The following is a 57,671-nucleotide window of genomic DNA, read 5'->3' as shown; positions in this document are numbered from 1 at the left end:
CCGCGCACTTATCGAAACCGTTCGAGATTTTCGTAAGGTTGAACAAGCAAAAATAATAGTTGCACTCAGGTATGACCTTCTTGACCGAGTTTTTAGAATAACGCGTGATGCAGGGTTTCAGGAAGAAAAGTATGAATCGATGTATCTTAATCTACGCTGGACAAAAGAACAATTGATAAATGTGCTTGATACACGTATCGATTTCTTAATTAAGCAGTCATATACATTGCAAAAGGTTACTCATAAGGATATCTTGCCGAAATTAATCAAAGGACAGCCAATCATAGACTACATTTTAGATAGAACAATGATGAGGCCAAGGGACGTAATTTTATTTTTTAATTATTGTATTGCTTTGGCTACTGGAAGTCCTGAAATTACTACTCAAATGATAAAACAATCGGAAGGTGAATACTCTCGGACTCGTTTACGTTCGTTGGCTGATGAATGGTATGCCGACTATCCACAATTAATAAAATTTTCAAGCTTACTCAAGAACCGCCGAAAAGTATTTTCAGTAACAGAAATAGCTGAGGATGAAATTTCCGACTTTTGCCTCACATTTGTATCTGATCATTTGGATGAAAAGGATAGCTTATCAATTGGAGCTAAGAAGGTAGTAGATTGTACCTTATCTCCTCTCGATTTCAGAAAAGAGATTATTCGTATTTTTTACCGGGTTGCCTTAGTTGGATTAAAACTTGAAAGCTATGAAGTAGTATCTTGGAGTATAACTGGAAGGCCAAGCATCTCACCAGCAGAAATTAATGATAAAACGCGCGTCTCTATACATCCATGTTTTTGGCGAACTCTGGGTATCCAAGATAATTAATAGGATGAACGGCTTGGTCCTACTCCATATGCCTAATTAGACCGCCTGCCAAACCGCATTGTAAACACCCGTCACATCATCCTCGCCAAAGTTAAGATCCCCATTCACCACCACCTCCACCTGCACGGTCCCATACTTGGCAATGACGCTGTGCAACTCAGCCCCTCCATTTTTGCTTCCCGAAAAGTATCCCCTCTTCATCATTCTTTTCCCATTGATTCGTCTATGACATACGGGTATCATCCCCGGTATATTTAGCGGCCGAGGCCGGTTTACATCCAGGAACACAAATGAAAAAAGTTTGGATCGTCTGGAGCGCGGTTTTATTCAGCCTGTTTCTCATAACGGGGTGTGGAAGCCTCTCGCAAGGATCGGCGGAAAGCGCCGATCCCGCCGCGCCGATCGTGACCGGCGTCAGCCCAACGGAGGCCAAGGTCGGAGAAGAAATCCGGGTGACGGGAGAGCGGTTCGGAACCGGCCAGGGAAACAGCAGCCTAATCGTCGGCGGCGCGGCGGCGACGCAGATCGTGAGCTGGAGCGATACGGAAATTATCGCCGTTGTGCCCGAGGACGCGTCGAGCGGATCGGTGAAGGTGGTGATCGGCGGAGCGGAAAGCAGCCCCGGGTTTCTGGCGGTCTTGTGGACCCAAGGAAATCCGGAGAATGTGGCGATCTCGGCGGCGGCGAGCGACCAACAATCTCCCCAAGCGGTCTCCGACGGCATCGGCGGGATGATCATCGCCTGGATGGATATTCGCAGCGGGACGAGTTTCGATATCTATGCCCAACGCGTGAACGGGAGCGGGACAGTGCAATGGACGAGTGACGGCGTCCCCATCTCGACCGTGGCGGGCAGCCAACAGCACCCCCAGATCATCTCGGACGGCGCCGGCGGCGCCATCATCACCTGGCAAGATGACCGCGATGGAAATTTAGACATCTATGCCCAGCGGATTAATAGAGACGGCGTCGTGCAATGGGCGGTCGATGGGATCGCCGTCGCGGCAGGGGGGCACGCCGAGTTCTCCCCCCAGATCGTCCTGGACGGCGCCGGCGGAGCGATCATTGCCTGGCAGGATGATCGCAACGGAAAGATAGATGTCTATGCCCATCGGGTCAATGCGAACGGAGCCGTCCAGTGGGCAACCGGGGGTGTCGTCGTCTCCACCGCGGCGACGAACAAATTCTTTTTCCGCTTGATCTCTGATGGCGCCGGAGGGGCCGTCCTCGTCTGGCAAGACGATCGGGGCGGAGATTGGGACCTCTACGCGCAGCGGATCAATCGAAACGGCGCAGTCCGATGGTCCGCCGACGGCGTCGCTGTTTCCATTGCGGCGAATACCCAGGGCGCGCCTCAGCTCGTTTCGGACGGCACAGGCGGGGCGATTATCGTCTGGCAGGATGATCGTGATGGAGCGTGGGACGTCTACGCGCAGCGGGTGAATGGAAGCGGAACAGCCGCGTGGACCGCCGACGGGGTGATCATTTCAAATGCGGCCAATGACCAACTCGCTCCCCGGCCGGTGTCGGATGGCGCGGGCGGGGCGATCATGACCTGGCAGGATGGTTCCGGCCAAACCGTTTTTGATGTCCGCGCCCAGCGGGTCGACGGGAGCGGGGCGGCACACTGGGCCGCCGGCGGTGTTGTCATCTCCTCTGCCCCCGACATTCAGGGGATGCCTCAGTTGGAGACAGACAGCGCGGGCGGAGCAATCATCGCTTGGCAGGATCTTCGCGGCGGAAGTTGGGATCTCTATGCCCAGCGGGTGAATGAGGTCGGAGAGGTGCAATGGAGCATCGACGGTGTTGCGATCTCCACCGCGCCGGGCGACCAGAAAGTCCCCCTGCTGATTTCGGACGGCGCCGGCGGGGCGGCCGTCGTCTGGGAAGATTCTCGCAATGGAACCGACGCAATCCCAAGCTGGGACATCTATGCTCAGGGAATCACCGCCGGCGGGAAACAATAAGAGCAATGCCTGTACCTGTACAAGAAGTTTCATCCTTCGGGGGTTGAAGTTGCCGGATCATTCTGCTTAAACTAAAAAAAGTATGGCTGAAACTGCGGAGGGTTAAATCTCAATGGGGGGAGATCCTGGATGAAATGGCCCGGGAGATTCAACATCCTCAGGGGGAGCCCGTCTCGTAAGATGGGCTACGCCCTTGCCCTTCTGGCGACCGGATCGGCGCTGTTTATCAAACTGGCGATCGGCACCTTAATCGAGTCGCCCCCATTTCTTCTTTTCTTTGCAGCGGTCATGATCAGCTCCTGGTACGGCGGGCTGGGCCCGGGATTGCTGGCGACGTTTTTGGCGACGCTGGCCGACGTTTACTTCTTTTTTCTTCCCTCTCAAGCATTTGAGGTAAAAAGTCTCGATATTTTGATGGTCGGCTTATTTGTGTTGGAGGCGGTGATCATCAGCGTGTTGAGCGAGGTGCGGCTTTCGGCCCTGCGGCAGGCTGGAGAGATCAACCGTCTCAAATCTCAATTCCTCTCGATTGTTTCCCACGATCTTCGCACGCCGCTGAATGCCATCATCGGCTACAGCAGCCTCTTAAGAGAGCCGCGCGTAAGTGAGAACGTCGCCAAACGGGAAGAGATGCTCGAAAGAATTCACCAGAATGCCCGGATACAACTTGATTTGATCAGCAACGTTCTCGATCTCAGCCGAATCGAAACCGGAAGGATCGAGATCCAAATGGAGCGGGTCGATCTCTCCGAGCTGATTCGGGAGATCCTCGATACGCTGGAACCGCTGGGGACGGAAAAAGGGCTGGTCGTCGACTTTGTTGATGATCCGACCGCGCCCGCGATCCGGACCGATCGAGGGAAGGTGAGACAGATCTTCACCAATTTGATCGGCAACGCCATCAAGTTTACAGAACGGGGATCGATCCGGATCCGGGTCATTCATCTTTCTTCCCAAAAGCGGCTTTCCGTGGAGATCAGCGATACCGGAATCGGAATTTCCGAGGAAGATCTCCCCCATATCTTTGACCAGTTCTATCAAGCGCCTGCCTTTAAAGAAGCATATGGTCCAGGCACGGGATTGGGGCTGTCGATTGTAAAGCGCTTTGTCGATCTTCTCGGAGGAAGCGTCGAAGTCGTCAGCAAACCGGGCGCCGGCTCTACCTTCACCGTCCGCTTCCCATACGAGCTGCCGCCGAATCTTTAATTTTTCTTTTTCATTCCTAATCGAACTTCATCTCCTGTTGCAGGGTCCTGCGGACGGTTCCAATTGCTCGACGCTCATTTCTTGATCGCCGTTAGCAAAAGCCCCCTTCAGAAGGTTGTGGTCGTCGAACTGAATTCCAAAGTCGGCATAGAAAGTATCGCCGACGCGGCGGTAGATGCCGTAGCCGCGCCGCACGATCGGGTTGGTCATGCCGGAGACATGCACATCCTTTTGGCGGAAGATGGAGCCGGGGACGGTCAGGTTGAAGGGGATGGCGCTGTGAACGAATTCGAAGGCATTCTCCTCGTCGCTCACCCGGCCGATGTTGATCAGCGGGCAAAGATACGATTTAAAGCGCTCCATCCTCGGATCGTTTTCTCGATGCCCCAATGCGCCGCACTGCATGATCGGCGTGGCGAATTCTCCGACCAGCCCCATATGAGGGACAATATCGGTGGTCGTTTCATCCAATGGGAGGATCGGATTGTTCAACGCCACCATCCGGATCTGTTCGTTGGCGTAGCTGTATGTTCCGGAGAACGCCACGTCCTGTCCGTTGTCGAGGGTGATGTAGACGTTAAAGCTCCCGTCCGACCGGAAGTCGAAGTAATAGGTGAGCTGCGAATTGCTTCTGCCGCAGACGAAGATGACGTCGAACGGTTGATTGGGTGTAAACGGGAAGAGGTGATCGATCTCGTTTTGCACCGCTTGTTGATTGCCGCCTCCCGCGCCCCCTCCATTGCCGCCGGAGCCGCCGCTCCCGCACCCCGATAAAAACAATCCGATGAGCAATATGATACTGATCTGCCGCTTCACCATTTGTCTCCTCCCCGCCGGTCGGCGCTTCGTGAACTTTCCCCAGGGCTTGTCTTAGCAAGGGAGATGCCGGAGATTTTTCCGGCCGGCGCAGTGTTTTTAAGGGTTCTTTTCGTATGAGAAGGGGGAGGAATCCCGGCTTCCGGAAGGAACCGGTTCCGGTTTCCGGAACGGCACTCAATCGATCGGGAAACGTCCTGACTATTTTGGATTTAGCGACGATGATGCGCGTTTTACCTGCTCGATCATCCCTCAAAACTGAGCAATATTGACCAGACCACTTTCTATTCTTACAGGCATAATAGGCACTGGTAAGATCACAATGAAAGGAGACCCCCATGAGCATAAAAAAGATTGGATTTCTATCTGTGTTTCTGATCGCATTGTCCACCCTCAACGGCTGTTACGGCAAGGCAGGTCCCGTCTCGGACATACCTCATTTTACTTCCCCCTCCGGCTGGCCCAGCGCGGCCGCCGCGGAAAAGAACAATGAAGGAGTCGGCCACCTTATTCAGTCCCATTGGGATGTCGCCGCTCCGATTTTTAAAGAGGCGATTAATCTCTCCTCCAATTTTCCGGAGCCTCATTTTAATCTGGGGGTCGCTTTAGATGGGATGGGGAAACACGATGAGGCGAAAGAAGCATTTCAGAATGCGAAAAAGTTCGGGGCGGACGATCCAAGAATCGTAAAGAGTGAAATTTTAGTGAAACATCTTAGAATGTAATCTTCTTGTTAAAATGACGTTCGTAGGCATAGGAGATTCGACTCGGTCTCTCCTATGCTACGAACGAGCCCTGTGGAGAGCAATGCTCTCCGCAAACCCTCCTGGTTTTACCCCCCATTCCTCATCATCCTCTTCTCTTGTAATCTTCAATCTGCTTCCTGTAAGATGCATAGAAAGATTCATTCCTAAAGAATGAAGCTGAAGGCGCTGGACCCGAAAATGGAAAATAAAATCGGTATTCGAAGCCGGGCTGAAGCAAAACTGACGAGAAGCAAGGCCCCTCCGAAGACTCTCTCCCCGGAAGAGACACAAGAGTTGATCCATGAGCTGCAAGTTCATCAGCTCGAGCTCGAGATGCAAAACGAGGATCTCCGGTCGAGCCGGTCGGAACTTGAAGAGTTACTGAGCCGATATGCGGATCTCTATGATTCCGCGCCGATCGGTTATTGCACCTTGGATCAGAACGGGCTTGTCCTGGAAATAAATCTGAAAGGCGCGGAGCTATTGGGGATCGAAAGAAAGCAGTTGATTCAAAGGCCGTTTTTAATGTATGTCGCGGAGGAAGATCGCGCCCGATTCAGGTCTTATCTGAGCATGGCTTTAAAAAACGGGGGGCGGGAAACATATGAGCTCAAATTAAATCCGAGGGAAGGGTTCCCCTTCGATGCCCGGATAGAACAGACCATTGGGAAAGACATCGATGAGCGTTCCGTCCGGCGAATCGCAATCATCGATATTACCCGGCAGAAGCAGGCGGAGAGAGAAGAGAAGAAACTCCTCGCCCGTGAACAAAAGGCAACACTGGAAGCAGAGGAAGCCGGCCGGTTAAAAGATGAGTTTTTAGCGACCGTCTCTCACGAATTGCGCACCCCCCTGAATGCGATCTACGGTTGGGCGCATCTGCTTCAAACGGGAGAAGCCGATCCTGAAACACGAAATACCGCGCTGGAAGGGATCGAGCGGAATGTCAAGGCGCAGGAGCGTCTTATTAACGATCTTTTGGACCTCTCCAGTATGATTACAGGAAAACTTTGTCTGAAGATCCGTCCGTTGAATCTGGCGGAGATCATTGAAGCCGCCGTTGAAACGGTTCGAGAGGCGGCCGAGGCCAAAGGAATTGAAATGAAATTGAACGTCGATCCCTCCATCGAACCTGTGACGGTCGATCCGGATCGAATGCAGCAGGTTTTCTGGAACCTCCTCTCGAATGCGATCAAATTTACGCCACAGGAGGGAGGGGGCATCGAGATTTTCTTGGAACGGGCGGATCGTTCGATTCAGATTCGTGTCAAAGACAGCGGAATCGGCATCTCCTCCGATTTTCTGCCGTATGTTTTCGATTGTTTTCGTCAGGCCGAGGCGAGCGCCACCCGATCCCACGGGGGACTGGGGCTCGGTCTCGCCATTGTGCGGCACCTCACAGAGCTGCATGGCGGAAGCGTTTCGGCTGAAAGCGCCGGAGAGGGGAAGGGAACGACCGTCATGGTTCGGCTTCCAATCCGGGCGGTCAAGAAATAAGGAAAATCGCTCTCATCCGCAGAATAGATTAATCACCCCGCATTGATTCCTGATTGAAATAGACATTTAACACAAATCCTCCTTACCCGCCTTATCCCGTATTTCTCATCCCCGTCGCAATACAATTGATCGTCAGCAGGATGGCGTGGATCAGCTCTTCGCGCTCTTTCTTTCCGAGCTTTTGCGTGCGGAGCTTCTCGATCAGGTTGACCTGAATGTAGTTGATCGGGTCGAGGAAGGGGGTTCGGAGGCGGATCGAGCGTTGAAGGGAGGGGTCGTTGTCGAGGATGTCGGTTTGTCCGGTGATCTGCTTGATCGTCTCTACCGTCAGGTCGTACTCTTTCCGGACCTGTCCGAAGATGGCCTTTCGCAATTGCGGGTCGGAGACGAGCTCGGCATAGTGCTGGGCGATGTGCATATCGGCTTTCGCCAGCGTCATCTGAATGTTGTCGATCAGATTGTTGAAAAAGGGCCAACTTCGGTACATCTCGGAGAGGAGCGGGCCGTGGAGGGCGGGATCGCGATCGACGAAGGCCTTGAAGGCTGATCCGAGCGGATACCAGGCGCCGATCATCTGCCGGCTCTGCGTCCAAGAGAAGATCCATGGGATCGCCCGGAGATCTTTCATCGACTTGGCCTGGGAGCGGAAAGCGGGGCGGGAGCCCATCTTTAAAAAGCCGATCTCGGAGATCGGCGTCGATTCCTGAAAATACCGGTAGAGATCGGGATGCCCGACCAGATCGCGATAGCGCCGGTAGGCGGCCTGAGAAAGTTCTTCTAACGCCCCCTGGAAGCGGGCCATCCGCTCGGCATCGATATGAGAAGGGGTCGGGCCGAAGGTCGCCTTCAGGACGCCGGTAATCAGCAGCTCCAGTTGATGCGACGCCGTCCCCTGGTTGGCGTACTTCGAGGAGATGACCTCTCCCTGCTCCGTAATCTTGATCCGGCCTTCGACGGTGTGCGGCGGCTGCGCCAGAATGGCCCGATGGGTGGGGCCCCCGCCGCGGCCGACCGTTCCGCCGCGGCCGTGAAAAAGGGTCAGCGCGATCCCTTCTTTCCGGGCGACCTCCCAGAGGTGGATCTGGCTTTTATAGAGCGCCCAGCTCGACGTGAGGATGCCGGAATCTTTGCTGCTGTCGGAATAGCCGAGCATGATCTCCTGCTGCCGTCCGCGGGCCTCGAGCTGCAACCGATAGGCGGGATTCTGCAAGAGCCCCTGGAGGACCGCCGGGGCGGTGCGCAGGTCTTCCGTCGTCTCGAAGAGGGGGGCGATGTCGATCTCGCTCCGGAAGCCGCCGTCGGGGGTGGGGCCGCAGAGACCGGTCTCTTTCGCCAGGAGGAGGACGGCAAGGATATCGCTCATCCCGGAGGCCATGCTGATGATGTAGCTGCCGACGGCGTCCGGACCGAGCGCTCCGATGATTTTCTTCATCGCCGCGAAGGTGTCGATGACCTCCTGGTTTTCGGGCGACAATGTCCAGTGCGGAGAGAGGAGGGGGCGCATCGTCATCAGCTCGCGCGTGAGGACTTCGACCTTTTTTTCCTCGTCTCCGGAGAGGAAGCCGGGATAGAGCTTGACCCGGTTGAAGATCTCGGCGAGCGTTTCGCGGTGGCGCGCGGCGTCCTGGCGGATGTCGAGACGGGCGAGGTGGAAGCCGAAGACCCGGACGCAGGAGAGCATGGCATCGATCTCCATTTCGGCGGGCCGGGCGCCGCGGTGGCGGGTCAGGCTCTCGCGCATGACCTCCAGGTCGGCCGCGAATTCGTCGGCGTTTCGATAGCCGCGCGCCGGCGGGGCATCGTCGTCGATCTCTTCGCGGAGGCGCCGGTCGAGCTCTTGCTGGGTCGCTTCCAGCTTCAGCTTCATAAAGCCGAGCTTCTGGCGGTAGGGCTCGTGTGGATTCCGCGCCCGGATCCGCTTCACCGCTTCGGGAAAGAGGAGCGCATCGGCTTCGATCGACCCGAGCAGCCTGTCGGAGACCCCGACCAGATGCCGCGAAGGGCTGAGATTAACGACCAATTGGTTGAGCGAATCATGGTAGAGCCGGAAAATCAGGTCCTTGTGGGTGAGGACCGTCCACTCCGTGTCTTCCGCTTTGACGAAGGGATTTCCGTCGCGGTCGCCGCCGACCCACGAGCCGAATCGGAGGAAAGGGGGGAGGGGGGAGTCGACCGGAATCCCTTTTTTTCGGAAGTGGTCCCGAAGCTCCCCATAGAGGCGGGGGATGACGTCATAAAAGGTCTCTTTGAAGTAGAAGAGGATGTTCTGAGCTTCCTCCCGGACGGTCGGCCGCTCCAGATGGAGGTCTCCCGTCTGCCAGAGGAGGGTGACCATGTTGTAGATCTCCCGCTCGATCGCCCGCCGCTCCCGCGGGGTCCAGATCGGATTCTCCAGCCGGAAGATCAGAAGATAGATCGCCCGGTATTTCTCCAGGATCGTCTGCCGTTTTGCTTCGGTCGGGTGAGCGGTCATCACCGGCATGATCTCGATTTCACCCAGCCGGGCCAGTTGTTTGGCGAGCGTCGGGCGGGTCCGCTCGGAGAAGTAGTGCGGGAGGGCCCCCTCGACAAAGCCTCCCCTCCGCTCCTCGTGGCGCCGCGCCTGCATGGCATGGTTTTCTTCCGCCACGTTGAGAAGATTGAACGACAGATCGAAGGCGGAGACCACCTGCGTGCAGGTGGCGAGGTCGAGCCGGTCGATCATCCGGAGGAGCTTCTTTTCCAGCTTCGGATCGTAGCGGTCGCGCAGCGTCCGGCAGATTCCCCGGAATTGATCGACCCAGCCGACAAGCGACTCCCCCCCCTGCTCCAGCAGGACATCCCGGAAAATATCCTCCAAATAATCGACGCCGGCCTGAACGGGGCGCAGCGACGCCCTCATCGCGGCGGCTGATTTGGGTCCTTTCTGTCGGGGCGGTTTGGCCATGGGGGTAAATTTAACAGCCTTTTGACCTGGAATCAAGAAGTTCCGGCAACTGTAGCGGGATCCGTGCCGGACTTAAAATCGCGTTGACTTCTTCCTGACGGCTTCTTTAGGATATCGGGGCGGATCGGCCCGACGTCTTAAATCGGATCGGCGCCGTCTCACATCATCAGGAAAATTTTTGCCATGTTTCTCGAAGAGAATGAAACCATTCAGGCGTTGAGGTCCTTTCCTCCGAACGAGGTCTATTTTGTCGCCCCGGAGCGTTTTGTCAGGTCTGGGTATCAATATCATCACCAAAAGCGGCTGATGGGATACCGGTGGAACAGGACGGCTTCCGTCCTGGCCGCTTTCGTCCAGGGGACGCGGCGCTACGCCGTCCTCTTCTCCGTAGAGCAAGGGGCGTTGCGCTTTTCCTGCGACTGCCCCGCCTGGACGGCCGCGTCGAACTGCAAACATGTCGTCTGCGCTTTGATGACGACCCTCCATCTTCTTTCGAACGATCTCTTTAAGCTTCCGGGGGAGCAGGAGGGACATCTCGCGCCGCTGAGGGAGGCGCTGCTGAACGTTCGGGAAGAGGCTTCGCCTTCGGGTTCAAAGAGAAAAGCCGTCTACGAGATCGTGATCGGAAAAGAAAAGGGCTACCCGACCCTTTCCATTCGGAAAAACGGAAGCCGTCTTCTCTCTCCGTGGGGGATGCCGGCGGAGCTGGCGCGGTTCGTTTCGCATTACAACGGTTATGTTTCCCCTTTCCTGATGGAACAGTTCGAGGGATACTTGAAGAAAGAAGGAAACCGCCATCCGATCCTCTTCCGGACGGGAAAAGGGGAGGAGCGGGTTGCGTGGAGCCCCTCGACCGATTATCGGGGGAAAACGGAGATAGAGGCCACGGAGAAGGGGGTGACGATCCGGGCTGTCTGTTTCCGAGAACGGGAGGAGGTGGTCCCATTCGCCCGGTTCGGGGGCTTGGTGATCGATCTCAAAGAGAAGCGGCTCGTGCCTCTCCCTTACGTCGATGGCTGGGAGGTTTTTAAAACCCTGCGCAAGCGCTTCGATCGCGCCGACTCGGTTTGGAGCGCCGATGAAGTATTCGACGACGAGGAGACCGGCGTCTCTTTCGAGGTTTCCCATCCCCTCTTCGCGTCGGCCCAAATCAACATCGCCGATTCGGACCGTGAAAAGATCTTAGGCCATCTTCTCCTGAAGATCGACGGCGAGGTGGTTTCTCCTCTCCCCGCGAAACATGCCTACGCAATGATGATCGATCCGAAAGGAGGGGGCGACGACCGTCTGATCCTCCGCGCGGAATGCCGTCTGGGGGAATCGAATGGCCTGGGTAATAAAGCGGCCGCCAGCGGCCTAAGAAATAGGGCGGCCCCCGGGGAGGCGACGACGATTCCCCTCTTCGAGTTTTTCACCGTCTTGGAGCAGGGGCGCGAAATTTCCCAATCGCTCCGGGCGCAAAAGAGAAAGACGGTTCTCTACGATCTTTTTTTCAAGCTCCTCCCGATCCGGACGAAAGAAGAAGCGGAAAAACTTCTCCGTGAATCGCTGGCGGGGAACGATTTTAAAAAGCATGCGATTAAATCGGAAGCGAAGGAAATCCTGCGGTACTTCTTATCCCTTTACTTGCGGCCCGAGGTTCGCCTGCGGTTTTATGATGGGAGGTGGCGCATCGTCCCGGTCGACAAATCGAAAGAGGCCCTTCTCTATCGGATTCCGTACGATCTGTTCGGTCCGGAGGTGTTCAGGGGGATGGCCGCCCCGAACGAGATGTCGCTCCCCCCCCTTGCGCTGCACGCCGGTCTTTCCGAACTTTACGCCCGGTTCAAGGAGGCGGGGATCGCTCTTTTTTACGACAAAAAGGGGGTCGAGGCGTCGCGGTGGGAGTTTTCGTTCGACGCCCGCCGCGCCTCCGGAATCGACTGGTTCGAGATCAAGCCGGAGATCCGATGCGACGGATCCCTGATCGACGAGACGGTTTGGCGGAAGGCGCTCGATCGGCGCGGGGTGGTGGAGAAAGAAGGGGTCGTCCAGATCCTCGATTCGAATTCGCGGGAAATATTGGAGTGCCTGGCCGCCATTTACCGGCCGGGGAAGCGGGGGAGAAAGGAGATCATCCGTGTCCCGAGGCTTCAGATTCTCGACTGGATCGCGCTCCGAAGAGCGGGGGTGAAGGTCGCCCTCTCCGAAGCGGACGAAGCATTGATCGCGCGGTTGACCCGATTCGAGCGGATCGAGGAGACCCCACTCCCGGAGCGGCTGGCGGCGACACTGCGGCCCTATCAAAAGGACGGGTATCACTGGCTCGCCTTTCTCTACCGGAACCGTTTCGGCGCCTGCCTTGCCGACGACATGGGATTGGGGAAGACCCTCCAGGCGATCAGCCTCCTGGCGGGGATTCGGGAGGGAAAGATCGATGCCCTGGCAAAGGGGACGTCCCCCGGAGACCCGCATCTGCCCGGAGGCCCGCATCTGGTAGTTGTCCCGCCGAGCCTCCTCTTCAACTGGGAGAACGAGGTCGCACGGTTCTACCCCGACCTGAAGATCCATTCTTATACCGGCGCGGCGCGGAGCGCGGCGTTCGACGGCGCCGATATCGTCCTCATCACCTACGCCTTGGTCCGAAGGGAGATCGAGATGTTGAGGAAGATCCCTTTCCACGTCATCTTTTTCGACGAGGCTCAGGCGGTGAAGAACATTCATGCCGACACCACCGGCGCGGTCCGGCGATTGACAGGGGCGTTCAAGGTGGTGATGACCGGCACCCCGCTTGAGAATCATCTCGGAGAATATTATTCGATCCTCGATCTGGCCCTTCCCGGCCTCTTGGGGGAATACGACGATTTCAGGGCGGAGACCAAGCAGGAGGGGTCGCCCTCCTTGGATCTGCTGCTGCGCCGGACCCGGCCGTTCGTCCTCCGGCGGACGAAGGAGGAGATCCTGAAAGAGCTTCCCCCCAAAACCGAGATCGACGTCTACTTGGAATTGACCGTCCCTCAGAAGCGCCTCTACCAGGCGACCGTCGCGCAGATCCGATCGGCGATCGACGACGCCTACCGGAGCAAGACCGAGGCGCAGGCGAAAATTATCGCCCTCACCGCCTTGCTGAAGTTGCGCCAGATCTGCGTCTCTCCCCGGCTTCTGGCCCCGACGCTTGAAGGGCGCTTTCCGAAGATCGAGTTTTTGATCGGCCGCCTCAACGAGTTGCTCGAAGCCGGCCACAGCGCCCTCGTCTTCTCGCAGTTCACCTCTTTCCTCGATCTGGTGGAGGAGGCGCTCCGCCGCGAGGCGATTCCGTACGCGCGGCTCGACGGGAGCACTGCCGTCGGTAAGCGGAAGGCGCTGGTGGAAGGGTTTCAGAAGGGGGAAGGGGCCTCCGTTTTTCTCCTCAGCCTCAAGGCGGGGGGGCAGGGGCTTAATTTGACGAAGGCCTCTTACGTCTTCCATCTCGATCCCTGGTGGAACCCGGCCGTCGAAGACCAGGCCTCCGATCGTGCCCACCGGATCGGACAGGAGAAGAAGGTCTCGATCACCCGCATCTTGATGCGGCATACGATCGAGGAGAAGATGATGGCGCTCAAAGAGAAGAAGCGCGCCCTCTACCAAGCGGTCATGGGAGAAACGGCCCAGGCCGGAAAGGGTTTCTCTATCTCGAAAGCCGATTTCGATTTTCTTCTGGGGTCGTAGAAGGGACCGCCGTCGGAGGCCGTTCGAACCGTCGCGCCTGCCTGGCCGCGCCGCCGGCGGTGATCGAGAAAAGAGGGCGGACCGGGACGCCGGCGGATCGGAGGGCCTTCGCCGTCCAGATGTTGCTGGTTTTGAAGAGGTGGTACTTTTCGTCGGAGAGATAAAAGCGGCTCTCCCCGTAAAGTCCCGGTCCGGCGACGATCGGCTGACCCTTCTTGTGCCGGTAGCTGTCATGGACCGTTTTGCAAAGCCGCTCAAAACCTAAGAGCGAGAGGGGGATCTCGATGATCTCGCTCTCCGGAAAGAAGCGCTCCATCGGCTCACTAAACCCGACGATGTGGAGGACACTCGCCGTCGGCCAGAAGAGCGCCTTGAAGGCGTACCAGAGGTTGAAGCCGGGAGCCATGTAGTAATCTTTGTCCCCCCAGCCGACTTCGAGATAAGCGGCCTCAGGGAAGTCGTTGCTCTCCGGCCAAACCTCCACCGGGATATCTTCTTTCTTGACGACGAAGCTCGCATGCCAGCCGTTGTTCACGACGTAAACCGGTTTGGTCGGCTCTCCCGGCAGAGGAGGAAAGAGACCTTTCGGCGGGGAGGCGCAGGAGATGAGAATGAAGACGGCGGCCGTTAAAAAGAAAACGAAGAAGCAGCGCTTGTTCGTCACTTTGAGAAAGGAGGGCGATTGTGAACCGGTGGGCTTCATTCCTAAAAGGATACAAGTATCGACAGGAGCGATCAAGCGTTCTGTGGTGAGGGTTCTTCCTTCGATCCCTTGTCTGGCGACCGGTTTTTCCCGGAATTGTTTGCTTGAATTCGCAGGGTTGAGGTGATAGCATGACACATTCCATCAGGGGATTGCGTCAGAGTGTATCTGCGTTGGATTCGTTGACGATGCAATTCCTTTTGCTTGACTCGCGTTTTCCTATTCTATAGAATGGGACCTCCAAAAGTGCTTAGGTATATTGCCATGGGGGATTCTTCAATATTGGAGAGGTGATGAGCCCATTAAAAATCGGTTTCAGAAGGTCGATTCTGGACTTCATAAAAAGTTTGGTTTTAATCGGGACGCTCTTTTTTGCCCCGTCCGACGCCTTCGCTCAAGATCAAGTTGTTGATGAAGGGGGCACCGGAAAGCCGCGGATTTTGTTCATGATCGCGGAGCAGAATATCGGCCAGAAACATTTCGTCTTCTGGTGGTGGGGCCAGAGCGAATTTATGGGTGAGACCGTCGATATGTCGGCGGCGGAGACGACGCTGAAGGAGAGTTTTCTGAACAACGGGTTCGAAGTCGTCGATATCTCCGCGACGACCGGAACGTTTGAAATATCGAACGCTTACCGCGTCGCTGACCTGACCGACAAAGGGGCGAGAGAAATTGCGAAAAAGGTCAACGCGGAAATCGTGATCAAGGGAAAAGCGCTGGCGAAGGAAGGGCCGAGAACCCCCGGAAGCGCCGTCGGCTCGTATCTGGCCGATGTGACGGCGACGGCGATCCGTGTCGATAACGGAAAAGTGCTTGCCTCTGCAAAGGGACACGGTGTCTCTCGACATGTCTCGGATGTGACCGGCGGAATGGAGGCATTAAGCAAAGCGGGGACCGAGCTGGCCGATCGGTTGATCGAGCAGATTCATCTCAAATGGCCGGGGCTGAATAATTAGCGCAATCGAGGGATAGAAAAATGAAAAAAAATAACCTCTCTTTTTTGATCGTCTTTTGTTTTCTCCTGATCTCCTGCTCGATTCCGGTCCATACCATCTCCCCGAATCCCTCGAACCCGATCCGCACGGTGGCGGTCTTGCCGATGTATAACGCCACCAATGATGTGGAGGGCCCCCGCGTCGTCAGAGAGCTGGCCGAGAAGCGGATCCAAAAATGGCATTACGCCAGCAAGCCGTTGAACGAGGTCGATCAAATCCTCAAGGATCAAATGGGGCTGACGCTCGGCTCCCAGCTGGAGCTGACGACGCCGCAGAAGCTCGGCGCCGCCCTCGGCGTCGACGCGGTGCTTTACGGCTATCTCTTGAATTTCGATGACATTACGACCGGCGTCTATAATGAGAAAAGGGTCCGGGCCGGGTTTCGGCTCGTCGACACAAAAACCGGAAAGGTCGTCTGGGCGGGGGGACGGGGGATCCGCAACGAGTCGGGAAGCCTCGGATCGATGGCCTCTTCCCGGGACGACGGGATCGGCGGATTGAAATCGGTGCCGGGAATCTCCGAAATCCCCCGGTTGGAGGAGTGGGAGAAGGCCGGCGAGGCGGCGGACGCTTCCTTCATGATGGCGGTGGGGGGAAAGCTGCTGGAGAAGGCGACGGGAGGCTACCTCAAGGCCGAGACGGAGGCGATGCTCAATAAAATATTCGGGAACTTTCCCGCCGGCCGGGGATCGGGGGAGGCCGCTCCGGTGGCTCTTCCGCGCGTTGCTGCGGCAGTCGCTCCGCCGCCGCCGACCGCCGGAAATCCCTTTTTCAGCTATATGAAGCTTGGCCAGAGGGATTTTACCTCCGATCTCGTGATGACCTCTTTCATGAAGAAAGACAACCGCCAGATGGTGATGGTCGGAAAATTGGCGAAAGGGGGTGAGAACTTTCGCACCGACATCGACATGACCGAGGCGATGAAAAATGAAGCGAAAGGAGCGCCGGCCGGATTTTTCAAAACGGCGTCGATTTCGCGGGGCAAGAGCAAAAAGAATTATACGCTTTATCCCGACCTGAAAAAATACATGGAGCACGAGGTCGTCGAAAGCGAAAAGGGGGCCAAAGAGCCGAAGATCACCAAGAAGAAGGTGGGGGAAGAGGTGGTCGATGGGCGGAAGTGCGATAAGTATCAGGTCGATGTGACGGCGTCGGACGGAAAGACATTTCAAGGGTATATCTGGGAGCCGAAGGAGATCAAAGATTTCATCGTCAAATCGGAGTTCGAGGATCAGGAGTTCAAGCAGACGATGGAGCTGAAGAATTTGAAGCTCGCAACGCCTCCCCCGCCCCTTTTCGAGATTCCGAAAGATTATACGTTGGCGGCCGGTTTTTTGGATTTGATGGATGAAAAGAAATAGGAGATCAGGGACAAGCGCATCGGAGACGATTGAGTCAACAGTTGAACAATGACGGAGGTTATAACATGAGCACGAAGGGTTTCGGAGTATATTCCTTGGTCTTAACCGGTTTGGTTGCGTTTATTTCAGCCTCCTGTTCGCCGACCACCACCGGCGCGGTGAAGGATGATGTGAGTCTGACCGGGCAGACGGGCAAGCTTGAAGAGGCGGGACTCAACTATAGCGGCCCACAGTATAACGTCGCGATTATGACGTTTGAAAACAAGACGCCGAGCAAGGTTCTGGGGGTCGGGGAAGCCGCGACCGACATCTTGAGAACGATCGTGAAAAAGTCGGGGCTTGAGCCGATCACATTGACCGACGCGGAGATGCGGGATCAAGAGAAGTTGATCGCGATGCAGCAGACCGGCGCGGTGAAATCCGGCAAGAAAAACGCCGCCGAAGGTTTTGATTCGATCGACTTTAGAATCTCCGGGGCGGTGACCTCCTACTCCGAGGTGGAGGAGAGCTCCGACATCCTGGTCGCGAAAAGCAAAACCCAGGTGGCGCGCGTCCAGGTGGACTATGCGTTGGTCGACATCGCGACCGGAAAGAGCCTTGTGGCCGATTCGGGAATGGGAGAGTACAGCAAGAAGACCGGAGGGCTGTTCGGTCTCGGCTCCAAATCGTCCGCCGACGCCGGTTTGAGAGAGGGGGCGCTTCGGGACGCCATGACCAAGGCGATGACGAAGATGATCGATAAACTCAACAGCATTCCCTTTCAAGGCCGTGTGCTCGAGGTTGAAAGCGGCGTGTTGATCGTCCGGGCCGGATCAAAGAGCAAGCTTCAATCCGGGACCGTTTTCGGCGTCTACCGGGCGGGTAAAGATCTCGTCGATCCCGACACGGGAAGGGTCATCGGAAAAAGGGAGAGCCAGGTCGGCGAGGCTGTCTTGACCTCCCATCAAGGGGACAACATCTCCGAGGTCAAGATCAAATCAGGGACTGGGTTCAGAGTGGGAGACATTGTCAGGGTGATGAAGTAGACGCGCGATCATCGGATCGCTTTTGATCGTCGACCAAGATGACGATCTGTCGAGAGCCCCCGGTTTACCGGGGGCTCTTTTTTTTTGCATCGGCGGCCAGTTTGATTCGGATGAGATTGACTTGGAGGGGGGTATGAGAATACGATGTCCTCACCCGGTAGTGCGCCAGTTTAAATTTTGTCATGCTCGCGGAAGCGGGCATCCAGAGGTTTAAGAGCACTGGATTCCCGCTTTCGCGGGAATGACGACCAAAAAGGAACCGCTCAACCAAACTGACCCACTACCCCTCACCCTCTTTTGATGAAGGTGTCATGGTAAGCTGATGAACATGGAGCCGACAGAAGTTGAACCCCCCCGGTCCACCGGGTGGGCCTTCGCCGCCCAGATCGGTCTCTCCATCGCCATCCTCTCGGCCCTCATGGCGATCGGGGCGGGGTTCGGGGCCCGCTTTGAGCGATGGCATTTCCGGACGGGATTCGCCCTTCTCCAATGGGGGGCGATGGGGGGCGCCGCGGCGGCGATCGTCTCGCTGATCGCCCTCATCGGCCTCTGGCGACGCCGCGGCTCTCAGCGGCAGATCGTCCTCGCCCTGCTCGGCTTTACCATCGGGATCACAATCTTCGCCATCCCGGTGCAGTGGATGATGACGGCGCGGCGCGTTCCGCCGATTCACGACATCACCACCGACACTGAAAACCCGCCGGCATTCGTCGCGATCCTCAAAGTCCGCCAAGGGGCCCCCAATACGGCCGAATACGGCGGTCCCGAGATCGCCGCGCAGCAAAAGAGCGGCTACCCGGAGCTCGGCCCGATTGTCCTCCCGGTCTCCCCGGACCAGGCGTTCGAGCGGGCGCTCGCGGCGGCGCGGTCGATGGGGTGGCAGATCGTCGATGCGAACCGGGAAGAGGGGCGGATCGAGGCGACCGACACGACCTTCTGGTTCGGGTTCAAAGACGACGTCGTGATTCGGATCACGCCGGCCGATCAGGGGAGCCGGATCGACGTCCGATCGGTCTCCCGCGTCGGGAGGAGCGACGTCGGCACCAACGCCCGGCGGATTGAGAATTATCTCAAAAAATTGGAAAAATCGTAGGACAAGAACAGACGGACATTGACAGGGAGGAGATCATTCGGTATACCGTGTAACAGTCAAGCTTGACCTCTATTCAGAGAGCCCCCTTCGTGAAGCAAATCTTCCTTCGATGCATACCCCTTCTTTTTTCTCTCCCCTGGCGGGGGCTTCTTCTGACCCTTCTCTTTCTTTTTCCGTCCTTGGCTCTTTTCGGAGAAGAGTTCTCTCGGAGAGAGGGGGCTCCACCGTCCGCTCTCCTCGATTCGGTTTCCGGCCCCGCTCCATCGGACGCGCCGGATCGGCCGGCCTCCGCGATCAAAAAGGTCAAAAAGCCGCCGGCGAAAGAAAAATCTCCTCAAGCGTTGGAAGAAGAGGCGGCGCTGAGAAAGCGGGCCCGGCGGGCGGCCGACCGGTATGCCCTTTCCAACAAAACCCTCTTTGACCACATCCTGGCTCGGCATGGATATAAAACGACCGTTCCCGGAAAGAGCCGCTTTGTAAAAGATTTTGATGTCCGCGCAGGGATCGATTTTGTTTTGAGGAGCCCCGACGCCCGCATCCGGGCCAACACGGAGGGGCGCCGGGGATTTATTTTTGAAGTCACCTACCACAAAAAAATCGGCATCAGCCCGGAGAAAAAACCGTTGAAGACATTGCGCGTTGTCATTGATGAGGCCGGCCGGGTCATCACCGCCTTCCCGGTCAAGTAGCGTGGCGATTACCTTTGCAGTCGCGGAATCGCCGGAGAAGGCCCGCGCGGGAAAGGGGCTTCTCTTCGAGCCGGAGTTGCGGGATTACTTTCGGCGGGTATCGATCCAAATCGGGATCGCGCCGACCGGTCTGACCCACCTCGATCCGTACGGAGATGCCTTCTTCGAAGGGACGCGGCTCTCCCGCTTGGAGCGGGAAGTGGACGACCTCCGTTCGATCCTGGAAGAGCTTTACCGGAAGGGAGGGCTGGCGCCGTCATTGGAGCCCCCCGAAAACATCGGCCTGGAGACCGAGCCGGAGGGAAAACCGTGCGGGCGCAACGGCGTGCTTCAATTTCTAAAAGCGCTGAAGGCCCTCTCTCAAAAAGCGCGGAAAGAAGGGCGACCGCTGCTGGCGATCGGGGACTGAGAAAAACAAAATTAGGAATGGTTCAATTAGGAATGAGGAATCAAAGTCAAAAAAACACAGTTTCCAATTCCTCATTCCCAGATTCCTAATTCCTAATTGTATTGATGTTTCCGTGCATTCTCGAAAAGAGTTCCCAGTCGAACGGCTTGGGGGTGATGCTGTGGAGCGGGATCGCTTCGACCGCTCCTTCCACACGGCAGGCGAGGAGGCATCCGACCGCGCTCTCCGGCCGCTCCACCAGACGATGGAGCGTTTCATAGGCAAAGTGCTGCGCCAACGTCCGGTCGATCGGCGTCGGCGGGGCGCCCCGCAGGGTGTGGCCGAGGATGGTCGCCTTCGTCGCCACCGTTAAGCGATAGTCCCCCTGCGCCGACCGCGCGGAGGGCCACTTCGCGATCGTCTGGGCGATGTAATCGACGAGCCCATGGACCCCGCCGAGCGGGTGATGCCGGTGCGGGGTCTTCTCTGCGACGATGAAGAGATGGCTCTTGTTCGGCACCCCCATCGACCGCTTCAGGTTTCCCAAGATGATCTGATCGATATAGGCGTCCGGGTCGGGATGTTCGTTCACCAAGATCCCCTCGGCGCGGGCCTGATAAGCGCAGGCGAGCGCGAGATGGCCCGCCCCGGCCCCCATCACCTCGACGAAGAAGATGCTTCCCATCGCGGCGCTCGTCGCCTTGAGCGATTCGAGCGAGTGGTTCGCCAGGGCGACCGCCGAATGAAAGCCGAGTGAGGTCGTGCCGGCAAGGTTGTCGTCGATCGTCCCCGGCAGGCCGACGACCTGTACGCCGAACTTCTCAAAAAGAACACGGGCTCCCCGGAGACTCCCGTCTCCCCCCATGACGACGAGGGCGCCGTTTTCGAGGTAGGGGGCCAGGTTCCGCATCACGACTCCTTGGACCTCTTCATCCTTGAAATCTTCAAACCGGCTGCTCCCGATCGGGCTGCTGGCTACGCCGGCCATGCCGCGCATCTCCCGCTCGGTGAATTGCTCGATCCAGTTGTTCGCCAACCCTAAGAATCCGTGTCGGACGAAGTGAACGGCGATCCCGAGACGGTCGCCGCAGGCGCGAAGCTCCTTGAGCGCCGCCCCGGCGCCGGCGAAATCTCCCCCGGAAACCAGGGCGACGACCTGCCGGAGTTGATTCGGCCGGAGGGTGACCCGGCCGGCCCGTTCCCGCTCGACGCTGATCCAGGCCTCGCGCGCCGTCCGCTCCCGTTCGGAGAGGCCGACCGCGGTGGAGTAGCCGGAGAGCTGTCCGTTTTCATACGCGAGAAGAACGACGTTGTCCTGCCCCTCCTTGTATTCGCCGAACTCCGAGAAGGCTTCGTGAAACGGCCTCGGATCGAGGTAAGTGATCAGCGCCCGCAGCGTCGAGCTGTGGGTATAGAGCGAGGCAACCCCCCCCTGCTGGGATCGGGCGATCCGATGGATGCCGTCGACGACGTCGACATAAAGATCAAAAAACGAATTTCCGCCGGGATAACAGTAGAGGGGGTTTTTCATCAGCCGCTTGGCGGTTTTTGCATCGACCCCGAACACCCGGCCGGCCTCTTCCGCCTCGGCGGCTTTCTCCAGACCGGTCACCCAGCCGAAATCTTGCGACGCCAGCGCCGGGTCGACCGTTGCGGGTTGGACATCCTGATCGTTCGAGATCAACGCTCCGGCGACCCGCTCAAAGAGTTGGCGGGTATTCGGGCTGCTGCTGATTAAATGTTTAAAACTCTTCGGGTCGAGGTAATTTTCCAGGTGAAGGAAGTCGAGCTGTTGGCCGACCACCCCCACCATCCGGGCGAGGGCGGCGCCGACCGCGTCGGCTTTCGGGATTCCTTTTCCTGATTCCAGCGTATTGGCCAGCCGGCAGCCGACCCGATAGGTTTTGCTTTCAACCCGGGAAACCCCATGCCGCATCGTAAACAAAAGGCTTCGGCCGGCCAGGTTGCGCGGGAGGAGCCAGAAGCGGTCATCGCCGAGATCGAGGACGATTCGCCCCTCCGCCAGCTGCGGCGTCAGCTGCGTCCGCGGGACGATCGCCACCGGCCGGCGTCCGAGCGGTTTCTGAACCGAACCGATCGGCCCGCGCAAGAGCGGCGCGAGCCCTCCTTCGGCCAGAACGGCATTCCAGGCGGCGAAGAAAACAATGAGATCGCCGCCGCATCCCTCCTCGATCAGGGACCGACGCGCCGTCCGGTATGATTCGGCGTCGGAAAATCTCTCTTGTGTCCGATCGACAAAGGCCCTTACTTTGGAGATCGCCTCTCGAGCGAGACCGACGCGATCCGCCGTTGCGGGGAGGGGGGGCGGAAAGGTAACCCCTTCCGGCGGGGTTCGCCTTGTCATCGCCTCGCCATAGGCGACCAGCCCTTCCACCGTGACGAAATGAAGTTCTTCCTTTTGAGATTCCATGAGACGACCTCGCTTCGGGTTTAATCAGGTTTTCGTTTGGGTGGGGTAAATAACTATACAGCAATCAAAATGGACGGATCAAGCCCCCATTTTATCGTGTGAATGAATACAAAACGACCCCCTTGTATCTTACAAGTTGAATTTTATATAATCGTCTTCATATTGGGTTTTTTATGCCCTGTCTTAAATGAAGACAATATTATATCCGGGGATAGACATCTCTTTTATATCTATTCATCTAAAATTTAATCTGGGCGATTTCTTACCTTAAAAAATAACAAGGAGGGCTTGCTGTGGCTACCAGTTCAATGGAAAAAACGGCAAAGAGCACGCCAGCATCGAAGCAGAAAGCAAAAACAAACCGAGCGGGTTCTGCGAAGAACGGCAGGAGTCAGGCCGGGGGCGGCGGTGAATCGATGTTGGGCACCCTCCTTGAGGCACTCAAGGCAGTAAAAGCGGGAGATTTCTCGGTGCGGATGCCGGTGGTGAAGAACGGTATCATGGGCGAGATTGCAAGAGCGTTCAATGACGTCGTCGACCTGAATGAGGGGATGGCGGAAGAATTTGTCCGCGTCGGAACGATCGTCGGCCAGGAAGGGAAAATGACCGAACGGGCTTCGCTCGGCACCGTCTCAGGCGCCTGGGCAACCAGCATCGATTCGGTGAACACACTGATCGGGGATCTGGTCCGACCGACCACGGAGGTCGGCCGGGTCATCACGGCGGTGGCGCACGGTGATTTGTCTCAGAAGATGGTCCTGGAGATTGAGGGAAAACCGGTCAAAGGAGAGTTCTTACGAATCGGAACGACGGTGAATACCATGGTCGACCAGCTCAGCTCGTTCGCCGCGGAGGTGACCCGGGTCGCGAAAGAGGTGGGGACCGAAGGAAAGCTGGGCGGGCAGGCGGACGTGAAGGGGGTTTCGGGTACCTGGAAAGATCTCACCGACAACGTGAACCAGCTCGCCGGAAACCTGACCTCTCAGGTGCGTAATATCGCGAAGGTGACGACCGCGGTGGCGAAAGGGGACCTCTCCCAGAAGATCACCGTCGATGCGAAAGGCGAGATCTTGGAGCTGAAGAACACGATCAACGTCATGGTCGACCAGCTCAACTCCTTTGCCGCGGAGGTGACCCGTGTGGCGAAAGAGGTGGGGACCGAAGGGAAGCTCGGCGGGCAGGCGGACGTGAAGGGGGTTTCGGGTACCTGGAAAGATCTCACCGACAACGTGAACCAGCTCGCCGGAAACCTGACCTCTCAGGTGCGTAATATCGCGAAGGTGACGACCGCGGTGGCGAAAGGGGACCTCTCCCAGAAGATCACCGTCGATGCGAAGGGCGAAATCTTGGAGCTGAAGAACACGATCAACGTCATGGTCGACCAGCTCAGCTCGTTCGCCGCGGAGGTGACCCGGGTCGCGAAAGAGGTGGGTACCGAAGGGAAGCTCGGTGGGCAGGCGGAGGTGAGAGGGGTCTCCGGAACGTGGAAAGACTTGACCGACAACGTGAATGCGATGGCGGCCAACCTGACCGTGCAGCTGCGGGACGTTTCCAAGGTGGCGACCTCGATTGCAAACGGAGATCTGGGACAGAAGATTACGGTGACGGTGAAAGGGGAGATTCTTCAGATTAAAGACGTGATCAATAAAATGGTCGACCAGCTCAGCTCGTTCGCCTCTGAGGTGACGCGTGTGGCGAAAGAGGTGGGGACCGAAGGGAAACTCGGCGGGCAAGCGGAGGTGAAGGGGGTCTCCGGCACCTGGAAGGGGCTGACGGAGAATGTGAACTTCATGGCGAGCAACCTGACCTCTCAGGTGCGTAACATCGCACAGGTGGCCACGGCGGTGGCGAAAGGGGACCTCTCCCAGAAGATCACCGTCGATGCGAAGGGCGAAATCTTGGAGCTGAAGAACACAATCAACGTCATGGTGGATCAGCTCAACTCCTTCTCCGCGGAGGTGACGCGTGTGGCGAAAGAGGTGGGGACCGAAGGGAAGCTCGGCGGCCAGGCCGACGTGAAGGGGGTCTCCGGCACCTGGAAGGGGCTGACGGAGAATGTGAACTTCATGGCGAGCAACCTGACCTCTCAGGTGCGTAACATCGCACAGGTGGCCACGGCGGTGGCGAAAGGGGACCTCTCCCAGAAGATCACCGTTGATGCGAAAGGCGAGATCTTAGAGCTGAAGAACACAATCAACGTCATGGTCGATCAGCTCAACTCCTTCGCCGCGGAGGTGACGCGCGTCGCCAAAGAGGTGGGGACCGAAGGGAAGCTCGGCGGCCAGGCGGAGGTGAAGGGGGTCTCCGGCACCTGGAAGGGCCTCACCGACAATGTGAACCAGCTCGCGGGCAACCTGACCTCTCAGGTGCGTAATATCGCCAAGGTCACCACGGCCGTCGCGAAGGGGGACCTCTCCCAGAAGATCGAAGTCGACGCGAAAGGGGAAATCCTCGAACTTAAAAATACGATCAACGTCATGGTGGATCAGCTCCGATCGTTCGCCGCGGAGGTGACCCGGGTCGCGAAAGAGGTGGGCACCGAAGGAAAACTCGGCGGTCAGGCGGAGGTGAAAGGGGTCTCCGGGACTTGGAAAGACTTGACCGATAATGTGAACCAGCTCGCGGGCAACCTGACCTCTCAGGTGCGTAACATCGCGAAGGTGACGACCGCGGTGGCGAAAGGAGACTTGTCTCAGAAGATCACCGTCGATGCGAAGGGCGAAATCCTCGAACTTAAAAATACGATCAACGTCATGGTGGATCAGCTTCGGTCGTTCGCCGCGGAGGTGACCCGGGTCGCGAAAGAGGTGGGCACCGAAGGAAAACTCGGCGGTCAGGCGGAGGTGAAAGGGGTCTCCGGGACTTGGAAAGACTTGACCGATAATGTGAACCAGCTCGCGGGCAACCTGACCTCTCAGGTGCGTAACATCGCGAAGGTGACGACCGCGGTGGCGAAAGGGGACCTCTCCCAGAAGATCACCGTCGATGCGAAAGGGGAAATCCTCGAACTTAAAAATACGATCAACGTCATGGTGGATCAGCTCAGCTCCTTCGCCGCGGAGGTGACGCGTGTGGCGAAAGAGGTGGGGACCGAAGGAAAGCTCGGCGGCCAGGCGGAGGTGAAAGGGGTCTCCGGGACGTGGAAGGACTTGACCGACAACGTGAACCAGCTCGCGGGCAACCTGACCTCTCAGGTGCGTAATATTGCGAAGGTGACGACCGCGGTGGCGAAAGGAGACTTGTCTCAGAAGATCACCGTCGATGCGAAGGGGGAGATCCTGGAGCTGAAGAACACGATCAACACCATGGTGGACCAGCTCAACTCCTTCGCGGCGGAGGTGACCCGTGTGGCGAAAGAGGTGGGGACCGAAGGGAAGCTCGGCGGTCAGGCCGATGTGAAAGGGGTCGCTGGAACCTGGAAGGACCTCACCGACAACGTGAACCAGCTCGCGGGCAACCTCACCTCTCAGGTGCGTAACATCGCGAAGGTGACGACGGCCGTCGCGAAAGGAGACTTGTCTCAGAAGATCACCGTCGATGCGAAAGGGGAAATCCTCGAACTTAAAAATACGATCAACGTCATGGTGGACCAGCTCAACTCCTTCTCCGCGGAGGTGACCCGTGTGGCGAAAGAGGTGGGCACCGAAGGAAAGCTCGGCGGCCAGGCGGAGGTGAAAGGGGTCTCCGGAACCTGGAAAGATCTGACCGACAATGTGAATTTCATGGCGAGCAACCTGACCACGCAGGTGCGCGGGATCGTCAAGGTCGTGACCGCGGTCGCAAACGGAGATCTGACCCGGAAATTGGTCGTGGAAGCGAAAGGGGAGATCGCCGCGCTGGCCGACACGATCAACAGCATGACCGATACATTGAGAATCTTCGCCGATCAGGTGACCGACGTCGCCCGGGAGGTGGGAATCGAAGGGAAGCTCGGCGGCCAGGCGAAGGTGCCGGGGGCCGCGGGGACCTGGAAGGACTTGACCGACAACGTGAACCAGCTCGCCGGCAACCTCACCACGCAGGTGCGGGCCATCGCGGAGGTCGCCACCGCCGTGACGAAGGGAGATTTGACCCGATCAATTACGGTCGAGGCGCAAGGAGAGGTCTCTGCCCTCAAAAACAACATCAACCAGATGATCGCGAACCTGAAAGATACGACGCAGAAGAACATGGAGCAGGACTGGCTGAAAACCAACCTCGCCAAGTTCTCCGGAATGATGCAGGGTCAAAAAGATCTGAAGGCGATCTCCCGGTTGATCATGTCGGAGCTGACCCCGCTGATCTCGGCGCACCACGGCGCCTTCTACATTGCGGAGAACCAGGACAACGAATCGATCTTTAAACTGATCAGCAGCTACGCCTTTAAGGAGCGGAAAAATCTCACGCAACGGTTCCACCTCGGAGAGAGCTTGATCGGACAGTGCGCGCTGGAGAAAAAGAGCATCCTTCTGACGAAGGTCCCGCCCGACTACATCACGATCAACTCCGGTCTGGGGGAGGCCCCTCCGCTGAACATCATCGTCTTGCCGGTCCTTTTCGAGGGAGAGGTCAAAGCGGTCATCGAGCTTGCCTCTTTCCAGCCGTTCAGCCAGAACCATCAGATCTTTCTCGATCAGCTGATGGCAAGCATCGGCGTGGTGCTGAACATGATCTCGGCGAGCATGCGGACGGAAGAGCTGCTCCAAGAGCTGCAGAAGTCCAACGCGGAGCTCGAGGCCCAGGCGAAAGAGCTGGAAGAGAAGGCGTCGCTGCTCGAAGTCAAGAACAAGGAGGTCGAGCTGGCGTCGGTCTCTCTGGAGGAAAAAGCGGAACAGCTCTCCCTGATTTCGAAATACAAGTCGGAATTTCTCGCCAATATGTCTCACGAGCTTCGAACCCCGCTCAACAGCCTGCTGGTGCTGGCCAAGCTCCTCTCGGAAAACAAAGACACGACCCTTACTCCGAAGCAGGTCGAGTATGCGCAGACCATCTATACGTCGGGATGTGACCTGTTGACCCTGATCAATGAGATCTTGGATCTCTCCAAGGTCGAATCGGGGAAGATGGGGGTGACCCCGAGCGATATCCGCCTTCCGGAGGTCCAGGACTATGTCGAGCGGACCTTCCGGGAGATGGCGCAGCAGAAGGGGCTTGGTTTTAACACCATCCGGGATGAGGCCTTGCCGAGCGCGATCCGGACCGATGAGCAGCGCCTCCAGCAGATCTTGAAGAACCTTTTGTCGAACGCTTTCAAATTCACTGAAAAAGGAAATGTCCTGCTCCGTATCGCTCCTGCCGATCCGGAGGTGGTTTTTGAGAGCGAGCTCCTCAAACGGTCGAATTCCATCATTGCATTCTCGGTGACCGACACCGGCGTCGGGATCCCCAAGAACAAACAAAAGCTGATCTTCGAAGCCTTCCAGCAGGCCGATGGGACCACCAGCCGGAAATACGGCGGGACCGGTCTGGGGCTGACGATCAGCCGGGAGATCGCGCGGCTGTTGGGAGGGGAAATTCACGTGGAGAGCACCCCCGGCCGGGGAAGCACCTTCACCCTCTACCTGCCGGAGTCGTATGCCGGTTCCGATGTCGAACGCGACTACGGCCAGGACGCGGAGAACGAAAACGCCCAATCGGACGAGATTCCCCCGGGAAGCCTGAACGGAAAGAAGATTCTTGTGGTCGACGATGATGTCCGCAATATCTTCGCGGTGACCAGCCTTCTCGAAAGCCAGGGGGTGACGGTGCTCTTTTCTGAGAACGGCAAGGAAGGGATCGAACTGTTGAAAAACAACAGGGACGTCGATCTCGTTTTGATGGACATCATGATGCCGGAGTTGGACGGATACGAAACGACCCGAATGATTCGAAACATGGAGAAATACAAATCGCTTCCGATTATCGCCCTGACCGCCAAGGCGATGAAGGAGGATCGGGAGAAATGCATCGAAGCGGGTGTCTCCGACTATATCACCAAGCCGGTCGATAATAACCGTCTTCTCTCCCTGCTCCGGGTCTGGATGGATCGGAAAGAAGAGGGAAAGAAACAATCAAAATCGGCTTAGCCGGGTGAGGAACACCGATGGAAAAGGTAAACATCTTATTGGTCGATGACCACCCGGAGAACCTCGTCGCGCTGGAAGCAATCCTCGATTCTCCTTTCTACCGTCTGATCAAAGCCGCCTCGGGGGTGGAGGCATTGAAACATCTTCTGCTGGACGAGTTCGCCCTCATCCTCCTCGACGTCGCCATGCCCGACCTGGACGGGTTCGAGACCGCCGTTTTGATTAAAAAACGCCCGAAGCTTCGCGATATTCCGATCATCTTTCTGACCGCCTTCAGCAAAGATGAGCCGTTCATCTTCAGAGGCTACTCCGTCGGGGCGGTCGATTACGTCTTCAAGCCGTTCGAGCCGATGGTGTTGCGGTCCAAAGTGGCGGTTTTCGCCGAGCTGTTCAGAAACCGCGAGCAGATCAAAAGACAGGGGGAGCTGCTTCGTCAAAGCGAACGGCGGGAGCATGAACGGCGGTTTCTGGAGCAGGAATGGGCGAGCCAGAAGCGTTATCGTCACCTGGCCGATGCCGTCCCCCAAATCATCTGGACCGCCGGTCGCGACGGCGCCGTCGATTACTTCAATCAGCAGTGGCATCTTTATACCGGCTTGACTTTGGAGCAGTGCGAGGGGTGGAAGTGGAAGCGGGCGATCCATCCCGAAGACCTCCCGCGCCTGCTGCAGCAGTGGCGGGAGGCGCTCCAAGCGGGGGAGCGGCTGGAAGTTGAATGCAGGTTAAAGCAGGCCGATGGAACCTTCCGGTGGCATCTGTTCCGTGCGATTCCCGAGGCCGAAAATGGGGTGATCATCGCCTGGCTCGGCACGGCGACCGATATCGATTATCAAAAACAAGCGGAAGCGTTCTTGAAGCAAAAGACGCTGGAGGCGGAGGAGGGAAACCGGCTCAAGTCGGAATTCGTTTCCAATGTTTCCCATGAGCTGCGGACGCCGCTCCACGCGATCCTCGGCTATTCCGATCTTTTATCGGAGGAGAGCGGAATCAAGGAAGAGCAGAGCGGGTGGGTCAAAGGGATTCATCGAAACGCCTCGGACCTTCTCGATCTCGTCAACAACCTTCTTGATCTCTCCAAAATCGAATCGGGGAAGATGCCCCTCAGCCTCAAACAGATCGACCTCAAGGAAGTGGTTCCGGGGTTCTTTGATAATATCGGGAGCTTGACGAACGACAAGGAAATTCAGATCAACTTGATGGTCGATGAAAACCTCCGGGTCATCCAGACCGACCCGCTGAAAATTCGACAGATCTTTTTGAACCTCCTTTCCAATGCCATCAAATTTACGGAGCGGGGGGTCATCACCACCACCTTGTCGAATAGAGAGGGGGGGATTCTTCTCACGATTCAGGATACCGGCATTGGAATGCGGCCTGAAGACCTCCCTTATATTTTCGATCCCTTTCGACAGATCGACGGCTCCACCACCCGAAAGGCCGGCGGGAGCGGATTGGGTCTGGCCATCGTTAAAAATGCAGTCACGGCGCTCAACGGAACGATCGAGGTCCAGAGCGAGCCTGGGAAGGGATCTACCTTCAAAGTTTTTCTTCCCGAATTTCCATTTGATCGGTTCAAACCTGTGAAGTCGCGGATTGAATCGCACCCGGATAAAGGATAAGCGTTTGGCGCGGCCGAAAGGGCGCTTCGTTCGATCGATCTCCGGACGGTGTGGCGATCGCCCGATTCCAATCAGGAAAAGATGCCGAATAAAAGGGGGGAAGGAAAAGTGAATATATTGCTGGTCGATGACCATCCGGAGAATCTTATCGCGCTCGAAGCGGTGCTCGACTCTCCGGAATACACCCTCGTGAAGGCCGCGACCGGGATGGAGGCGCTTAAACTTCTTTTGAAGGACGACTTCGGCTTGATCCTCCTGGATGTATTTATGCCGGGCCTCAACGGATTCGAGACCGCCGCCATGATCCGCGAGCGGCCGAAGACCCGCAACGTTCCGATTATTTTCATTACCGCGGTCAACAAGACCGAAACCGACGCCGCCCGGGGCTACTCTCTCGGCGCGGTCGATTACATCATCAAGCCGTTCGATCCGGACACGTTAAAATCGAAAGTGTCGGCTCTGGTCGATCTCTATAAGAAAGGGACCAAGCTAAAGCAGCAGCTCGGGCAGCTGGAGAAACTCTCGCAGGAGCGCTACCGAAATCTCGCCAATGCGATCCCGCAAATCGTCTGGATCGCCCGTCCGAACGGGATGATCGATTTTTTCAATCAGCAATGGTTCTCATATGCCGGTCTCTCCTTCGAGCAGAGCGAGGGGTGGGGATGGAAAAAGGTGATCCACCCCGAGGACCTTCAATATTATCTCGATCGATGGGGGGAGACATTGAAGATCGGCATCCCTTTCGAGATCCATTGCCGCCTCAAGCGGGCCGACGGGGCTTATCGATGGCACCTGGTTCGCGCCTTGCCTGAACGAGATCAGCACGACCAGACGATGGCCTGGCTGGGAACCAGCACCGATATCGACGATCATAAAAGGGCGGAAGATGTGCTGCGGCAGAAAACAGTGGAGGCGGAAGAGGCGAACCGGATCAAATCGGAGTTTGTCTCCAACGTCTCTCACGAACTGCGGACCCCGCTGAATGCCATCATTGGTTACGCCTCCCTTTTGCTGCAGGGAACGTATGGCGAGGTGAACGGTCATCAAAAACCGCCGATGGAGGGAATTCAGCGAAACGCATCGGAGCTTCTGAATTTGATCAACAACCTCCTCGATCTCTCCAAGATGGAATCGGGGAAGGTTCCGCTTGTCATCGAGCCGGTTGACCTGAATCGCCTTTTGCCCGACGTTTTTGAAAATCTCAAAGGGCTGATGAATGGAAAGCAGATCGACGTTCGATGGAACCTTGAGAAGGGGCTCGCTCCGGTTCAGACCGATCCGATGAAGGTTCGGCAGGTCATATTGAATCTTATTTGCAACGCGATCAAATTTACCGAAGTGGGATCGATCGCCATTTCGGCTTCCAATGTCAAGCGGGGCGTTCAATTTTCAATCGAAGACACCGGCGTGGGGATGAGACAAGAAGACCTCCCCTACATCTTTGATCCCTTCCGGCAGATCGACGGCTCGATGACCAGAAAGGTCGGAGGAAGCGGCTTGGGGCTGACGATCGTTAAAAATGCGCTGACGATCCTGCATGGGCGGATCGACGTTCGAAGCGAATACGGAAGAGGATCGACCTTCACGGTTTTTTTGCCTGAGAAATTTCCCGGCTCTCCCGAAGGATCCATTAGGAATGAAGAATGAAAAAGCCGAACGCTTTCTTTCGAGGACTTCATTCCTACTCGCATTCCTGATTGAAGCTCCCCGCAGCAAGCTGCGGGGAATCTTCGACCCGAAAGGATGGAAAGACTCTATTTGTATTCGCGCGTCTAACCTTCGCAGAAGCTTCGAGGAATGCGACGCGCGTGCGTGTTCAATCCGTATTCGAATTGACATTGCCCTCTTTTGGGGATAATCTGATTTCGCTTATTGATGCGAGGAGGTGACGAATGTCGGATCCGACGATTGCGCAACGCATGCCTTATGTTCAGGAAATGGAGCCGGGGACGTATTACTGGTGCCGCTGCGGGAGATCGAAAGCCCAGCCGTTCTGCGACGGCTCTCACAAAGGGACGGAGTTCAGCCCCCTTGAGGTGAAGATCGAGCAGAAGAAAAAGGTCGCCTGGTGCGGCTGCAAGCACTCCGCCAACAAGCCGTTCTGCGACGGCACGCACTCCGGACTGAAATAATTTCATCTCGATGAGAGGGGAGAAGGTTCGTTCAGAGCCTTCTCCTTTTTTATTGTTTAAGGAGGGGGGCCATGAAAAGAGTCGGTCTTTGGTTGGCCGCGGCGATGACGGCCGGGCTGATCGGCGGGATGTTGTCGGTTTGGATCTTCAACGTTGGGGAGGCGTTTGCCCGGAAGGGGTCGAAAGAGAAACGGGTCGTTACGGCGGAAGATTTCCATCTTGTCGATGAAACCGGCAAACTTCGGGGCGCCCTCTTTGTCTCGGCCAAGGGGGAGCCCGGTTTCGCCCTTTTTGATAAAGAGGGGAAGGACCGTATCTTATTGATGCTGAACGCCGACGGGAGCGCGCTGATCGAGCTTCACGATGAGGCCGGAGCCTCCCGCGCCAAGCTGGCGCTTGGAAATGACGGGAGTCCAATGTTGAGCCTGGCGGGTGATCCGGCTGTGACGCTCGTTAATATGGACGGAAAGACGGTCTGGAGGGCCCCTTAACCACCGTTTATAAGGCGACGACTTCGACTTGGAGTTTCTTTCGGCGGGCTTCTTCGACGAGAAGCTCTAATTGGGAGGCCACCTCCGGGCTAATCCATTCCTCGCCGCATTGATCACACAGGGTCGCCGGCACATTTCGAACGACGATGACGCCGAAACCGAGGTCCACACTATAGATCGTCTTCCCCGGTTTTTTTTGCCCGCCACATAGAGGGTATTTACTTTTTAAGCCTTGTTCTCTCATTTCTTTCTGTCTTATTTCAATTTGGAGGGGTCGAGGAATTTCGCCCCATGGTGTACCGTGAGCACATGAACGGTCTCCCTTTTAATTCGGTACACAATTCTGTAATGGCCTAATATTATCTCTCGAATGGTCGGGTCCTTCAACTCGGGGACCGTTCTCCCCGAATTAGGAAAATCCAAGAGTCGATCGACGGCACCAGAAACATCAATCGCAAAAAGCCGAGCGTAGTAGGGGGAGTCTTTGGCGATAAAATTTACGATTGACTCCAAATCGTCTGCGGCTTGGGGAGTCCATCTTATTTCAGCCATTTCGCCATTTTTTCTTTCAACTGCTCGTTGGAAATCGTCTCGCCGGCGTCGGCCTGATGAATGCCCTTCTCAATCTTTGCCAAGAACAACAAACGTTCCATGACATCTTCTATCGAAGCGTCATCCGGAAGATCTCGAACAGCGTTGATCACTTTTTCTTTCGTGGTCATGGTACTTCCCTCGCATGATATGATGGCATTATAGCACTGTGCAAGTAATTATACCAATCATGCGATTAACCTCATCCGCATGTGGCGGTTGTCAATGCCCCCCCCTACTGTTATAATCCCCTCATGCCGTTTACTCTGAAAGAGTTCGAGAAAACGTTAGGGAAAGAAAAAATCCTCTCCGACCCTCCCGCTATCACCGCCTATTCGATCGACGCCAGCATCTACAAGGTCGTTCCCCAAGCAGTGGCCGTCATCGAATCGCGGGAGGATCTTGAAAAAGTGCTCCACTATGCCAAGGAGCACCATGTCCCGCTGACCGCCCGGAGCGGCGGGACCAACCTCACCGGCAATGCGGTGGGGGAGGGGATCATCCTCGAATTCTCCCGTCTCAATAAGATTTTGGAAGTCAACGAGCAGGCCCGCTGGGCCCGGGTCCAGCCGGGGATCGTTTTCGCCGAGCTGAACAAGCGGCTGGCGAAGCGGGGGTGGATGTTCGCCCCCGATCCGTCGAGCGGCGACATGTGCAAGCTCGGGGGAATGCTCGGAAACAACGCCGCAGGACCCCACACGCTGAAATACGGCGCCACCCGCGACAACGTCCTGGAGATGGAAGTTCTTCTGTCGAATGGCAATTGGGTCACCGCCAAAGCGTACCGGCTCGATGATCCGCGCTTCCAGAAGCTCCTTGTCGAGAATCCCTTCTTGAGAGATCTGATCGAGCTGATCCGGCGGAACCGCGACCTGATCCAGTCGAAGCGGCCGAAGGTGTCGAAGAACTCCAGCGGGTACAACCTGTTCGATCTCGCCGACGGATTGGCGCGCGGCGTCTTCCCGCTCCACCAGCTCCTCATCGGAAGCGAGGGGACGCTGGGGCTGGCGGTCGAGGCGAAGATCAAGCTGGTTCCCAAACCGGCGGAAACGGCCACGGCCCTTATCTACTTTGACCGGCTTTCCGAGATCGGCGACGCGGTCAATGCCCTCCTCCCCCTGGCGCCGAGCGCTTTGGAGATGATGGACGCCAACTCGCTCGACCTCGTCGGCCGCGCCCGCTTCGGCATCCCGAAGGAGGCGGCGGCGATGTTGCTGGCGGAGTTCGACGCGTCGCCCCGGGCGAAGATGGAAGCGGTCCACCGGGCGATCACGCAGTATCATCTGAGCGCCCCCATGACCGAAGCGTTCGACCCCGAAAATCAGGCCGAGCTCTGGCGGGTCCGGAAGGCGATGTATCCGACCTTGTATAATTACGACGCCAAGAAGAAGCCGATCAACTTTGCCGACGATGTCGTTGTCGCCGCCGACCGGATTCCGGAGCTGATCGCCTATCTCGACCGGCTCTTTTCCGAGAAGGGGGTGGCGGTGGCGATCTACGGCCACATCGGCAACGGCAACGCCCACATCAATCCCTTGCTGAACGTGAACGATCCGGTCGACTTTGAAAAGATGGTCGCCCTCTCTCACGAGATCCATCAAACCGTCATCGACCGGTTCGGCGGCTCGCTCTGCGGGGAGCATGGCGACGGGCGGGTGCGGGCCGAGTTCGTCAAAGATCTCTACGGCCCGGAGCTTTATACCCTCTTCAAGCGGGTGAAGACCCTCTTCGATCCGAAATATCTCCTCAATCCCGGTGTGAAGATCAGCGAAACACCGTTCACCGAGAAGATCGATCTCGAACGGCTCGCCAAACAGTGCGCCACCTGCGGGAAGTGCAACTCGGTCTGCCCGGTCTACGACGTCGCCGGGGAGGAGTCGAATGCCGCGCGAGGGTGGTTCCACATCGTGACGGCGCCCGATTACACCTACGAGAAGTCGTCCCGCGTCGTGGAAGCGTGCGTCAACTGCAAATCGTGTCGGACCGTCTGCCCCGCCGGAATCGACGTCTCGGAGCTGATTTTAAAGAAACGGGAAGAACATCCGAACCGGGTGGCGGGAATGGCCTTCCGGCTCCAATCAAAGCGCTCATTATTCGAGGGCCTGCTGAAGCTGGCCGCCTGGACGCAGCCGATCTGGGACAACCGGATCGGCCGATTCTTCATCGAGCATTTGACCCGGCCGGTCCTGAGGGGGCTGGCCCCAACGGCACGGATTCCGTCCGACATGACCTTGCCGAAGTTGGCGAAGCGGCATTTGCGCGAGCGTTATCCCGCGCTGATCGAGTCCAATAGTCCGATCGCCTATTTCCACGGCTGCGCCGCCGACTACTTCGACGACGGCGTTGGGGATGCGGTGATCGAGGTGCTCAAAAAAAACGGGGTGGAGGCGGCGCTCCCGCCGCAGCGCTGCTCCGGAACGCCGATTCAGACCTACGGCTGGATCGATCAGGTCCGGGAGAACGCCCGGTTCAACATCGCCTCCCTCGAACGGTTTGAGAAGGTGATCACCGGCTGCGCCTCCTGCACCTTCATGTTGAAAGACTATGAGAGCATTCTCCCTCCCGACGAACAAGAGGAGGCGAAGCGCCTCGCGGCGAAGGTGGTCCATATCTCGGAATTCCTGGCCGGCACGGTTCCGGTAAAAGAGAGGCCGTCTTCATCCGGAAAAAAGAAAAAAGTCACTTATCATTCTTCCTGTCATCTCCGGGCGGCAGGCGTCAGTAAGCCGCCGCGGGATCTTCTCCGTCGAAATCCGAATTTCGAGTTCGTCGAGATGGCCGACGCCGACCGCTGCGCCGGCGGCGCGGGAACGTTCTGCGTCAAAAATCCGAAACAGTCGGCGGCGATCTTCGAGCGGAAGCGGCGCGGGATTGAGGAGAGCGGGGCGGAGATCGTCGCCACCTCCTGTCCCGCTTGTATAATCCAGCTGCAGAACGGTCTGAAGGGAAAGGTGGAGGTGAAGCACATCGCCCAATTGATGAACGAAGAGGAAAAGCCGAATGGGTGAAACAACGTCTTCCCGCAACGTTCTCATCTACGATGCCGAGTGCCGGCTTTGCGTCTCTTCAAAAGAGTGGGTCGAGCGATGGGATCGGCGGCGCCGGATCTCCTTCCTTCCGTTTCAAACGGCCGAAGCAAAGGAACAGCTCCCCGATCTGGCGGGGATGGCCTGCATGGATGCGATGCGCTTTATCGATGCGCAAGGAAAGGTCACCTCCGGAGTGGACGCTTTCCGGAGAATGCTTCCCCTCCTCCCCTTTGGACGGCCTCTCTCCCTCCTTTTTTACCTTCCGGGGGTCCCCCGGCTGGCGGCCGTGATCTACCATCATGTCGCCGAGAACCGCTATCGTTGGTTCGGCCGGGCCCATTGAGAAAATTCCCTGCCAAAGAATTGCCTGAATAAACAGAGGCTTCGCTCTCTCCGCGCGATGTGGCCCGCCGTTTGACGGTCCCTCTCTCTTACGGTATCGTTTAAATAGCTCGATCGCCGAAAAGGTCGCCATGTTTGCGCAACTTTTTACCCCAACTCAGTATTTCTTCAACGTTTATGCGATTCCGATGTTCGCGGCGGCTGCCGCGACGTTTTTATTCGGAGCGGCTGTCCTGATCCATGAGCGGGGAAGCAGGATCGGCCGGCTTTTTTTCTACATGACCTTCATGGGGGGTGTTTGGCTTTTCTCCTTTTCCTGGATGTACTCCGCCGTCGCGGAGGAGGTCGCCCTGGTTTGGGCGAAGGCCGGATATCTGGCGGTGACGTTTCTCCCTTCCCTCATTTATGACTTCTCCATCGTTTCCCTTCACCTGGAATATCAGCGGCGAGTTTGGAGACGAATCAGCTGGTCTTTCTCCGCGCTCTTTGCGCTGGCGGTTCTTTTGTCCGATCTCCTTGTCGGAGGAGTCTATGCCTATTGGTGGGGTTATTATCCCAAGGTGGCTTGGCTGAGCATCCCTTTTCTGCTCTTTTTCTTCGGGATCATGTTTTTGAGCCTTTGGGAATATGACGGTCAATTTCGCAATGCGGTCCCGAGCGTCCATCGGGAGCGGACCAAATCTTTTCTGAAAGCGTTTGGGGTCGGCTATTTCGCCTCATTCGATTTCCTGGCGAATTATGGCGTTCCGCTTTATCCCTTCGGTTATATCCCGATCTTCATTTTTTTCCTGATCATGGCCAAAACAATCCGCCGGTACCGGTTGATCGATATGTCGCCCGGTCTTGCCGCCGGTCAGACCGTCTCGCCGACGGCCGACCTTCTCATCGTCTGCGATGCGGAAGGGACGATTCAACGTGTGAATCGGACGACCTGTGCGACGCTCGGCTACTCGGAAAGAGAGCTGATCGGAAAACCGGTCGGCTCCCTCGTGTGGCGCTCTTCCGGACTGGAAGAACGGATTCAGGCGGTCATCAGGGGAATCTCATTGGGGGATGAGAAGATACTTTTCTGCGGGAGAGAAGGGGGAACGGTTGAGCTTCGCGTCTCCTTCTCCCCATTAGGGGACAGGGAGTTTCTCCCGACCGGCGTGGTGATTATCGGACGGGATCTATCGGAGGGTGACGCGATCGAGACGCCGGTGCGGCAGTAACCCGGTGGAGGTCTAAGGCCCGGGCGTTTTTGGCGCGGGGGGACCGGCGGGCGCGTTGGATGGGGCGGTGATTTTCTTGTAGTCGGAAGGGACCTCGAAGAGGGCGGGGTCGAGCTTTTGAACCTGGATGTTCGCCAGCTGGACCAGAACATGCTCGCCTTCTCTGAAGAACTCTTGGCGGATCGGGGCGTTGTTCAGGTCGATCGCCTCCCAGGCGAACCCGATCCGTTTGTTTCCCTCTTTGTCTCTCCAGGTCATCTTAAATTTATTGGTCGGACGGCCTGCCACGTTTTCCTTCGCAACGAAGACCTTCTCGATTTTTACACCCGATTTCGGCGAGAAAGGATCGACCGGGTTTTCCCCGCCGACCGTCTCCACGTACATCTTCTCATTCGGCATCAGCATCCAGAAAACCGGCGGCCGTTTATCTCCCCGCGAGATGTGGACGACGCTTCTCCCGGCGTTGTTGATCTCCACCCGAAGCTGTTTTTGTCTGGAGTAGACCTTGGCCGGAAAGATCTGGGCGTTCTCTCCGATCTCTCCCAAGCTGATGGTGATGTACTGATCGGCAATAAAGTCGGCCCGCGTGGCCCCGGCGGCCAGAACGAGAACGACAATCAGAAATAAGCCGATGATCTTCCGCGGATGGTTCATTCTTTTCTCTCCTCAGGCGGGTAACCTACCATCTTTTTTTTCAAAAGGCAACGGGCGGGCTGATCGTCATTCCCGCGCAAGCGGGAATCCAGAGCGTCTTTCCAATCCCCACATTAAGCGCACACTCATTTAAAATTATATTCTTAAGTAAGAATGTCCAAGAATTTTATTGGCATTTGGATGGGAGATGCATCATTACCAACGGCGGCAACACCGTCGCTGTGATCTACACCTCGACAGGTGGTGTTCAAATTGATGAAGGCAACAACGGCTCTATCGATGATAGCTTCGCCAGCTGCGACGATGCGGAAGCGGAAGGAATTTGTACTGGGACCGAAGTGTAAGTAGTTTATATTTTAGCGGCGCCCCGGTGAAAGCCGGGGCGCTTTTTTTTGTTTCGAGCCGAATTTTATTAAGTAGTATAGCGTGAAGAAACGCATTGACAACGCGCATCCATCAATCGTATATTTTCAGCCGTTGAGTCGAAGAAAGTGCTCCCATGTGTTTGACCCTACCAATCGAACAGACGTAAATTGGAGACGAGAGATGTGTATCCTTAGGAAAAACGGCATGGCATTTGGAGTGTTGGTTTCATTGGCACTTCTGATTCACGGCTGCGGATCGGGAGGGGGTGGAGGAGGGGGCAATGCCCCGGCCGGGACCGCGGCGCAATCCGCCAGCGCCGCTTCGAAGGCGATCGTCAGCGCGCTGGGAGTGGCTACGGATCCCGGCGGCGATGGCGACATCGCTAAAGCCGCTTTAAACCGAAAGGCGGCGTCAATTCTAAGCAATGAAGCTCAGGTCCGACAGGCGTTGGATGATTTTAAGGCGTCGGTGGCTCTCCGGCGGCAGAAGACGCTTCGGGACACCACCGACTCAGGCGATCTGCCGTGTCCCGACGGAGGAATGCAAAGAATCCGAACGGATGACAACAACACGCCGGACGATGAGTCCGATGATTCTTTTACCGCGAACTTTGTCAACTGCTCCGGAAGCGATGGGGATTCTACCCTTTTTTTTAACGGTTCAATGCGCCTCACGTTCACGAATGGCGGTCAGGAATTTACATTGACTTTTAATCGGTTTACCAGACGCGTCACGGAACCTTCGGGCACCTTTGAAACCTTCAACAATGGGACGGTCTCTTTCTCCGGCAGAGAAGTCGAATGCGGAAATTCTTCCTTCCTGGAGATGACCTTTACGATGGATATGAACGGTACGGCCAAGGTCGATCTGGAAAACAACGGAACTTTTGAAGTCAATGAGTCATTTTCATTGAACGACTTCGTCATGGTCTTGGCGGAGACGCATGTGCCGGAACCCGACTGCACGCCGGGTGCGACGATCTTTACAATGAACGGCAACTCGACCTTCACCAATCGCCTGAATCGAGCTGACAACATCACCGCCACATTCACCCATTTTGCGATGGTGGTCACACCGGCGACAAGAACGCTTGAGGGCATCGATCGAGAGGGAGAGACCCTCTCCTTCGATGGAACCATCGCAATCTCGTCCGATTGCGTCGACGGGACATTCACCTTCACCACCCCGGTCGGAGAAGAGCCCTTTATTCCCCTTGACGCTTCCTGCCCGGTCGACGGAAAAATCCTGGTTAACCGAGGCGGCGTTACCACGGCGGTGATATACACCTCCACGGGGGTCCAGATTGATGAAGGGGGCGACGGCTCCGCCGAGCAGACCTTCGACGATTGCGAGGCGGCGGAGGCTTGCGTTTAGCCTGATCGGTTTTGTACTTTGGGCGCCCCGGCGAAAGCCGGGGCGCTTTTTTTGTCTCCTTCACTGATACTATTTTCCTTCATGCCGTACCGTTCCTTATAAGTCATTGATTCCTCACCGCGATTTTAGTATCATCAGAAAAACAGATCGGAGGGGAACCATGATTCCGGAACATCCGTTTTGGATCGCGGGGAAGTGGCGCAAATCGGCGGAGAAGGTGGAGGTCGTCAATCCATACAACAACCAGCCGATCGGGGTGACGTATTCGGCCTCGGCGGAGGATGTGGAGATCGCCCTCGCTTCAGCGACGCATGCTTTTCAAGAAATGCGGCGGATGCCGGCCTTTCGCCGGGGGGAGATCCTCCATCAGATTTCGGAGGGGTTAAAGGCGCGCCGGGAGGAGGTCGCCCGGACAATGACATTGGAATCGGGGAAACCGATTGCCGACGCCCGCGGCGAGGTCAACCGCGCCGTCAGCACCTTTCAGATCGCCTCCGAGGAGGCGAAGCGGATGGAGGGGGAGTTCCTTCCGCTCGATCTGATGCCGGGATCGGAAGGAAGGGTCGGCATCACGCGACGATTTCCGATCGGTCCCATCGTCGGCATCTCGCCGTTTAACTTTCCCCTCAATCTTGTCGCCCACAAAATCGCCCCGGCGCTCGCCGCGGGGAATACGATTCTGCTGAAGCCGGCCCCGAAGACGCCGCTGACCGCGCTGCTCCTGGCGGAGATCATCGCGTCGGTGGGAGTTCCCGACGGGGCGGTCAGCGTCTTTCTCTGCGGGAATGAGCTGGCCGAAAAGATGGTTCTCGATCCGCGGGTTAAGATGCTCAGCTTCACCGGGAGCGCCGCGGTCGGTTGGATGCTAAAAGAGAAGGCGAACAAGAAACGGGTTGTCCTGGAATTGGGGGGGAACGCCGGGGTCATTATCCACTCCGATGCCGATCTCGATTATGCCGCCAAACGCTGCGCGATCGGCGGGTTCTCCTATGCCGGCCAGGTCTGCATTTCGGTCCAACGGATTTTTGTTCAGGAGCAGATCTACTCCCGCTTCTCGAGTCTTTTTGCCGAGCAGGTGAAGGGGTTGCAGGTCGGCGATCCGACCGACGAGAAGACGGCGATGGGGCCGATGATCGACCTCAAGGCGGCGGAGCGCGCCGAACGCTGGATTCAGGAGGCGGTCTCGCAGGGGGCGAAGATCCTGACCGGCGGAAAACGATCGGGGACACTGCTGGAGCCGACCGTGTTGACCGAAACGACGCCCCAGATGCAGGTGAACTGCCAGGAGGTCTTCGCGCCGATTGTGACGATGGCCCCCTACCGAAAGCTGGAAGAGGCGATCGCCCGGATCAATCAATCCCCCTATGGATTACAGGCCGGCCTCTTTGTGAGGGACATCAAAGAGACCTTCCATGCTTTCGAAGAGATCGAAGTGGGCGGCCTGATCGTCAACGACGTCCCCACCTACCGGGTCGATCACATGCCTTACGGCGGCCTCAAGGAGTCGGGGGTCGGCCGCGAAGGGGTTCGTTACGCCATCGAGGAGATGACCGACCTGAAGCTGATGGCCCTGAATCTTAAATGAAGGAGGAAGGGCGCGGGGAGAGAAGAAAGAGCGCGACAATCTCATTCGACGATTCCGCCCTGAATAATCTATCGTGACAACGCCAAGACGCGCCAAAATTGTTTGCACCCTCGGGCCCGCGACCGCATCCGAGGAGATGATCTCCCGCCTGATCGGCGCCGGAGCCGATGTGATCCGGCTGAACTTTTCTCACGGTCTTCATGAAGAACATGGGGCGGCGATCCGGCACATTCGACGGATCTCGGAGAAGAAGGGGAAGCCGGTTGCCATCCTTCAAGACCTTCAGGGGCCGAAGGTTCGCGTCGGCGCCTTAAAAGAGAAGTCGATTCAACTCAAACGGGGGAAACTTCTGACGATCTTGCCGAGGCCGATCCCGGGAACGGAAGAAGCGATTTCCACGACCCATCCGGAGTTACACAAAAAGGTCCGGCCGGGCGATGCCATCATGATGAACGACGGCGCGATCGAGCTTCGCGTCCTCAGGATCGAGGATGAAAAGATCATTTGCCGTGTTATCGGCGGGGGAACGCTTCAGGCTTACAAGGGAATCAATGTGCCGGGCCGGGATTTGGGCTTTCCCTCTCTCACCGCCAAGGACCGCGCCGATCTCAAATTCGGTCTTGCGCATGGGGTTGACTTTGTCGCCCTCTCCATGGTCCGGCGGGCCGAGGATCTCCTGACGATCAAGCGGTTGATCCTGCGGGAGAAGAAAGATGTTCCGGTGATCGCCAAGCTGGAGCAGGCGATGGCGATCGACCATCTGGATGAAATTATGAAGGTGGCCGATGGGGTGATGGTGGCGCGCGGGGATTTGGGGGTGGAGATTCCGCTGGAGCAGGTGCCGTTGCTTCAAAAGGAGATTATCAAGAAGGCGAACGATGCGCAGATTCCGGTGATCACGGCGACGCAGATGCTGGAGTCGATGGTCGAACGGCCCCGCCCGACCCGCGCCGAAGCGTCCGATGTGGCCAATGCGATCATCGACGGGACCGATGCGGTGATGCTCTCGGCGGAGACCGCGGCGGGGAACTATCCGGTGGAGTCGGTCAAGACGATGGCCCGGATCATCGTTGCCGCCGAAAGACGGGCGCCGGTGATGGACCGCCGTCTTCAGCAAGGACTCTCCGTGGCGCGGGCGGTCAGCTCCGCGGCCTGCCAGCTCGCCTGGCAGATGAGCGCGAAGGCGATCGTCACCTCCACCCTCACCGGAGGGGCGGCCCTTCGCCTTTCCAAATACCGGCCGACGAATCCGATCCTTGCTTTTACCCCCCATCCCGAGATCGAGCGCCGGATGAGCCTCTACTGGGGGGTCACGCCGCGTCGAATGCCGCTGCTGAAAAATACCGATGACATCTTCAAGGAGTTTATCCACGCCGTCACCCAGAGCAAAGAGGTGAAGCGGGGAGATCTGTTGGTGATGGTTTCGAAATCTCCCTGGGTCGGCTCGACGATCAATGATCTAATCAAGGTCCATCAAATCGAATAAGAGGACTCCCATCACTCCGTTTGAAGTTCAAAAGAAATTGAATGAGGTTTCCTGTCCCGCCTGCGGAGAAGCCAAGTTTCAGGTCGCGCACGTGGAAGGAAACCCGGAGGAAGCGCACTTCGAAGCGGTCTGCCGGCCGTGCGGCTTGAAGATGCGGGTCGTGGTGATTCCCCGGGGGGTGATCGAAGAGATTGAAGCGATGGCGCCGCCGGAAGAACGGCAGGTCCTCGAAGCCAAATGTCCTTACTGCAGCGGCATCGGGGCCCGATTCGATTTCCGCTGCCACCTGGAGAGCGGCGTCGATTACGACGTGGTCACCTGCCGTCACTGCCGCCGGGCGTACAAAGAGCCGGTTGCCCCCGCCGCGTAGAGGGCGATGAAGAATCAAACAGGATAGAATAAAACAAAAAGCCCCAAGGTTTTGCCTTGGGGCTTTTTGTTTGCTAATCGGAGTGATTAGGCTTTTGACACGTTCGCCGCCTGTGGTCCTTTCGCGCCAGTAGTGACCTCAAATGTCACTTCCTGTCCTTCTTCGAGAGACTTGAAACCTTCTCCCTGAATGGCAGTGAAGTGAACGAAGATGTCGTTACCATCTTCCTGGGTGATGAAACCATAACCTTTGCTGGCGTTGAACCACTTTACACGACCTTTTGGCATTTTACGAACTCCTCCTTGATTTGGTGATGACCGGGCTTACTACCCGTCGATAGCAAATATTTTGCTTGAGCGACAAGCCAACCGTCGGGTCGGATCATCACGGCCTTGCAAAAACATTTGCGTTGGCTGGATTCTATAATAAGCCCGGAAAACGTGTCAAGCATTTTTTTGTCGTGTTATTGGCATCCGGTCTATCCCCGCTCCAAAATGGGTGGAGGATGATTTCGATCCCCCTTTTTGACAATCTTTCTCGTCTACGGTATCTTTAGATACCGTTTCCGAACGCAAGAAAAGGAGGACGACGATGGTGCCGGTGAAGATGGTGATGTCCAAGAAAATTCTTAAGGTCCGACGGGGAACGAAGATAAAAAAGGTCGCCGAATTGATGCGAGACAAGCGGGTCGGAAGCATTCTCGTCTCCGACGGGAACAACAGTTACGCCGGGATCGTCACCGATGCCGACGTGGTTCGACGCTTGGTGGCCGACGGTCTCGATCCGGAGACCACGCCGGTGGAGAAGGTGATGACCACCCCTCTTCTCGCGATCGAAGCCGACCGCTCGGTCGTCGACGCAAACGATATCATGGATCAAGAGCACATCCGCCATCTCGGCGTCATCGAGAATGGAAAAATCATCGGTGTCCTTTCGGTGAGAGATCTGCTGAGACACGTTTATGGCGGGTGGGGATTCGTGTGATTGCGGGTAGGGGCAGACCGATGTGTCTGCCCTCTCCTGCCAGGGCGCACACATCGGTGCGCCCCTACGATTCATTTCACTTATTGAACGGCTCGGCGTAGCCGGTCATCTCGATATAACCTTTCCCCTCGATCGACTTCCCCTCCTTTGTTCCCTGAAAGCGACTGGCCCCTTCCCAATAGGCGACGCGGGTGCTCTTCGACGTGATCAGCTCTTGGTCCTCCAGGAGCGGCTCCGATTCGAGGGTCAGCCTTTCGGAGGGGATCGCAATCCGCCAGGCCACCGGATACTCCCCGCCGCTCTTCTTGCTCGTCCAATTCCGCAGCGGCGTGAGGGTGAATGCGTCAGCGGGGAGGTGCCGGGCCGTTCCGTCGGGCTCAATGATCGTCCCGCCGGAGAAGGGATCTTTCCCCCCCTCGATCGTCCGAATTTGATAGAGCATCACCTCTCGCTCATCTTCAAGCTGGATCGAGAACCAATCCCATCCGACCTGATTTTTATTCAGCATGCTGCTGCTGAATTCGTGATCCATCCAACTCAATCCCGAAACCGACTGCGTCTTCCCATTGATCGAAAGGGACCCCTGCGTCTGAAGCCGGGTAAAGGAGAGGTAGTGCGAGGCCTGTCCCGGTTCGCCCCCTTTCCGGCTTATTCCGTCGGTTCCATGGATGACGAGCGGCTTGTCCGAAGTGAGGAGAAGATCGATTTTCCATCCGGAGCGATCGGATTCCGCTTCCTCTTCTGCCTGAAGGTGGATGGTTCCATCCGGATCTTGAGCCGCCCGCCATCGATCGATCCAAACTTCCAATCGATCCTGCTTCGCGCCCGCTTTTCCGATCGCCTCCCGGCTGATTTTGTCGGTGTGATAGAACCGCTTTTCTTCGACGTCGGTCAAGGCGAAGTGGGCGAAGTAGAGATCCCGAATCGCCCACCGGGAGGGGTTCTTCTCCGTCTGAGGCGAATCGACCCCGCGCCGAAAGAAGGTCAGCTCATAGCCGTACGCCTTGCCGTCCGCCGTGAGATTGCCGGTGAAGTACCACCACTCCGTTTTAAAGTTCGGATGCGCGCCGTGATCCCTCGGAAAGGAGAAGCGATAGCCCGGCGCGGCTGCCTCGAATGGCCTAGAAGAAAGAGCGGCCACCTGCCGCTCCGCCGCATCGGAAGCGGCCAGGAAGAAAAGAAGGAGAATCCAGATGGTAGGGGCGTATCGCAATACGCCCTTACCGATTTTTGGAAGAACCCCGCTATTCATACGAAATCGCCTCCGTGACCTCCAGTCGCGCCGCCTTGCGCGCCGGGAAATATCCGGCGAGCAGCGCCGTTACGGTCGCCAGCAAGAAGGAGTGGACGATGACGGAAGGAGGATAATGATAAAGAAGGGTCCAGCCGAACGACTGTTTGTTGATGACGAAGATCAGGAGGAGCGAGAGGAAGAAGGCGCAGAAGAGGGAGAGAATGTTCCCGATCACCCCCATATAGAAGGCCTCGATCAAGACGACCTGAACCACCTGGCGGCGGGAGGCGCCGACCGCCCGCAAGATTCCGATCTCCCGCTGCCGCTCCAGGATCGAGACAAAAAGGGTGTTCGTGATCCCGAGCAGCGCGACCACGACCGCAATCCATTCCAGCGCATAGGTGACGAGAAAGGTTTGATCGAAAATCCGCAAGATCTCATTTTTAAAATTGACCTGCGTGATGAAGGCCAGCCCCGATTCCGCCCCCGCGCGCTGGACCAATTCCTGACGGACCGCATCGGGGGAGAATCCCTTTTCCAGATAGACGGCGATGACGTTGAGCCGGTCGTCTTTCCAGAATTTCTGAAGAAGCGAGCGGTCGATGACCATTTTGCCGCCGTCGGTGCTGTATTCATAGAAGACGCCGGCGATTTCCAGCGGGACCGGCCCTTCGGGGGAAGGGACCTCGATCGTCTCGCCTTCGCGCAGGCCGAAGCGGTTGGCGAAGACTTCGGAGAGGAGAACCTTTCCTTCGCGAACGGCCCGTTGAATGACTTCATCCGAATCGCCCGAACGGAAGAGATACCGGCTGTGCGCCGCGTGGATCGCCAGATCGCGTCCGACCAGCAGCGCCGGCTCCTCCCGAAAGAGAAGTCGCAGAGAGCGGTAGCCGTCGACCGCTTCGACCCCGGCCGTTTGACGCACCGTCGAGATCAGATCATCGGGAAGGGTCTCTTCCGATTCATTGGAGAGAAGCGAGACGGGGGCGCCGATGATATCGGCTTTGATCGTCTGGTCGATCCAGAGGACGACGGTGTTGCGGAAGCTCTCGATCATGATGACGACGCTGATCATCATCGCCAGCGCTCCCATGAAGGCGGCGATCGTCGGCGCATTCCGCCGGATCGCCTGCTCCAAATGGCCGCGCGCCAGCCGCCAGGAGGGGGGGAGGTGCTCCAGCAGCGGCGCGATCAAATGGGAGAAGAAGAGGAGGCCGGGCGGGACGAGCATCGAGAAGGTGATCAGGAGAAAAGCGGCGGAGAGATAGCCGGCCGCGGGGAGATCCCAGTGGGAGGGGACCCGCGAGAGAAGGGCGGCGGTCAGGCCGAGGAGAGAGGCGGCGATCAAGAACTTCGCCACCGAAGGGGGCTGTTGGGAGGCATAGATCCCCTCCATCGCCTCCCGCGGCCGGAGCCGGCCGGCTTGCAGCGCGGGGAGGAGGGAGGAGAGGGCCGAGACGATGATCCCGATGCCGATCCCCTCCCAAAAGATCGACGGGGGGAGGGAAAAGGGGGAAGGGGGGATTGGGACATAAATCGCGCTGACCGTCCGGGCGACGAGCCGCAAGACCCCCTGTGCGAGAAAAGCGCCGATGAGCACCCCCCCGAGCCCCCCGAGGGTTCCCAGCAAAATTCCCTCCCATAAGAAAAGAAGAAAGATCCGGAGGCGTGTGACGCCGAGGGAGCGGAGAATGCCGATCTCTTTCCGCCGGTGAACGACCGAGACAAGCAGCGTATTGTAGATCAAAAAGATCCCGACAAAAAGGGAGATGGCCGAGAGGGCGGTCAGATTCAACTGAAAGGCGAAGAGCATCTTCTCCACCTGCTCGCTCCGCCGCTCGGGACGGCGCAGCGAAAGCCCCGGTCCGATCCGCTCGGCCAAGGAGGGGATGATCTCGCTCAGCGGGGTCTGCGCGTCGGTGATCAGATCGATCCGGTCGAGTGTTCCGAGCTTGCCGAGGCGCCACTGCGCGGAGGCAATGTCCATGACGGCGATATTCCCCCCCTCCGCTTCGGCGAGCCCGCGCCCTTTCAGGAGACCAACGACGCGAAGGGAGAGGAGGCGATTGCCGTCACGAACGGAGATCGCATCCCCGATCTGAATCCGATGGCGGGCGGCGAAAGGCGCCGTCAGCAGCACCGCATCGGGTTCCATCAATTCGGTAAAGAAGGTTTCCGGCTCACTTTCGTTGAGGCCGCTGCTGATCTCATACTGGCGGAAGGGACCTTCCTGGAGGAGATCGACCCCCATCAAGAAGAGGATCTCTCCCTGTGTCGAGGGGGGAGCGGTCATGGGGAGGGGGGCCTGGATGATCGGCGCGACCGATCGGACGTTCGGGGTTTCTCGAATCTCGGCGATGATTGTTTCATCGAAAGGGCCGGCGCGGCCGACGACCTCGAGCGTGGTGTTTCCGGCGACCGCATCGACCGAGTGGCGATAGGCGCTCAAGACGCTCTGGTTCGCGATCCGGATCGAGATGAAGACCGAGATGCCGAGAGCGACCCCGATCAGTGTCAGCCAAGCCCGCCGCTCGCGGAAGAGATGGCGGAAGGAGATCCACTCGAACAGAACGCGCATCAGTATTTCCTTTCGATCCGGTCTATCCGATCCACCCGCCCGTCTTTGAGGTGGATGATCTGATCGGCGTAAGGAACGGCCTGCGGGCTATGGGTGGCGAGGAGCAGGGTGACCCCGGCGCGGGCGCGGGAGGAGAGAAGCTTGAGGACCTCTTCCCCATTTTCAGAATCGAGGTTCCCGGTCGGCTCGTCGGCGAGGAGGATCTGCGGGGAAACGACATCGGCGCGCGCGATCGCCACCCGCTGCATCTCCCCGCCGGAGAGGGCGCTCGGCCGGTGATCGAGCCGATTTCCCAATCCAACTGAAATGAGGGCCGCCGTGGCGCGCCGCTTTGCCTCTTCCGGACGATCGCCCCGGAGCAGTAGGGGAAGGGCGACATTTTCCAGCGCATTGAGCATCGGAAGGAGATTGAAGAACTGAAAAATCATCCCGATCTCCGTCCGGCGAAGCCGGGTCCAGTCGGCATCGGTGAAACCGCGCGTCGGCCGGCCGGCAATCATGAGGTCGCCGGAAGATGGCTGGTCGAGCCCCCCGATCAGGTTGAGCAGCGTCGACTTTCCGCACCCGCTCGGCCCCATCAGTAAGGAGAAGGAGCCTTTCTCGATTTGCAAGGTGATCTCCTTGAGCGCGGCGACCGGGTGAACCGGGTGAGGGTAGGTCTTGTTGACCGATTTTAGCTCAATCACACGTATCCCTTGAGGAAGTAATGAATGCCACGCATCAGGTTAACATAACAAATGAGGAGGGTAAAGATAGGAATCGATAGCGGAGCTCCGGCGGGTTACTCCACGAACGTAATCTGGCCGATATATTTCGGCAGATCTTCCCGGAGCCGAGGGGCGTATGATTCGGGGAGGATGATCCGGCGGATGTCTTGAAGCGTAAAGTGGAGGTTGCCGAGGATTCGCCATTCCCGCTCCATGTAGAAGTGTTCGGGATCGTCCTCCGGCTTTGACGCATCAAAAAACTTCAGGAAGCTGAAGATATGGTAATCGAGAAAATCTTTGATGGAGAAGAGGCGTTTTATCCGGTCGGGAGAATCGGGTTTCTCGGGGGTGTTGCGCAGTTCCTCAAAAAGAGCATGGTATTGCTGGATGGTTTGGTCGAAGCGCTCGGCCAGGGTAAACCGATCGGTTCGCCCCTTGTCGCGCGAGAGTGCATTTTTGGCAATGTAGAAAACCGGATTGGCCCCCTGCTTCACCAGGAACGACTTTAAAAAGGAGAGGCCGAACCGGCTGAATTTTTGAATGTGGATATCGAGCTCGCCGATCGGAATATCGGAGAAGGAGATGATCTGCGGATAATACATCTCGTTCTCGCTGATTCGCGCGTCGGTGTTGACGGTGAGCCGGCCGGAGATGGCCGGATCGTGCGGCGGGTGGGTCAGCCAGCCGGAGGTGATAATCTGGATCAAGAGCTTGTACTGATCGGCTTCGGTGTGATCCCTTCCGACGAAGTGGGTCATCTCGCTGGAAACATACCGTTGTCTTGTTGCCATCGGTGTTTTGAAATCCTTTCCTGAAATGAAAACGTGCTCTCCTCTCTTTTTAGAATATCCAAAGCGGTCGATTATGGCAAGCCGCACCTCTTTCCTATTGACAGGGGGAGGCCGCGCATTGTTCAATGCGGGGTTCAAAGAATCAAAGGTATGGAGGGTGGAATTCAATGAAACAAAGGTTTGTTTTCGTTCTGTTGTTATTATCGTTCTTTTCGGTCCGGCCGGCGGCTGCAAAGACGCTGATTCTGAGCGGGGCGCCGGATATTCAGACGAAGAGCACGGTGGAGGAATCGGTCCGGATTGAGATGGACAGCGTGAAAAAAAAGAATCATCGGGTGATCATCATCAAAGACGGGGATGAGTTCTATTGGGAGAGCCGCGAAAAGAGAAAGCTGATCCGTTCGATCCAGGGTCCTTTCACCCTCTTTATCGACCCGACGGGGGGAGGGTATATCAAGGTGGCTCCTTCGGAGGGGAAGATGATTTACATGGAGCACCTCAGCCAGGGATTGAACACCTTCACCTATTGGGGAGTGGTGGAACATTTCGAGCCGTGAAACGAATCCCTCAGTTGGTTTTGACGTTGATCGGATTCGGATCTATCCCGGTGCGACCGTTTCACCTGCTCCCGGAGACGGCTGTTGCATCATGCTCAATACAAAAACCAGGATCACCATCTGGACAATCCATCCGATGGCAACCACCGAAATGGCGCGGATCGTGCTCTGATAGTCGAGGGCCTGACGAGCCGCCAGCACCATCGCGACGAACATCCAGATCGCGGCGACGAAGAAGACGATCTCGGCCATCCCCGGAAAGATTCCCAGCACCCGAATCAGGCCGGGCGCGCTGGCAAAACCGATGGTCCGGAGCAGCTCTCCCAAATCGGACCGCGTTTGCGGCTCCGGGAGAAGCTTGACCCCGATCAGATAGATTAATGCCGCCCAAATGAACCATCCGATCAAAGCGGCGGCGGCGCCGAATAAAATCTGCGCCGGTCCGCGTCCGACGGCGCCGATCCCGGCCGCCAGTCCGGAGAAGAAGACGACCCCGAGCGCCTGAGACAATGTGTTTTTATCGGCTTCGACCTCCTCATAGAGGTTCCGATCCAGCTTCGCGGCGCGAAAGATTCGATCCATTACTGTGGTCATGATCCCTCCCTCATGTAAAGGTAAGAACATCACTTCAGGTGATGAGGTGCGGAGATGCTTCTTCCATCATAAGGGATTTGCATCGAGCGAGGCAAGCCGCGCCCGACATCAGAGTGGACTTGAGCATGGAGCCTCCGTATAATATGGCGACAGATGAAAATGGATCGCGTCCAACCTATTGCTGAAGGAGCGTAAAAAATGACCGGATATGCCTCGTTGGCCCAAACGTTGACCACTCTTCTCGGATTAGACCGGCCGCCGGTGGCGGCGGCGCCGGTGGAAGCCGTCCCGAAAGGGATTCCGATTTTTGAAGGGGTTTCTCCCTCCTCTTGCGCTTTTTGGCGCCAGGCGGAGAAAGAGCTTTTCGCCGCGAACGATGCAGATCATATGAATTGCCCGATCGGGGCGATGGTGATGGGGTTTGATCTGACCTCCGAGGCGAAAGAGGGGCTCCAGCGCGGGCTCTCGATGATGTGCGAGGTCGGGTATGTGAAGCCCGAAGAGGCGGGAGAGATTCCCGCTTTGGCGAAGAAGGGAAAGGCGATGTTGTACGGGCCGCTTTCTAACTTCCCGGTCGTGCCGGAGGTGGTGGTGATCTGGCTTCAGCCGGCCCAGGCGATGCTCCTGCGGGAGGCGACCGGGGATGCCGAGTGGAAGAGCGATGTCTCCTCCAAGATCTTCGGCCGGCCCGCCTGCGCGGCGCTGGCGGTGGCCTCTCAGGGGGCGGCGGTTTCTCTCTCCTTCGGCTGCAGCGGCATGCGGACCTTCACCGGCGTGGAGCCGGCCTACATGCTCGCCGCCCTGTCGGGCCGCCTGCTCGAGAAACTCGAGCCGCAGCTCCAGCGGACGCACAAGGCGAATTGCGCGATGCAGGCGTTCTACGATCAGCAGAAAAGCTATTTTCCGTTTCAAAAGAAATGAGAACTCGGGAGAGATTTTCCGTTTGGTCGAACCGGAGGGAGACGGTCCCTATTTTTTGGGGGGGCGGGAGGGTTTGATCGCTTTGGGCTTGCCGAGAAGATAGCCTTGGGCAAGGTAGATGCCGAGTTCGCGGACGACCTCCAGTTCCTCCTCCGTCTCGATCCCCTCCGCAACCATCCCGACCGTCACATATTCCTGCAGGGCGGCGATCAAATTCTTTAAAAACTTTCTGAATTTCTTGGAGGAGACCGCCTGGAGTGTCGTCATTCGATCGATTTTAATGTAATCGGGCATCAGCTGCGCGACAAAGGGCAAGGAGATAAAGCCGGCCCCAAAATCATCGATTGCGAACTTAAAGCCCTTCCCCCGCCACTTGTCGGCCATCTGAAGATGTTTTTCGACGCTATGGAGGGCCTCCGCTTCCGAGATCTCTAAAATGACGTCGACGCCGGGGGGCTTCGGCACCGAATCCATCCGGCTGAGAATATCCGAATCGATATTCACGAACAGCCTTTCGATTTTATGCTCTTCGGCGGCCTTGAGCTGGGTGGAAAAACAGATCCGTTTCAATTCGTTCAGCTGTCCGATCGTGTGATATCTTCTGAAGAGATCGAAGACATTCAGCTTCCCTTTCGGGTCCCGGGTGAGCGCTTCAGAACCGATCACCTGTTTCGTTCGCAGATCGATGATCGGTTGGAACACCACCTTGATCGCCGTTTCATTGAGAGGGTAACCCTCGTCGCCGATGTGAATTTTCTCCCCCCCTTTCTTGGCGATATAGAGGGCGCGATCGGCGAGATGAATCAGCTTGTCGAGATTATCTCCATGATCGGGATAGAGAGAGACGCCGATGCTCAGATCGAGGGAGACGGCCGCTTTTTTCCCGATTTTCCGGATCCCTTTTCGAATGCGATCCGCGGCGATGAGGACCCCTTCCCGCGTCGCTTTCGAGAGGACCACGACGATCTCATCGCCTCCCCAGCGGAAGATTAAATCGGTTCCCCGGGTCGACTGTCTCATGTCGGCGGCGACCGCTTTTAATATTTCATCTCCCAGCTGCCGTCCCTTGGCTTCGTTGAGGCTTTTGAAATCGTCCAGGTCGCAGAGCATAAAGGCCAGGGCATGTTTGCCACGGTCCGCACGGATGATCTCTTCTTCCGCTCGGTGATCGAAATAGCGGCGGTTGTAAAGCCCGGTGAGGGTGTCGCGCATCGCCTCCGATTTGATCTGCTCCATGAGAGAGCGAATCTGGCGATTCTGGCGAATCATGTTTTGCACAAGCCGCCAGAGGAGCTTGGCCTCCGCCCCGCTGAACAGCTCGGCCGATTTATTTTTGTGCCCCAGGATAAAGGCCGGCATATCGGGATCGCCGGTCACTTCCAAAATCAGATCGACATCCGGCCGGGTGATGAGATCAAGGAGACGGATGGTGGAGGGAATGCCGAGCCGTTTGGCCTCCTGCATCCCGGGAGCGTCTTGGTTCGTATCGGCAATGCCGGAAATTTGGATGTCGGGGATCTCGGAGAAGCACTGCAGCAGCGCCAGGCCCCCTCTTCCCGCTCCGATAATCGCGATCCGGATGACTGTTTCTTCCGACATGTGATTTAATATACCACCCCGGTAAAATTTGACAAGGAAGGGGAGCGGGGAGCGTCTTATAAAAGGCGCGGTTTCGAACAGGAAGCGCCGCCGAACCCCAGATCCGGGTAAAAGAACCTGATTGCCCGGAGAAGGGGAAGCCTCTATAATAAGCTTTCCAACGTCACGGGAGGTCGGAAGAGAGGGTCATGAAGAAGCGGGGGGAGATTTTACTCATTTCTTGTTATGAGCTGGGACACCAGCCGGTGGGGATCGCCATGCCGCTGGGATTTCTCGCGCGGGCCGGTTATCTTCCCGACGCGGTCGATCTCTCGGTCGATAAACTCGATCCCGAAAAGGTCGCGCGCGCCCGGTTTGTCGGCATTTCCGTCCCGATGCACACGGCGCTCCGGATCGGCGCGCGGGTGTTGGAGCGGGTTCGGGCGATCAATTCGTCTTGCCACGTCGCTTTCTTCGGCCTCTACGCCTCGCTCAATGAAGACTACCTTCTGAAGAACGGAGCTGATTCGGTGATCGGCGGCGAATATGAGGGGCCGCTGCTGGCGCTGATCGACCGGCTCGCCGCGGGGCGGGCCGATTCATCCGATGCGATTGGCGGGGTCAGCCGGGGGGAGGAGCGGCAAGCGCCGCTGCGCGCGCATTTGTCCTTTGCGGTTCCCGACCGCGAGGCGCTGCCGCCTCTGGCGAAGTATGCGCATCTTGAAGAAAACGGCGTCCGCCGGACGGCCGGCTCCGTCGAGGCGAGCCGGGGCTGCCGCCATCTCTGCCGCCACTGCCCAATCCCGCCGGTGTATGAGGGGCGGTTTTTTCTGGTGCCCTATGAGACCGTTCTGGCGGACATACGAAGCCTCGTTCGGCTTGGGACGACGCACATCACTTTCGGAGATCCCGATTTTCTCAACGGCCCGAACCACTCGCTCCGGATCGTCCGGGCGATGCATGCGGCCTTTCCGGAGATCACGTTCGATTTCACGGCCAAGGTGGAGCACCTTCTAAAGCATCGCGCCCTCATTCCGGAATTTGCAGCGCTCGGCTGCCGATTCATCATCTCGGCGGCGGAGTCCTTGAGCGACACGGTCCTGACCCATCTTGCGAAGAATCACACCCGGGCCGATATTCTGGAAGCGTTGAAGATTGTCCGAGCGGCGGGGATTGCCCTTCGTCCGTCGCTGGTCCCGTTTACCCCTTGGACGACGCTTGATGATACCGTCGCGTTGTTCGATTTCGTCGAAGAGGAGGGATTGGTCGACCACCTCGATCCGGTCCAATTTACGATCCGTCTTCTGGTGCCTCCCGGTTCTCTCTTCCTGAATGAATTGAGCATGGCCCCTCATCTGGGGCCGCTCATTCAGGAGTCATTTACTTATCAGTGGACCCATCCCGATCCGAGGATGGATCTGCTTCAAAAGGAAATGAGCCGCGTGGTCGAGGAAGGGACGAAGGGGGAAGAGGACCCGATGACGATATTTTATCGGCTGAAGGAGCGGGCGGTCGCCGCGAAGGAAGGACGGTTACATCGAGAGATCGACGTGGCGGTCGATCCGAACCGTCCGAAGCCGCCGCGCCTCACCGAGCCGTGGTTTTGCTGTGCGGAGCCGACGGAGAATCAGTTCGCGGTTCTGGATGATTCCGAGAAAATCATTTAGGCGCGTCGCCGGTCTCGTTTTAGAAGGACAACACTAAACATCAATGCCCCCGCCAGTAAGATCCCTCCCGAAAGCCGCGGATATTCCAGGGTAAAGACCACCGGCGTCAGGGCGAGCCGGGTCGCCCCTTTGAGCAGGGGACGCCGGGCGATGAACCGGGCCGCGTCGGGACTCCAGACATAGTAGAAGTCAACGAAAGTCTTCCCCAAGGCCGACGGCATCAACACCTCATCCCGAAATGTTCTGAGGGTTTGGACGTGAGTGTCCAGATAGCTTCCATACGCCGCCGTGGCGATGAAACAGCCGCGGCCGTCATCCGAGGCCGATGCGGTGACGGTGACCGATGTCATGGCTTCCGCGTTCTTTCCCCGTTGATCGACCGCGATCACTTTCGCCGTGTAGGCGCCGCCGGAGGTATATTCCCGGCTGACCGTCGGGATGGTGGTGATCGCGTCGGTGGCGCCGTCACCGTCGAAGTCCCAGAGGTATTCGGCGATGCTGTCCTCCGGATCGGGATCGGAGGCCGCTGCCGTGAAGGTGACGGTCGTCTCATCGATCGGGCCGGCGCTGAGGCTGACGGTGGGGGGCTGGTCGGACTCCAGCGCGCTGAAGGCATTGAGGAGGCTGGCCTTCCCATGGCCCCAGATGTTGTTGGGGAGGTCCGTACCGGTCAAGACATCCTGCGTGGCGGTATTCTGTAAAAGCGGCCGGGGAAAGTTGGTCGGATCGGCTTGAAGGATCAGGGCGACGGCTCCGGTCACCATGGGAGCCGACACACTTGTTCCACCCTCAATTCGATGTCGCCCATCGGACGCGAGTCTTTCAGGTAAGCAGTTGGAGGCGGGACAGTCGGCTGAAGCTGTAGACATGACGAAACTGGGTGCCGTCACATCAGGTTTGATCCGGCCATCTCTCGTCGGGCCATTGGAGGAGAAAACGAAGACTCGGCCGAAGTCTATGAAGGCCGGCATGTATTGTTGAGTCCCGGCTGGACTGTCCCAACGGAACTTGATGGGGTGAGCGCCTACAGTGATCGCGCCGTATGAGGAGCCCGGGGTTGCGACTGTTCCGGCGACCGACAGATCTGGATATCTCGGAACATGATCTCTGAAAAAGATCTCTCCAAGATCGGAGAGAGCCCATGCGTCCCACTTTCCACTCCCTCTGTTTTCCCTTCTTTGTAGCGTTACCGACCAAACGAATGTGCCGCTTCCCCGACCGCTGAAGAATACCGAGCTATTCTTATCTCCATTTGGAGGAGAGGAAGTGGCATTGAATATCCGGACGATTGATCCGTCGATAATGGCGGAGCGGGTGGCTCCATCGTCGGCGGAAAGCTGTGTTCCATTCGGCGCACTGACCGTGATCGTATAGGCATCCCCGCTGTCGTACCAGAAATTAATCCCAATATCGGTACAATCAGGTGAATGGCAGTTGGAGAGATCTACGGCCAAGGTGTCCGATGCGTTAGCAGCAATCGTTCCTTCGGCATGAATCGGAAAGAACCGTTCATTTCCCGCCGAAGCGACGATGACTTGGCCGGGTCCGACCGAACTCTGGACGACCTGGTCGAGTAGGCCGGTTCCATCAAGCGGGCCACCGTGATTGCCCAGGCTCAAATTTGCCACCACCGGTTGATTCAGCGCCTTGGCTTTTGCTGCAAGATAAGCGATCCCATCGATGATGCCGGTGCCCTCAGAGAATCCTTCCTCCTCTCCCTCTTTCAACTTAATGACAATCAAATCAGCTTTCGGCGCTACCCCTCTGTATTTTCCGGGCGGCTCCTGCCCATTCGTTGCCGATCCATCTCCGGCCGCGATTCCCGCTACGTGTGTTCCGTGTCCAAGTCTGTCGGCGCTGCGGACCCGTCGGTTCGCTGGATCCCCTAGAACACAATCTCCTGCATTAAGAGCGGCATCGATCTGGGCGGCGGTATACTCCACGCCGTAGTCGTTGGCGGTATTGCCATCATTTCCAACGTCGACCGCCAACTCTCCATCCCGATCCGGGGTTAGGTTTTGGTCCCAAAGGAAGCGGATACGCGAGCCTCCTGTCGTATCGTCGATAAAATCGCCATGGCACCAGTTGATTCCCGAGTCGAGCACCCCGACGATTACCCCCTGGCCTTCCAGGCCGATTCTGTGAAGAGGTTGCGCGCCGATGCCCAAGGGAACACCTCTGGTTTGATCATTATGAAGGATCAATCGGAAAATCCCGGCTCTTCCCATTTTTTCGGAGACGACGATGAAGAAGGTTCCAGTCGTTGGAAAAGTGAATGTCAGTTGGGCGTCGGAGCCGGGTCCGGAATTATCATCCGTGGCGAGGGTGGTATTGCACTCACTATCCTGGCAAATTGCCAAGACAGGATCAAATGTGCCCTCCTGACCTGCGCCAGCGTGCATCG

General features: G+C 57.3%; 45 protein-coding genes (2 of these 45 only partly in view). 28 read left to right on the top strand and 17 right to left on the bottom strand.

Annotation, left to right across the window (positions count from 1 at the left end):
- Window positions 1-832, top strand: partial view of a hypothetical protein gene (locus tag MCM46_03615; protein MCG3110894.1) — the 3' portion only. The gene continues 788 nt to the left of window position 1, outside the view; the window shows 832 of its 1,620 coding nt (coding positions 789-1,620); its start codon lies off the left edge, out of view; it ends in the stop codon at window positions 830-832.
- 36 nt (window positions 833-868) lie between these two features.
- Here MCM46_03615 and MCM46_03610 read toward each other — a convergent pair whose 3' ends face one another.
- Window positions 869-1,036: a hypothetical protein gene (locus MCM46_03610; protein ID MCG3110893.1), complete on the bottom strand. Its 168-nt coding sequence runs from the start codon at window positions 1,034-1,036 to the stop codon at window positions 869-871.
- Window positions 1,037-1,122: 86 nt separating this feature from the next.
- Between MCM46_03610 and MCM46_03605 the strand changes: the two genes are divergently transcribed.
- Both MCM46_03605 and MCM46_03600 read left to right on the top strand, forming a co-directional pair.
- Complete coding sequence (locus MCM46_03605) at window positions 1,123-2,799, top strand: IPT/TIG domain-containing protein (GenBank protein MCG3110892.1); 1,677 nt, start codon at window positions 1,123-1,125, stop codon at window positions 2,797-2,799.
- Between the two features lie 129 nt (window positions 2,800-2,928).
- Complete coding sequence (locus tag MCM46_03600) at window positions 2,929-4,005, top strand: HAMP domain-containing histidine kinase (protein MCG3110891.1); 1,077 nt, start codon at window positions 2,929-2,931, stop codon at window positions 4,003-4,005.
- A gap of 27 nt (window positions 4,006-4,032) precedes the next feature.
- Here MCM46_03600 and MCM46_03595 read toward each other — a convergent pair whose 3' ends face one another.
- The gene (locus MCM46_03595; protein ID MCG3110890.1) at window positions 4,033-4,824 is read right to left on the bottom strand and encodes a hypothetical protein; all 792 of its coding nucleotides are present in this window, start codon (window positions 4,822-4,824) and stop codon (window positions 4,033-4,035) included.
- A gap of 335 nt (window positions 4,825-5,159) precedes the next feature.
- Between MCM46_03595 and MCM46_03590 the strand changes: the two genes are divergently transcribed.
- Window positions 5,160-5,546 carry a hypothetical protein gene (locus MCM46_03590; GenBank protein MCG3110889.1) on the top strand — a complete coding sequence of 129 codons (387 nt, stop codon included), beginning with the start codon at window positions 5,160-5,162 and terminating at the stop codon, window positions 5,544-5,546.
- 219 nt (window positions 5,547-5,765) lie between these two features.
- Window positions 5,766-7,064, top strand: a complete 1,299-nt coding sequence (locus tag MCM46_03585; protein MCG3110888.1) for a PAS domain-containing sensor histidine kinase — start codon at window positions 5,766-5,768, stop codon at window positions 7,062-7,064.
- A gap of 91 nt (window positions 7,065-7,155) precedes the next feature.
- Here the strand turns inward: MCM46_03585 and ppc are convergent, their stop codons facing one another.
- The gene (gene ppc / locus MCM46_03580; protein ID MCG3110887.1) at window positions 7,156-9,990 is read right to left on the bottom strand and encodes a phosphoenolpyruvate carboxylase; all 2,835 of its coding nucleotides are present in this window, start codon (window positions 9,988-9,990) and stop codon (window positions 7,156-7,158) included.
- 183 nt (window positions 9,991-10,173) lie between these two features.
- Here ppc and MCM46_03575 point away from each other — a divergent pair, with 183 nt between their 5' ends.
- The gene (locus tag MCM46_03575; protein ID MCG3110886.1) at window positions 10,174-13,677 is read left to right on the top strand and encodes a DEAD/DEAH box helicase; all 3,504 of its coding nucleotides are present in this window, start codon (window positions 10,174-10,176) and stop codon (window positions 13,675-13,677) included.
- On the opposite strand, the gene MCM46_03570 is transcribed toward MCM46_03575, so the two are convergent.
- Window positions 13,637-14,380, bottom strand: a complete 744-nt coding sequence (locus tag MCM46_03570; GenBank protein MCG3110885.1) for a DUF2459 domain-containing protein — start codon at window positions 14,378-14,380, stop codon at window positions 13,637-13,639. The two genes, MCM46_03575 and MCM46_03570, sit on opposite strands and share 41 nt — an antisense overlap.
- Before the next feature lie 293 nt (window positions 14,381-14,673).
- Here MCM46_03570 and MCM46_03565 point away from each other — a divergent pair, with 293 nt between their 5' ends.
- The 6 genes from MCM46_03565 (at window position 14,674) to MCM46_03540 (ending at window position 19,952) form a co-directional block, all read left to right on the top strand.
- Window positions 14,674-15,336, top strand: coding sequence for a hypothetical protein (locus tag MCM46_03565; protein ID MCG3110884.1), 663 nt, complete (start codon window positions 14,674-14,676; stop codon window positions 15,334-15,336).
- A gap of 20 nt (window positions 15,337-15,356) precedes the next feature.
- Entirely contained in the window at window positions 15,357-16,736 is a 1,380-nt protein-coding gene (locus MCM46_03560) for a DUF799 family lipoprotein (protein ID MCG3110883.1), read from the top strand.
- A gap of 65 nt (window positions 16,737-16,801) precedes the next feature.
- Window positions 16,802-17,761, top strand: a complete 960-nt coding sequence (locus MCM46_03555; protein ID MCG3110882.1) for a hypothetical protein — start codon at window positions 16,802-16,804, stop codon at window positions 17,759-17,761.
- 328 nt (window positions 17,762-18,089) lie between these two features.
- Window positions 18,090-18,854, top strand: coding sequence for a DUF1499 domain-containing protein (locus tag MCM46_03550; GenBank protein ID MCG3110881.1), 765 nt, complete (start codon window positions 18,090-18,092; stop codon window positions 18,852-18,854).
- An 89-nt stretch (window positions 18,855-18,943) separates the two neighbouring features.
- Entirely contained in the window at window positions 18,944-19,543 is a 600-nt protein-coding gene (locus MCM46_03545; GenBank protein ID MCG3110880.1) for a hypothetical protein, read from the top strand.
- A 1-nt stretch (window position 19,544) separates the two neighbouring features.
- The gene (locus MCM46_03540; protein ID MCG3110879.1) at window positions 19,545-19,952 is read left to right on the top strand and encodes a hypothetical protein; all 408 of its coding nucleotides are present in this window, start codon (window positions 19,545-19,547) and stop codon (window positions 19,950-19,952) included.
- Between the two features lie 85 nt (window positions 19,953-20,037).
- Here the strand turns inward: MCM46_03540 and MCM46_03535 are convergent, their stop codons facing one another.
- A complete protein-coding gene (locus MCM46_03535; protein MCG3110878.1) occupies window positions 20,038-22,362 on the bottom strand; it encodes a 6-phosphofructokinase in 2,325 nt (774 codons plus the stop codon).
- A gap of 293 nt (window positions 22,363-22,655) precedes the next feature.
- On the opposite strand from MCM46_03535, the gene MCM46_03530 reads away from it, so the two are divergent.
- The 5 genes from MCM46_03530 to MCM46_03510 all read left to right on the top strand — a co-directional run bounded on the left by MCM46_03530 (window position 22,656) and on the right by MCM46_03510 (window position 32,648).
- Window positions 22,656-28,406 (top strand): HAMP domain-containing protein, encoded by a 5,751-nt coding sequence (locus tag MCM46_03530; protein ID MCG3110877.1) that lies wholly within the window; start codon window positions 22,656-22,658, stop codon window positions 28,404-28,406.
- Between the two features lie 17 nt (window positions 28,407-28,423).
- Window positions 28,424-30,025, top strand: a complete 1,602-nt coding sequence (locus MCM46_03525; GenBank protein MCG3110876.1) for an ATP-binding protein — start codon at window positions 28,424-28,426, stop codon at window positions 30,023-30,025.
- Between the two features lie 81 nt (window positions 30,026-30,106).
- Complete coding sequence (locus tag MCM46_03520) at window positions 30,107-31,672, top strand: response regulator (protein MCG3110875.1); 1,566 nt, start codon at window positions 30,107-30,109, stop codon at window positions 31,670-31,672.
- Window positions 31,673-31,917: 245 nt separating this feature from the next.
- A complete protein-coding gene (locus MCM46_03515; GenBank protein MCG3110874.1) occupies window positions 31,918-32,157 on the top strand; it encodes a CDGSH iron-sulfur domain-containing protein in 240 nt (79 codons plus the stop codon).
- 71 nt (window positions 32,158-32,228) lie between these two features.
- Window positions 32,229-32,648, top strand: coding sequence for a hypothetical protein (locus MCM46_03510; protein MCG3110873.1), 420 nt, complete (start codon window positions 32,229-32,231; stop codon window positions 32,646-32,648).
- A 7-nt stretch (window positions 32,649-32,655) separates the two neighbouring features.
- Here the strand turns inward: MCM46_03510 and MCM46_03505 are convergent, their stop codons facing one another.
- The 3 genes from MCM46_03505 to MCM46_03495 form a co-directional block, all read right to left on the bottom strand.
- A complete protein-coding gene (locus tag MCM46_03505; protein MCG3110872.1) occupies window positions 32,656-32,817 on the bottom strand; it encodes a type II toxin-antitoxin system MqsA family antitoxin in 162 nt (53 codons plus the stop codon).
- An 86-nt stretch (window positions 32,818-32,903) separates the two neighbouring features.
- On the bottom strand, window positions 32,904-33,200 hold the full coding sequence (locus MCM46_03500) for a type II toxin-antitoxin system RelE/ParE family toxin (protein ID MCG3110871.1): 297 nt from the start codon (window positions 33,198-33,200) through the stop codon (window positions 32,904-32,906).
- Window positions 33,188-33,370 (bottom strand): hypothetical protein, encoded by a 183-nt coding sequence (locus MCM46_03495; protein ID MCG3110870.1) that lies wholly within the window; start codon window positions 33,368-33,370, stop codon window positions 33,188-33,190. Before MCM46_03495 ends, MCM46_03500 begins: the two co-directional genes overlap by 13 nt.
- 123 nt (window positions 33,371-33,493) lie before the next feature.
- Here MCM46_03495 and MCM46_03490 point away from each other — a divergent pair, with 123 nt between their 5' ends.
- The 3 genes from MCM46_03490 to MCM46_03480 all read left to right on the top strand — a co-directional run bounded on the left by MCM46_03490 (window position 33,494) and on the right by MCM46_03480 (window position 37,821).
- Window positions 33,494-36,247: an FAD-binding oxidoreductase gene (locus MCM46_03490; protein MCG3110869.1), complete on the top strand. Its 2,754-nt coding sequence runs from the start codon at window positions 33,494-33,496 to the stop codon at window positions 36,245-36,247.
- A complete protein-coding gene (locus MCM46_03485; GenBank protein MCG3110868.1) occupies window positions 36,240-36,611 on the top strand; it encodes a DUF393 domain-containing protein in 372 nt (123 codons plus the stop codon). The genes MCM46_03490 and MCM46_03485 overlap by 8 nt, the downstream gene beginning before the upstream one ends.
- Before the next feature lie 130 nt (window positions 36,612-36,741).
- Window positions 36,742-37,821 carry a PAS domain S-box protein gene (locus MCM46_03480; GenBank protein ID MCG3110867.1) on the top strand — a complete coding sequence of 360 codons (1,080 nt, stop codon included), beginning with the start codon at window positions 36,742-36,744 and terminating at the stop codon, window positions 37,819-37,821.
- 12 nt (window positions 37,822-37,833) lie between these two features.
- Here the strand turns inward: MCM46_03480 and MCM46_03475 are convergent, their stop codons facing one another.
- Complete coding sequence (locus tag MCM46_03475) at window positions 37,834-38,475, bottom strand: DUF4412 domain-containing protein (GenBank protein ID MCG3110866.1); 642 nt, start codon at window positions 38,473-38,475, stop codon at window positions 37,834-37,836.
- Window positions 38,476-39,045: 570 nt separating this feature from the next.
- Between MCM46_03475 and MCM46_03470 the strand changes: the two genes are divergently transcribed.
- From MCM46_03470 to MCM46_03455, 4 genes are all read left to right on the top strand, one after another.
- Window positions 39,046-40,215 carry a hypothetical protein gene (locus tag MCM46_03470; protein ID MCG3110865.1) on the top strand — a complete coding sequence of 390 codons (1,170 nt, stop codon included), beginning with the start codon at window positions 39,046-39,048 and terminating at the stop codon, window positions 40,213-40,215.
- A gap of 160 nt (window positions 40,216-40,375) precedes the next feature.
- Entirely contained in the window at window positions 40,376-41,800 is a 1,425-nt protein-coding gene (locus tag MCM46_03465; GenBank protein ID MCG3110864.1) for an aldehyde dehydrogenase family protein, read from the top strand.
- Window positions 41,801-41,873: 73 nt separating this feature from the next.
- Complete coding sequence (gene pyk / locus MCM46_03460) at window positions 41,874-43,286, top strand: pyruvate kinase (protein ID MCG3110863.1); 1,413 nt, start codon at window positions 41,874-41,876, stop codon at window positions 43,284-43,286.
- Window positions 43,287-43,323: 37 nt separating this feature from the next.
- A complete protein-coding gene (locus tag MCM46_03455; GenBank protein ID MCG3110862.1) occupies window positions 43,324-43,656 on the top strand; it encodes a hypothetical protein in 333 nt (110 codons plus the stop codon).
- Window positions 43,657-43,742: 86 nt separating this feature from the next.
- Here MCM46_03455 and MCM46_03450 read toward each other — a convergent pair whose 3' ends face one another.
- Window positions 43,743-43,943 (bottom strand): cold-shock protein, encoded by a 201-nt coding sequence (locus MCM46_03450; GenBank protein MCG3110861.1) that lies wholly within the window; start codon window positions 43,941-43,943, stop codon window positions 43,743-43,745.
- 304 nt (window positions 43,944-44,247) lie between these two features.
- Between MCM46_03450 and MCM46_03445 the strand changes: the two genes are divergently transcribed.
- Window positions 44,248-44,640, top strand: a complete 393-nt coding sequence (locus MCM46_03445) for a CBS domain-containing protein (protein MCG3110860.1) — start codon at window positions 44,248-44,250, stop codon at window positions 44,638-44,640.
- A 76-nt stretch (window positions 44,641-44,716) separates the two neighbouring features.
- Here the strand turns inward: MCM46_03445 and MCM46_03440 are convergent, their stop codons facing one another.
- The 4 genes from MCM46_03440 to MCM46_03425 form a co-directional block, all read right to left on the bottom strand.
- Window positions 44,717-45,892, bottom strand: a complete 1,176-nt coding sequence (locus MCM46_03440; GenBank protein MCG3110859.1) for a carotenoid 1,2-hydratase — start codon at window positions 45,890-45,892, stop codon at window positions 44,717-44,719.
- On the bottom strand, window positions 45,885-48,452 hold the full coding sequence (locus MCM46_03435; protein MCG3110858.1) for an FtsX-like permease family protein: 2,568 nt from the start codon (window positions 48,450-48,452) through the stop codon (window positions 45,885-45,887). Before MCM46_03435 ends, MCM46_03440 begins: the two co-directional genes overlap by 8 nt.
- Window positions 48,452-49,138: an ABC transporter ATP-binding protein gene (locus MCM46_03430; protein MCG3110857.1), complete on the bottom strand. Its 687-nt coding sequence runs from the start codon at window positions 49,136-49,138 to the stop codon at window positions 48,452-48,454. Before MCM46_03430 ends, MCM46_03435 begins: the two co-directional genes overlap by 1 nt.
- Before the next feature lie 95 nt (window positions 49,139-49,233).
- Window positions 49,234-49,950, bottom strand: a complete 717-nt coding sequence (locus MCM46_03425) for an abortive infection system antitoxin AbiGi family protein (GenBank protein MCG3110856.1) — start codon at window positions 49,948-49,950, stop codon at window positions 49,234-49,236.
- Between the two features lie 167 nt (window positions 49,951-50,117).
- Here MCM46_03425 and MCM46_03420 point away from each other — a divergent pair, with 167 nt between their 5' ends.
- Window positions 50,118-50,507, top strand: coding sequence for a hypothetical protein (locus MCM46_03420; GenBank protein ID MCG3110855.1), 390 nt, complete (start codon window positions 50,118-50,120; stop codon window positions 50,505-50,507).
- Window positions 50,508-50,549: 42 nt separating this feature from the next.
- Here the strand turns inward: MCM46_03420 and MCM46_03415 are convergent, their stop codons facing one another.
- Window positions 50,550-51,101, bottom strand: a complete 552-nt coding sequence (locus MCM46_03415) for a YIP1 family protein (GenBank protein MCG3110854.1) — start codon at window positions 51,099-51,101, stop codon at window positions 50,550-50,552.
- Between the two features lie 198 nt (window positions 51,102-51,299).
- Between MCM46_03415 and MCM46_03410 the strand changes: the two genes are divergently transcribed.
- Entirely contained in the window at window positions 51,300-52,022 is a 723-nt protein-coding gene (locus MCM46_03410; GenBank protein ID MCG3110853.1) for a DUF169 domain-containing protein, read from the top strand.
- A 48-nt stretch (window positions 52,023-52,070) separates the two neighbouring features.
- Here the strand turns inward: MCM46_03410 and MCM46_03405 are convergent, their stop codons facing one another.
- Entirely contained in the window at window positions 52,071-53,621 is a 1,551-nt protein-coding gene (locus MCM46_03405) for a diguanylate cyclase (GenBank protein MCG3110852.1), read from the bottom strand.
- A gap of 188 nt (window positions 53,622-53,809) precedes the next feature.
- On the opposite strand from MCM46_03405, the gene MCM46_03400 reads away from it, so the two are divergent.
- Window positions 53,810-55,267 (top strand): CUAEP/CCAEP-tail radical SAM protein, encoded by a 1,458-nt coding sequence (locus MCM46_03400; protein MCG3110851.1) that lies wholly within the window; start codon window positions 53,810-53,812, stop codon window positions 55,265-55,267.
- On the opposite strand, the gene MCM46_03395 is transcribed toward MCM46_03400, so the two are convergent.
- Window positions 55,264-57,671 carry the 3' portion of a S8 family serine peptidase gene (locus tag MCM46_03395; protein ID MCG3110850.1) on the bottom strand. It continues 520 nt past the right edge of the window, so the window shows 2,408 of its 2,928 coding nt (coding positions 521-2,928); the start codon falls outside the window, past its right edge — the gene reads right to left on this strand; the stop codon is at window positions 55,264-55,266. The genes MCM46_03400 and MCM46_03395 overlap by 4 nt on opposite strands.

It is taken from the genome of Candidatus Manganitrophus morganii (assembly GCA_021651055.1).
Classification (GTDB): domain Bacteria; phylum Nitrospirota; class Nitrospiria; order SBBL01; family Manganitrophaceae; genus Manganitrophus; species Manganitrophus morganii.
This window is presented reverse-complemented; position numbering and strand designations above follow the sequence as displayed.

What these genes read in the sequence shown, in the direction of transcription:
- MCM46_03400 (MCG3110851.1), top strand. Translation starts at nt 53,810, where the DNA reads ATGAAGAAGCGGGGGGAGATTTTACTCATTTCTTGTTATGAGCTGGGA.
- MCM46_03500 (MCG3110871.1), bottom strand. Translation starts at nt 33,200, where the DNA reads ATGGCTGAAATAAGATGGACTCCCCAAGCCGCAGACGATTTGGAGTCA.
- MCM46_03425 (MCG3110856.1), bottom strand. Translation starts at nt 49,950, where the DNA reads ATGGCAACAAGACAACGGTATGTTTCCAGCGAGATGACCCACTTCGTC.
- MCM46_03555 (MCG3110882.1), top strand. Translation starts at nt 16,802, where the DNA reads ATGAGCACGAAGGGTTTCGGAGTATATTCCTTGGTCTTAACCGGTTTG.
- MCM46_03495 (MCG3110870.1), bottom strand. Translation starts at nt 33,370, where the DNA reads ATGACCACGAAAGAAAAAGTGATCAACGCTGTTCGAGATCTTCCGGAT.
- MCM46_03420 (MCG3110855.1), top strand. Translation starts at nt 50,118, where the DNA reads ATGAAACAAAGGTTTGTTTTCGTTCTGTTGTTATTATCGTTCTTTTCG.
- MCM46_03590 (MCG3110889.1), top strand. Translation starts at nt 5,160, where the DNA reads ATGAGCATAAAAAAGATTGGATTTCTATCTGTGTTTCTGATCGCATTG.
- MCM46_03595 (MCG3110890.1), bottom strand. Translation starts at nt 4,824, where the DNA reads ATGGTGAAGCGGCAGATCAGTATCATATTGCTCATCGGATTGTTTTTA.
- MCM46_03440 (MCG3110859.1), bottom strand. Translation starts at nt 45,892, where the DNA reads ATGAATAGCGGGGTTCTTCCAAAAATCGGTAAGGGCGTATTGCGATAC.
- MCM46_03510 (MCG3110873.1), top strand. Translation starts at nt 32,229, where the DNA reads ATGAAAAGAGTCGGTCTTTGGTTGGCCGCGGCGATGACGGCCGGGCTG.
- MCM46_03525 (MCG3110876.1), top strand. Translation starts at nt 28,424, where the DNA reads ATGGAAAAGGTAAACATCTTATTGGTCGATGACCACCCGGAGAACCTC.
- MCM46_03600 (MCG3110891.1), top strand. Translation starts at nt 2,929, where the DNA reads ATGAAATGGCCCGGGAGATTCAACATCCTCAGGGGGAGCCCGTCTCGT.
- MCM46_03470 (MCG3110865.1), top strand. Translation starts at nt 39,046, where the DNA reads ATGGCATTTGGAGTGTTGGTTTCATTGGCACTTCTGATTCACGGCTGC.
- MCM46_03475 (MCG3110866.1), bottom strand. Translation starts at nt 38,475, where the DNA reads ATGAACCATCCGCGGAAGATCATCGGCTTATTTCTGATTGTCGTTCTC.
- MCM46_03445 (MCG3110860.1), top strand. Translation starts at nt 44,248, where the DNA reads ATGGTGCCGGTGAAGATGGTGATGTCCAAGAAAATTCTTAAGGTCCGA.
- MCM46_03515 (MCG3110874.1), top strand. Translation starts at nt 31,918, where the DNA reads ATGTCGGATCCGACGATTGCGCAACGCATGCCTTATGTTCAGGAAATG.
- MCM46_03405 (MCG3110852.1), bottom strand. Translation starts at nt 53,621, where the DNA reads ATGTCGGAAGAAACAGTCATCCGGATCGCGATTATCGGAGCGGGAAGA.
- MCM46_03610 (MCG3110893.1), bottom strand. Translation starts at nt 1,036, where the DNA reads ATGATGAAGAGGGGATACTTTTCGGGAAGCAAAAATGGAGGGGCTGAG.
- MCM46_03560 (MCG3110883.1), top strand. Translation starts at nt 15,357, where the DNA reads ATGAAAAAAAATAACCTCTCTTTTTTGATCGTCTTTTGTTTTCTCCTG.
- MCM46_03535 (MCG3110878.1), bottom strand. Translation starts at nt 22,362, where the DNA reads ATGGAATCTCAAAAGGAAGAACTTCATTTCGTCACGGTGGAAGGGCTG.
- MCM46_03435 (MCG3110858.1), bottom strand. Translation starts at nt 48,452, where the DNA reads ATGCGCGTTCTGTTCGAGTGGATCTCCTTCCGCCATCTCTTCCGCGAG.
- MCM46_03520 (MCG3110875.1), top strand. Translation starts at nt 30,107, where the DNA reads ATGCCGAATAAAAGGGGGGAAGGAAAAGTGAATATATTGCTGGTCGAT.
- MCM46_03465 (MCG3110864.1), top strand. Translation starts at nt 40,376, where the DNA reads ATGATTCCGGAACATCCGTTTTGGATCGCGGGGAAGTGGCGCAAATCG.
- MCM46_03480 (MCG3110867.1), top strand. Translation starts at nt 36,742, where the DNA reads ATGTTTGCGCAACTTTTTACCCCAACTCAGTATTTCTTCAACGTTTAT.
- MCM46_03485 (MCG3110868.1), top strand. Translation starts at nt 36,240, where the DNA reads ATGGGTGAAACAACGTCTTCCCGCAACGTTCTCATCTACGATGCCGAG.
- MCM46_03585 (MCG3110888.1), top strand. Translation starts at nt 5,766, where the DNA reads ATGGAAAATAAAATCGGTATTCGAAGCCGGGCTGAAGCAAAACTGACG.
- MCM46_03450 (MCG3110861.1), bottom strand. Translation starts at nt 43,943, where the DNA reads ATGCCAAAAGGTCGTGTAAAGTGGTTCAACGCCAGCAAAGGTTATGGT.
- MCM46_03415 (MCG3110854.1), bottom strand. Translation starts at nt 51,101, where the DNA reads ATGACCACAGTAATGGATCGAATCTTTCGCGCCGCGAAGCTGGATCGG.
- MCM46_03410 (MCG3110853.1), top strand. Translation starts at nt 51,300, where the DNA reads ATGACCGGATATGCCTCGTTGGCCCAAACGTTGACCACTCTTCTCGGA.
- ppc (MCG3110887.1), bottom strand. Translation starts at nt 9,990, where the DNA reads ATGGCCAAACCGCCCCGACAGAAAGGACCCAAATCAGCCGCCGCGATG.
- MCM46_03490 (MCG3110869.1), top strand. Translation starts at nt 33,494, where the DNA reads ATGCCGTTTACTCTGAAAGAGTTCGAGAAAACGTTAGGGAAAGAAAAA.
- MCM46_03605 (MCG3110892.1), top strand. Translation starts at nt 1,123, where the DNA reads ATGAAAAAAGTTTGGATCGTCTGGAGCGCGGTTTTATTCAGCCTGTTT.
- MCM46_03575 (MCG3110886.1), top strand. Translation starts at nt 10,174, where the DNA reads ATGTTTCTCGAAGAGAATGAAACCATTCAGGCGTTGAGGTCCTTTCCT.
- MCM46_03565 (MCG3110884.1), top strand. Translation starts at nt 14,674, where the DNA reads ATGAGCCCATTAAAAATCGGTTTCAGAAGGTCGATTCTGGACTTCATA.
- MCM46_03570 (MCG3110885.1), bottom strand. Translation starts at nt 14,380, where the DNA reads ATGAAGCCCACCGGTTCACAATCGCCCTCCTTTCTCAAAGTGACGAAC.
- MCM46_03550 (MCG3110881.1), top strand. Translation starts at nt 18,090, where the DNA reads ATGGAGCCGACAGAAGTTGAACCCCCCCGGTCCACCGGGTGGGCCTTC.